Annotated in this window: 51 protein-coding genes and 1 tRNA gene (2 of these 52 cut by a window edge); 35 read left to right on the top strand and 17 right to left on the bottom strand. The window is 65.9% G+C overall.

Annotated features, from left to right (window positions below):
* Positions 1-4,020, top strand: the 3' portion of a protein-coding gene (locus tag J2W23_RS13530; RefSeq protein WP_307649095.1) for an Hpt domain-containing protein. It extends 1,989 nt beyond the left edge of the window; 4,020 of the gene's 6,009 nt are visible here — the last part of the coding sequence; the start codon falls outside the window, past its left edge; its stop codon occupies positions 4,018-4,020.
* Positions 4,021-4,067: 47 nt separating this feature from the next.
* Here J2W23_RS13530 and J2W23_RS13525 read toward each other — a convergent pair whose 3' ends face one another.
* A complete protein-coding gene (locus J2W23_RS13525) occupies positions 4,068-5,567 on the bottom strand; it encodes a cryptochrome/photolyase family protein (RefSeq protein ID WP_307649094.1) in 1,500 nt (499 codons plus the stop codon).
* Between J2W23_RS13525 and J2W23_RS13520 the strand changes: the two genes are divergently transcribed.
* The 6 genes from J2W23_RS13520 to J2W23_RS13495 all read left to right on the top strand — a co-directional run bounded on the left by J2W23_RS13520 (position 5,568) and on the right by J2W23_RS13495 (position 10,352).
* Positions 5,568-6,167, top strand: a complete 600-nt coding sequence (locus J2W23_RS13520; RefSeq protein ID WP_176659077.1) for a YqgE/AlgH family protein — start codon at positions 5,568-5,570, stop codon at positions 6,165-6,167.
* Positions 6,168-6,175: 8 nt separating this feature from the next.
* A complete protein-coding gene (ruvX, locus tag J2W23_RS13515; RefSeq protein WP_257863891.1) occupies positions 6,176-6,619 on the top strand; it encodes a Holliday junction resolvase RuvX in 444 nt (147 codons plus the stop codon).
* A complete protein-coding gene (gene pyrR / locus J2W23_RS13510) occupies positions 6,616-7,113 on the top strand; it encodes a bifunctional pyr operon transcriptional regulator/uracil phosphoribosyltransferase PyrR (protein ID WP_307649093.1) in 498 nt (165 codons plus the stop codon). Before ruvX ends, pyrR begins: the two co-directional genes overlap by 4 nt.
* 88 nt (positions 7,114-7,201) lie before the next feature.
* Positions 7,202-8,164, top strand: coding sequence for an aspartate carbamoyltransferase catalytic subunit (locus tag J2W23_RS13505; RefSeq protein WP_176659080.1), 963 nt, complete (start codon positions 7,202-7,204; stop codon positions 8,162-8,164).
* A gap of 139 nt (positions 8,165-8,303) precedes the next feature.
* The gene (locus tag J2W23_RS13500) at positions 8,304-9,587 is read left to right on the top strand and encodes a dihydroorotase (protein ID WP_307649092.1); all 1,284 of its coding nucleotides are present in this window, start codon (positions 8,304-8,306) and stop codon (positions 9,585-9,587) included.
* 18 nt (positions 9,588-9,605) lie between these two features.
* Positions 9,606-10,352, top strand: coding sequence for a lysophospholipid acyltransferase family protein (locus tag J2W23_RS13495; protein ID WP_176659082.1), 747 nt, complete (start codon positions 9,606-9,608; stop codon positions 10,350-10,352).
* A 383-nt stretch (positions 10,353-10,735) separates the two neighbouring features.
* Here the strand turns inward: J2W23_RS13495 and J2W23_RS13490 are convergent, their stop codons facing one another.
* A complete protein-coding gene (locus J2W23_RS13490) occupies positions 10,736-11,110 on the bottom strand; it encodes a hypothetical protein (RefSeq protein WP_307649091.1) in 375 nt (124 codons plus the stop codon).
* Between the two features lie 145 nt (positions 11,111-11,255).
* Entirely contained in the window at positions 11,256-11,663 is a 408-nt protein-coding gene (locus tag J2W23_RS13485) for a nuclear transport factor 2 family protein (RefSeq protein WP_176659084.1), read from the bottom strand.
* Positions 11,664-11,738: 75 nt separating this feature from the next.
* On the opposite strand from J2W23_RS13485, the gene J2W23_RS13480 reads away from it, so the two are divergent.
* From J2W23_RS13480 to J2W23_RS13470, 3 genes are all read left to right on the top strand, one after another.
* Positions 11,739-12,170: a winged helix-turn-helix transcriptional regulator gene (locus tag J2W23_RS13480; protein ID WP_307649090.1), complete on the top strand. Its 432-nt coding sequence runs from the start codon at positions 11,739-11,741 to the stop codon at positions 12,168-12,170.
* Positions 12,171-12,374: 204 nt separating this feature from the next.
* On the top strand, positions 12,375-12,896 hold the full coding sequence (locus J2W23_RS13475) for an STM3941 family protein (protein ID WP_176659086.1): 522 nt from the start codon (positions 12,375-12,377) through the stop codon (positions 12,894-12,896).
* A 128-nt stretch (positions 12,897-13,024) separates the two neighbouring features.
* The gene (locus tag J2W23_RS13470) at positions 13,025-13,216 is read left to right on the top strand and encodes a hypothetical protein (RefSeq protein WP_176659087.1); all 192 of its coding nucleotides are present in this window, start codon (positions 13,025-13,027) and stop codon (positions 13,214-13,216) included.
* 170 nt (positions 13,217-13,386) lie between these two features.
* Here the strand turns inward: J2W23_RS13470 and J2W23_RS13465 are convergent, their stop codons facing one another.
* Positions 13,387-13,725, bottom strand: coding sequence for a hypothetical protein (locus J2W23_RS13465; protein WP_307649089.1), 339 nt, complete (start codon positions 13,723-13,725; stop codon positions 13,387-13,389).
* Between the two features lie 671 nt (positions 13,726-14,396).
* On the opposite strand from J2W23_RS13465, the gene J2W23_RS13460 reads away from it, so the two are divergent.
* Positions 14,397-15,917 (top strand): KAP family P-loop NTPase fold protein, encoded by a 1,521-nt coding sequence (locus tag J2W23_RS13460; protein WP_307649088.1) that lies wholly within the window; start codon positions 14,397-14,399, stop codon positions 15,915-15,917.
* Positions 15,918-16,305: 388 nt separating this feature from the next.
* Here J2W23_RS13460 and J2W23_RS13455 read toward each other — a convergent pair.
* Positions 16,306-16,380 (bottom strand) — tRNA-Arg (locus J2W23_RS13455).
* Between the two features lie 283 nt (positions 16,381-16,663).
* Between J2W23_RS13455 and J2W23_RS13450 the strand changes: the two genes are divergently transcribed.
* The 4 genes from J2W23_RS13450 to J2W23_RS13435 all read left to right on the top strand — a co-directional run bounded on the left by J2W23_RS13450 (position 16,664) and on the right by J2W23_RS13435 (position 20,755).
* A complete protein-coding gene (locus J2W23_RS13450) occupies positions 16,664-17,689 on the top strand; it encodes a Bug family tripartite tricarboxylate transporter substrate binding protein (RefSeq protein ID WP_307649237.1) in 1,026 nt (341 codons plus the stop codon).
* A gap of 127 nt (positions 17,690-17,816) precedes the next feature.
* Positions 17,817-18,338 carry a tripartite tricarboxylate transporter TctB family protein gene (locus J2W23_RS13445; protein ID WP_176659089.1) on the top strand — a complete coding sequence of 174 codons (522 nt, stop codon included), beginning with the start codon at positions 17,817-17,819 and terminating at the stop codon, positions 18,336-18,338.
* Positions 18,339-18,357: 19 nt separating this feature from the next.
* Positions 18,358-19,890, top strand: a complete 1,533-nt coding sequence (locus J2W23_RS13440; protein ID WP_176659090.1) for a tripartite tricarboxylate transporter permease — start codon at positions 18,358-18,360, stop codon at positions 19,888-19,890.
* Positions 19,891-19,918: 28 nt separating this feature from the next.
* Positions 19,919-20,755, top strand: a complete 837-nt coding sequence (locus tag J2W23_RS13435; protein WP_307649087.1) for a cytidylate kinase family protein — start codon at positions 19,919-19,921, stop codon at positions 20,753-20,755.
* 160 nt (positions 20,756-20,915) lie between these two features.
* On the opposite strand, the gene J2W23_RS13430 is transcribed toward J2W23_RS13435, so the two are convergent.
* Positions 20,916-21,524, bottom strand: coding sequence for a Crp/Fnr family transcriptional regulator (locus J2W23_RS13430; protein WP_013543563.1), 609 nt, complete (start codon positions 21,522-21,524; stop codon positions 20,916-20,918).
* A gap of 165 nt (positions 21,525-21,689) precedes the next feature.
* On the opposite strand from J2W23_RS13430, the gene oxc reads away from it, so the two are divergent.
* The 11 genes from oxc (at position 21,690) to J2W23_RS13375 (ending at position 33,557) form a co-directional block, all read left to right on the top strand.
* A complete protein-coding gene (gene oxc, locus J2W23_RS13425; protein ID WP_176659092.1) occupies positions 21,690-23,513 on the top strand; it encodes an oxalyl-CoA decarboxylase in 1,824 nt (607 codons plus the stop codon).
* Positions 23,514-23,545: 32 nt separating this feature from the next.
* Positions 23,546-24,799, top strand: a complete 1,254-nt coding sequence (gene frc, locus J2W23_RS13420) for a formyl-CoA transferase (protein WP_176659093.1) — start codon at positions 23,546-23,548, stop codon at positions 24,797-24,799.
* A 37-nt stretch (positions 24,800-24,836) separates the two neighbouring features.
* Positions 24,837-25,271 (top strand): PAS domain-containing protein, encoded by a 435-nt coding sequence (locus tag J2W23_RS13415; RefSeq protein WP_307649086.1) that lies wholly within the window; start codon positions 24,837-24,839, stop codon positions 25,269-25,271.
* 16 nt (positions 25,272-25,287) lie between these two features.
* Positions 25,288-26,535 carry a formyl-CoA transferase gene (gene frc / locus J2W23_RS13410; RefSeq protein WP_176659095.1) on the top strand — a complete coding sequence of 416 codons (1,248 nt, stop codon included), beginning with the start codon at positions 25,288-25,290 and terminating at the stop codon, positions 26,533-26,535.
* A 225-nt stretch (positions 26,536-26,760) separates the two neighbouring features.
* Entirely contained in the window at positions 26,761-27,093 is a 333-nt protein-coding gene (locus J2W23_RS13405) for a hypothetical protein (protein ID WP_373423931.1), read from the top strand.
* Between the two features lie 5 nt (positions 27,094-27,098).
* Entirely contained in the window at positions 27,099-28,271 is a 1,173-nt protein-coding gene (gene sucC, locus J2W23_RS13400) for an ADP-forming succinate--CoA ligase subunit beta (protein WP_307649085.1), read from the top strand.
* A 1-nt stretch (position 28,272) separates the two neighbouring features.
* Entirely contained in the window at positions 28,273-29,172 is a 900-nt protein-coding gene (sucD, locus tag J2W23_RS13395; RefSeq protein WP_176659097.1) for a succinate--CoA ligase subunit alpha, read from the top strand.
* 63 nt (positions 29,173-29,235) lie between these two features.
* Complete coding sequence (locus tag J2W23_RS13390) at positions 29,236-30,012, top strand: fumarylacetoacetate hydrolase family protein (RefSeq protein ID WP_307649084.1); 777 nt, start codon at positions 29,236-29,238, stop codon at positions 30,010-30,012.
* Positions 30,013-30,071: 59 nt separating this feature from the next.
* Positions 30,072-31,082, top strand: coding sequence for a 2-dehydropantoate 2-reductase (locus tag J2W23_RS13385; RefSeq protein ID WP_307649083.1), 1,011 nt, complete (start codon positions 30,072-30,074; stop codon positions 31,080-31,082).
* A gap of 16 nt (positions 31,083-31,098) precedes the next feature.
* A complete protein-coding gene (gene pyk, locus J2W23_RS13380; protein WP_307649082.1) occupies positions 31,099-32,538 on the top strand; it encodes a pyruvate kinase in 1,440 nt (479 codons plus the stop codon).
* Positions 32,539-32,606: 68 nt separating this feature from the next.
* Positions 32,607-33,557 (top strand): LysR family transcriptional regulator, encoded by a 951-nt coding sequence (locus J2W23_RS13375; RefSeq protein ID WP_307649081.1) that lies wholly within the window; start codon positions 32,607-32,609, stop codon positions 33,555-33,557.
* A 50-nt stretch (positions 33,558-33,607) separates the two neighbouring features.
* Here J2W23_RS13375 and J2W23_RS13370 read toward each other — a convergent pair whose 3' ends face one another.
* Complete coding sequence (locus J2W23_RS13370) at positions 33,608-33,781, bottom strand: hypothetical protein (protein WP_307649080.1); 174 nt, start codon at positions 33,779-33,781, stop codon at positions 33,608-33,610.
* A 582-nt stretch (positions 33,782-34,363) separates the two neighbouring features.
* On the opposite strand from J2W23_RS13370, the gene oxlT reads away from it, so the two are divergent.
* From oxlT to J2W23_RS13340, 6 genes are all read left to right on the top strand, one after another.
* Positions 34,364-35,692 carry an oxalate/formate MFS antiporter gene (oxlT, locus tag J2W23_RS13365; RefSeq protein WP_218104606.1) on the top strand — a complete coding sequence of 443 codons (1,329 nt, stop codon included), beginning with the start codon at positions 34,364-34,366 and terminating at the stop codon, positions 35,690-35,692.
* A 312-nt stretch (positions 35,693-36,004) separates the two neighbouring features.
* Complete coding sequence (locus J2W23_RS13360; RefSeq protein ID WP_373423930.1) at positions 36,005-36,505, top strand: formate dehydrogenase subunit gamma; 501 nt, start codon at positions 36,005-36,007, stop codon at positions 36,503-36,505.
* Positions 36,502-38,064: a formate dehydrogenase beta subunit gene (locus tag J2W23_RS13355; RefSeq protein ID WP_307649079.1), complete on the top strand. Its 1,563-nt coding sequence runs from the start codon at positions 36,502-36,504 to the stop codon at positions 38,062-38,064. Before J2W23_RS13360 ends, J2W23_RS13355 begins: the two co-directional genes overlap by 4 nt.
* Before the next feature lie 52 nt (positions 38,065-38,116).
* On the top strand, positions 38,117-40,993 hold the full coding sequence (gene fdhF / locus J2W23_RS13350) for a formate dehydrogenase subunit alpha (RefSeq protein WP_307649078.1): 2,877 nt from the start codon (positions 38,117-38,119) through the stop codon (positions 40,991-40,993).
* Positions 40,994-41,009: 16 nt separating this feature from the next.
* On the top strand, positions 41,010-41,888 hold the full coding sequence (gene fdhD, locus J2W23_RS13345) for a formate dehydrogenase accessory sulfurtransferase FdhD (protein WP_307649077.1): 879 nt from the start codon (positions 41,010-41,012) through the stop codon (positions 41,886-41,888).
* A 52-nt stretch (positions 41,889-41,940) separates the two neighbouring features.
* Entirely contained in the window at positions 41,941-42,249 is a 309-nt protein-coding gene (locus J2W23_RS13340) for a formate dehydrogenase subunit delta (RefSeq protein ID WP_307649076.1), read from the top strand.
* Between the two features lie 6 nt (positions 42,250-42,255).
* On the opposite strand, the gene J2W23_RS13335 is transcribed toward J2W23_RS13340, so the two are convergent.
* From J2W23_RS13335 to J2W23_RS13305, 7 genes are all read right to left on the bottom strand, one after another.
* Positions 42,256-42,564 (bottom strand): hypothetical protein, encoded by a 309-nt coding sequence (locus tag J2W23_RS13335; RefSeq protein WP_176659107.1) that lies wholly within the window; start codon positions 42,562-42,564, stop codon positions 42,256-42,258.
* A gap of 80 nt (positions 42,565-42,644) precedes the next feature.
* The gene (locus J2W23_RS13330; RefSeq protein WP_307649075.1) at positions 42,645-46,715 is read right to left on the bottom strand and encodes a translocation/assembly module TamB domain-containing protein; all 4,071 of its coding nucleotides are present in this window, start codon (positions 46,713-46,715) and stop codon (positions 42,645-42,647) included.
* A gap of 12 nt (positions 46,716-46,727) precedes the next feature.
* A complete protein-coding gene (locus J2W23_RS13325) occupies positions 46,728-48,668 on the bottom strand; it encodes an autotransporter assembly complex protein TamA (protein ID WP_307649074.1) in 1,941 nt (646 codons plus the stop codon).
* 96 nt (positions 48,669-48,764) lie between these two features.
* Positions 48,765-49,952: a vWA domain-containing protein gene (locus J2W23_RS13320; protein ID WP_176659110.1), complete on the bottom strand. Its 1,188-nt coding sequence runs from the start codon at positions 49,950-49,952 to the stop codon at positions 48,765-48,767.
* A gap of 22 nt (positions 49,953-49,974) precedes the next feature.
* The gene (locus J2W23_RS13315) at positions 49,975-50,562 is read right to left on the bottom strand and encodes a GNAT family N-acetyltransferase (RefSeq protein ID WP_307649073.1); all 588 of its coding nucleotides are present in this window, start codon (positions 50,560-50,562) and stop codon (positions 49,975-49,977) included.
* Between the two features lie 18 nt (positions 50,563-50,580).
* A complete protein-coding gene (locus tag J2W23_RS13310) occupies positions 50,581-50,832 on the bottom strand; it encodes a hypothetical protein (protein WP_176659112.1) in 252 nt (83 codons plus the stop codon).
* Positions 50,829-51,683, bottom strand: coding sequence for an AAA family ATPase (locus J2W23_RS13305; protein WP_176659113.1), 855 nt, complete (start codon positions 51,681-51,683; stop codon positions 50,829-50,831). Before J2W23_RS13305 ends, J2W23_RS13310 begins: the two co-directional genes overlap by 4 nt.
* Before the next feature lie 162 nt (positions 51,684-51,845).
* Here J2W23_RS13305 and J2W23_RS13300 point away from each other — a divergent pair, with 162 nt between their 5' ends.
* Complete coding sequence (locus J2W23_RS13300) at positions 51,846-52,541, top strand: c-type cytochrome (RefSeq protein ID WP_176659114.1); 696 nt, start codon at positions 51,846-51,848, stop codon at positions 52,539-52,541.
* Between the two features lie 73 nt (positions 52,542-52,614).
* Here J2W23_RS13300 and pcaG read toward each other — a convergent pair whose 3' ends face one another.
* Both pcaG and pcaH read right to left on the bottom strand, forming a co-directional pair.
* Positions 52,615-53,226, bottom strand: a complete 612-nt coding sequence (gene pcaG / locus J2W23_RS13295) for a protocatechuate 3,4-dioxygenase subunit alpha (protein WP_307649072.1) — start codon at positions 53,224-53,226, stop codon at positions 52,615-52,617.
* Between the two features lie 12 nt (positions 53,227-53,238).
* Positions 53,239-53,964: a protocatechuate 3,4-dioxygenase subunit beta gene (pcaH, locus tag J2W23_RS13290; protein ID WP_176659116.1), complete on the bottom strand. Its 726-nt coding sequence runs from the start codon at positions 53,962-53,964 to the stop codon at positions 53,239-53,241.
* Positions 53,965-54,066: 102 nt separating this feature from the next.
* Between pcaH and J2W23_RS13285 the strand changes: the two genes are divergently transcribed.
* Positions 54,067-55,050, top strand: coding sequence for a LysR substrate-binding domain-containing protein (locus J2W23_RS13285; protein ID WP_307649071.1), 984 nt, complete (start codon positions 54,067-54,069; stop codon positions 55,048-55,050).
* Here J2W23_RS13285 and J2W23_RS13280 read toward each other — a convergent pair whose 3' ends face one another.
* Positions 55,051-55,485: a DUF1841 family protein gene (locus tag J2W23_RS13280; protein ID WP_007838777.1), complete on the bottom strand. Its 435-nt coding sequence runs from the start codon at positions 55,483-55,485 to the stop codon at positions 55,051-55,053.
* A 310-nt stretch (positions 55,486-55,795) separates the two neighbouring features.
* On the opposite strand from J2W23_RS13280, the gene J2W23_RS13270 reads away from it, so the two are divergent.
* On the top strand, positions 55,796-57,333 hold the beginning of the coding sequence (locus tag J2W23_RS13270; RefSeq protein ID WP_444875748.1) for a hypothetical protein. The gene runs 3,169 nt beyond the window's last position; 1,538 of the gene's 4,707 nt are visible here — the first part of the coding sequence; it begins with the start codon at positions 55,796-55,798; its stop codon lies beyond the right edge, outside the window.

Raw genomic sequence — 57,333 nt, 5'->3', positions numbered from 1 at the left:
AACATCTTCCTGGACGAAGCCCGCGAGGTGGTGCACAACGGCCTGGCCGCCATCACCGAACTGGGCAGCCATCCGGACGACGTCGAAGAACTCACCATCCTGCGCCGTGCGTTCCACACGCTCAAGGGCAGCTCGCGCATGGTCGGTCTCACCGACTTCGGCGATGCCGCCTGGTCGCTCGAGCAGGTGCTCAACACCTGGCTGGCAGACCAGCGTCCCGCCACGCCGGAGATGCTGTCGGCCACCGAGCGCACGCTGCGCGACTTCGGCCAGTGGGTCGAAGCCATCGCATCGGGTGAATCGCATTCCTGGCAGGCCGCCCCGTTCAGCCGCGTGGCCGATGCGCTGATGGCCGGCGAGCCCGTGCCACCGCCGGTGCGCGTGGTCGACGCCGAGCAACTGGCCGTGGCCGCCCGCCACATTGCCGCCGAGCCCGAACTGCCGCCGCTGCCCGACCTGTCGTTCCTGCCGGACCTCCCGGCGCAGGCCGCGCCCGAACCGCTTCCCGAACTGCCCGCGCTCGAGGAGCCGCAGAAGCCCGCGTCCGCGGACGCGGACGACGACTTCACGTCCACCGACTTCATCGATTTCGAGACGAAGGAGCCCACGTCGCCCGCACCGCTGGCGGCGCTGCCCAGCGGGGAAGACTTCGATTTCCTGGCGCCCGCAAAGACGCAGGCGCCCGCCGAGCCGGCCGCTGCGCAGGCCGAGCCCGAAGCGGGCATCGAGGCCACCGTGCCGACCGCCACCAGCCTGCCGGACTTCGCCTGGGACCTGAGCCCGCTGCCTGTGCCCGCGAACGAGCCCAAGGCCAACGACATGGCCTTGCCCCCGCTGGAGGCGCCGGCCGCGCTGCCCGAGCTGGAGCTGACGCTGGATCTGGAACCCGAGCCCGAGCCCGTGGCAGCCGTCGCGGCCCCGGTGGAAGCGTCTCCTGCCGAACCACCGGTCGCCGCTGTCGAAGAAGAGACGCCGGAACCCGCCGCCGCGCAGGAAGCTGCCGCGGACGTGACGGAAGCAGCGGAAGCCGTGGAAGTTGCGGAAGAAGAACTCTCCGCCTCCTCCAGCGCCGAAGACCAGGTCAAGGTGATCGGTCCGCTGCGCATCGGCATCGCGCTCTACAACGTCTACCTCAACGAAGCCGACGAATGGTCCAGGCAACTGGCCACCGACGTGGGCGAATGGGCCCTCGAATCGCACGAGCGCCTGCCCGACTCGACCATCGCGCTCGCGCATTCGCTGGCCGGCAGCTCCGCCACCGTCGGCTTCCACAGCCTTTCGGGCATGGCGCGCCTGCTCGAATCGGCGCTGCAGCACCTGCAGATGCAGGGCAGCGGCACGCGTGAACAGGGCGTGGTGCTGGTTGCCGCGGCCGACGAGTTGCGCCGCCTGCTGCACCAGTTCGCCGTCGGGTTCCTGCGCGATCCGGCCGAAGGCACGTTGCAGGCGCTGCGCGACATCGCGGCGGCGCCCATGCCGCTCGAAGCTGCCGTGCGCAGCGAAGTCCGGCCGTTCCAGCAGATCGTGTCCAACGACGGCATGGCCGACGTGGCACTGGACGACTCCGAAGACGCCATTGACCTGGCCGATGCGGTCGACGCCGACCTGTTCCCGATCTTCGAGGAAGAGGCCGCCGACCTGCTGCCCCAGCTGGGCGAAGCGCTCCGCCAGTGGTCGCACCATCCCGACGATGGCGCGCCGCGCGCCTCGGTGCTGCGCACGCTGCACACGCTCAAGGGCAGCGCGCGACTGGCCGGCGCCATGCGCCTGGGCGAACGCGCGCACCGCATGGAGTCCGAGATCGAAGTCCTGGGCTCCCAGGGCGCGGAGCGGGCCGACATCGAGAAGCTGCTCACCCGCCTGGACGCCCTGCAAGCCACCTTCGATGCGCTGCGCGCGGCCGACGATGCCACCCAGGTCGAAATGGCCCAGCTGGTGGCCGCGGCCACCGCGCCGGTGCCGGCGGTTTCCATTGCCCAGGTCGCGGCAGCCGATGTCGGCGTGCCCGCGAACGACGAGGATGCCTCCCCTGTCGAACCGGGCGAAGCCGGTGCGATCGCCGAATCGGGCGTCAGGATGCTGCAGCCGCGCCCGGCGCCCGCCTTGCTCGCGCCGCTGCGCGCCGCATCGGGCCAGGCCGTGCGCATCCGCACCCAACTGCTCGACCGCCTGGTCGCGCAGACCGGTGAGGTCATCATCACGCGCTCGCGCCTCGAGGCCGAACTCGGCCAGCTGCGCGGATCGCTCTCCGACCTCACGGGCAACCTGGATCGCCTGCGCCAGCAGCTGCGCGACATCGAAGTGCAGGCCGAAAGCCAGATGCAGTCGCGCCTGGCGCAAGCCAAGGACTCGCAGCAGAGCTTCGACCCGCTCGAGTTCGACCGCTTCACCCGCGTGCAGGAACTCACGCGCATGATGGCCGAGTCGGTGAACGACGTGGCCACCGTGCAGCGCACGCTGCAAAAGACGGTGCAGGCGACGGAAGACGACCTGAGCGTCCAGGCTCGCCAGACCCGCGAACTGCAGCGCGGCCTGCTGCGCACGCGCATGGTGGAGTTCGAAGGCATTTCCGACCGCCTCTACCGCGTGGTGCGCCAGGCATCGAAGGACACCGGCAAGCAGGTGCGCCTGGACATCGTCGGTGGCTCCATCGAAATGGACCGCGGCGTGCTCGACCGGATGACGCCCGCCTTCGAGCATTTGCTGCGCAACTGCGTGGCGCACGGCATCGAGGATTCGGCGGCGCGCGAGAAGGCCGGCAAGGACGCGAGCGGCCTCATCGTCATCGACCTGCACCACGAAGGCAACGACGTCTCGGTGAGCTTCCGCGACGACGGCGCCGGACTCGACCAGAAACGCATCGCCGAGCGTGCCCGCGCACTCGGCCTGCTGGCGGGCGACCAGGAACTCACGCCGGAAGAAGCCACCGAGCTGATCTTCAAGCCCGGTTTCTCGACGGCTGGACAGGTCTCCGAACTGGCAGGCCGCGGCATCGGCATGGACGTGGTTCGCGCGCAGATCTCGGCGCTCGGCGGCCGCATCGAAACGCACAGCACGGCCGGGCAGGGCACCACCTTCAAGCTGGTGCTGCCGCTGACCACCGCCGTGACGCACGTGGTGATGCTGCGTGCCGGCGAGGTGTCGATCGGCGTGCCGTCGAACCTCGTGGAACTGGTCCAGCGCGTGAGCGGCACCGACCTGGAAGCCGCCTACCTGCACAACAGCCATCCGTTCGGCAGCGAACAGGTGCCGTTCTACTGGGCCGGCGCGCTGCTGCAGGCCTCGACCCGCAGCGAGCATGCCGGTGCCAAGAACAACACCCTCGTGATCGTGCGAAGCGCGGCACAGCGCGTTGCGCTGCACGTGGACGAAGTGCTGGGCAACCAGGAAGTCGTGGTGAAGAACCTCGGCCCGCAGCTCGCGCGCCTGCCCGGCCTCGCCGGCATCTCGGTGCTGGCTTCGGGCGCGGTGGCGCTGATCTACAACCCGGTGGCGCTCGCGGCAGTGCATGGCGATCAGGCGCGCCAGCGCCAGGCCGCTGCGCTCGTGGTGCCGGCGCATGCCGCTTCGGCCACGGCCGACCAAGGCGCCCCGCAGGAACCGATGCCGGTGCTGGCCCCGGTGGCGCCGTTGGTGCCGCTGGTGCTGGTGGTGGACGACTCCATCACCGTGCGCCGCGTCACGCAGCGCCTGCTGCAGCGCGAAGGCTATCGCGTGTCGCTCGCGGCCGACGGCCTGCAGGCGCTCGAACGCCTCCAGCAGGAGCGTCCGTCGGTGGTGCTGTCGGACATCGAGATGCCGCGCATGGACGGCTTCGACCTGGCCCGCAACATCCGCGCCGACGCCGCGCTGGCCGAGCTGCCGATCATCATGATCACCTCGCGCATCGCCGAGAAGCACCGCGACTACGCGCGCACGCTGGGCGTGAACCACTACCTGGGCAAGCCCTACTCGGAAGAGGAACTGCTGCGCCTGGTGCGTGCGTACACGAGCGAAGCGGCGCTGGCAGCCGCAGCCTGAAGCCGCGTTCTGGCGCTCATCGAAAAAAGGCCCCTCGGGGCCTTTTTCTATTTCTGCAGCGCCTTGGCCCGCGCCACGCCGTAGCGCTGCAGGGTCTTCTCGCGCGCCTCGGCGTGGTCCACCACGGGCATCGGATAGGTCTCGCCCAGCTTGATGCCTGCGGCCTCCAGCTCGACCGGGGAGGCCATCCAGGGCGCATGGATCGCCGCGTTCGACAGTTTTGCCAGCTGCGGCAGGTAGCGGCGGATGAACTTGCCCTCGGGGTCGAAGCGCTCGCTCTGCGTCACCGGGTTGAAGATGCGGAAGTAGGGCTGCGCATCGCAGCCGCTCGAACTTGCCCACTGCCAGCCGCCGTTGTTGGAGGCCAGCTCGAAGTCGTTCAGGTGCAGCGCGAAGTAGCGCTCGCCCCGGCGCCAGTCCAGCCCCAGGTCCTTGCACAGAAAGCTCGCCACCACCATGCGCAGGCGGTTGTGCATGTAGCCGCTCTGGTTGATCTGCAGCATGGCCGCATCGACCAACGGGTAGCCGGTGCGGCCCTCGCACCAGGCGTCGAAGAGCTGGTCGGCGTGCTTGCCGTGGTGCCACTGGATCTTGTCGTACTCGGGGCGGAAGCTCTTCGATTCGCCGCCTTTGTGCACGTGCGGGAAGTGCGTGAGGATCTGGAAGTAGAAGTCGCGCCAGATCAGCTCGCTCAGCCAGGTCGCCGCGCCCGTGTTGCCCTGCAGCGAGAGCTGGTGCGCCACGCTCGCCACCTGGCGGATCGACACCGTGCCGAAGCGCAGGTGCACGCCCATGTAGCTGGGGCCGCGCACCGCGGGAAAGTTGCGCGCTTCGTCGTAGCGGTCGATGCGCTCGAAGAAATCCCCGAACAGGACGCCGGCCCCGAGCGAGCCGGTCGGAATCTCCAGCGTCGACAGGTTGGTCTTTTCGAAACCGAGTTCGCCCAGCGAGGGCATCGGCTCGCGGTAGGCCTGCGGCGGCGGAACCAGCGCATCGGCGTGGCCGCGCACCGGGTAGGGCTTCAGGAAGAACGAATCCACCTTCGCAAGCCAGGCCCGCTTGTAGGGCGTGAACACCGTGTAGGGCTGGCCGGTCTTGGTCATGACCTCGTCGCGGTCGAAGATGGTCGAGTCCTTGTAGGTGTGGAAGGCGATGCCCGCATTGGCCAGCGCGCCGAGCACCCGGGCATCGCGCTCCAGCGCATCGGGCTCGTCGTCGCGGTTGGCGAACACGGCCTGCACGCCCAGGTCGCTCGCGAGCGCGGGGATTTCCTGCACCGCGTGGGAATGCCGCACGATCAGCCCGCCGCTGAGGGCGCCCAGCTCCGCCTGGAGTTCCAGCAGCGATTCGCGGATGAATTCCACCCGCCTGTCGGCACTGGGCAGCCCCTCCAGGATCGCCTTGTCGAACACGAAAACACAGACCACCTGACGGCAGGCCCGAAGGGCCCGGTAGAGCGCTGCGTTGTCGTCCACGCGCAGGTCGCGGCGGAACCACATGAGTCCCTTGGGATAGGTCTTGTCGACGGCCAGTAAAATGGGTGGCATATGGCTGCCGATTCTGCCCCGATGAACCTCACGCATCACTTTTTGATAGCGATGCCCGGGATGGAAGACAAAACTTTCAACCGCAGCGTCGTGTACCTCTGCGAACACAGCGAGCGCGGTGCGCTCGGCCTGGTGATCAACAAACCCAGCGACATCAACCTGAAGGTGCTGTTCGAGAAGATCGAGCTCCACCTGGCCCGCCCCGAGCTGGGCGAAGCCCCCGTTTTCCAGGGCGGCCCGGTGCAGACCGAGCGCGGCTTCGTGCTGCACGAGCCGGTTTTCACCCAGGCCGAGAAGCCCGAGGAATCGGTCTACGCCTCGACCATGACCATCCCCGGCGGGCTGGAGATGACCACCTCCAAGGACGTGCTGGAGGCCCTGGCCACCGGCGCGGGCCCCCGCAAGGTGCTGGTCTCCCTGGGCTATTCGGCCTGGGGCGAGGGCCAGCTCGAATCGGAACTGGCCGAGAACAGCTGGCTCACCGTGAGCGCCGACCCGGCCGTGATCTTCGACACCCCGATCGAGCAGCGCTACGACAAGGCGCTGCTGCTGCTGGGCCTGGAGGCCTGGAAACTGTCGCCGGAAGCGGGCCACGCGTGAGCGCCGTCATGCCAGACGCTCCAGCCCCAGCTCCCGCCAATTCTTCCGTTCCCGTTCCGGTCCCTTCCCATTTCCAGACCTTCCTGGCCTTCGACTTCGGCCTGAAGCGCACCGGCGTGGCCAGTGGCAACCGGCTGCTTCAAACGGCCACGCCGCAGGCCACCATCAAAGCCGAGGGCGATGCCCGCTTCGCGCAGGTCGAGGCCCGCATCAAGGAATGGCAGCCCGATGCGCTGGTGATCGGCGTGCCCTACCACCCCGACGGCGCCCCCCACGAGAACACCCGCCGCGCGCAGAAATTCGCGCGCCAGCTGCGGGGCCGTTTCAACCTGCAGGTGTTCGAGGTTGACGAGCGCTACAGCACCACCGAGGCGCTGTCGTCCGGCGCACGCGATGCCGATGCCGCCTCCGCCTGCATCATCCTGGAGCAATTTTTGAGGAGTCTCCCGTGAGTTCAATACCCGATGCCGAAGCGCTCTACACAGGGCTGCTGGCCGGCGTGAAGGCGCTGCTGCGCCCTGAAACGAAACTGGTCGGCATCACCTCCGGCGGCGCCTGGCTGGTCGAGCGGCTGCAGAAAGACCTGGGCCTCGCCGGCGCGCCCGGCGTCATCTCCTCGGCCATGCACCGCGACGACTTCGCGCGCCGCGGTCTCTCGGCCAGCGCGCAGACCTCGCTGCCCTTCGACGTGAACGGCACCGACGTGCTGCTGCTGGACGACGTGCTCTACACCGGCCGCACCATCCGCGCCGTGCTCAACGAGCTGTTCGACTTCGGCCGCCCCGCCTGCGTGCGGCTCGCGGTGCTGGTCGATCGCGGTGGCCGCGAGCTGCCCGTGGCGGCTGATTTCGCAGCCGCGAAACTCACGCTGCCCGACACGCAACTCCTCGCGCTCGCCCGCGCCGACGACGGCGCCTTCAGCCTCAAGGTGGAGGAGAACACGTGAACCCCCACGTTCATCACTTCGTGTATTCACTGCCCCCCGAGGGGGCGCAGGCCTCCCTTGGGGCGGCCCGGCGGGAGGCCTACAAGTAATGCTCTACAAGCGAAATCCGCAGCTCAACAAGAACGGCGAGCTCATCCACCTGCTGTCGATCGAGGGCCTGCCCAAGGACATCGTCACGCACATCCTCGACACCGCCGCCAACTTCACGAGCGTGAGCGACCGCGAGGTGAAGAAGGTGCCGCTGCTGCGCGGCAAGAGCGTGTTCAACCTGTTCTTCGAGAACAGCACGCGCACCCGCACCACCTTCGAGATCGCCGCCAAGCGCCTGAGTGCCGACGTCATCAACCTGGACATCGCGCGCTCCTCGGCCACCAAGGGCGAGTCGCTGCTGGACACCATCGCCAACCTGAGCGCCATGGCCGCCGACCTGTTCGTGGTGCGCCACAGCGAATCGGGCGCGCCCTACCTGATCGCGCAGCACGTCGCGCCGCATGTGCACGTGGTGAATGCCGGCGACGGCCGCCACGCGCACCCGACGCAGGGGCTGCTCGACATGTACACGATCCGCCACTACAAGAAAGATTTTTCGAACCTCACGGTCGCGATCGTGGGCGACGTGCTGCATTCGCGCGTGGCGCGCTCGGACATCCATGCCCTGACGACGCTCGGCTGTGCCGAAGTGCGCGTGGTCGGCCCGAAGACGCTGGTGCCCGGCGACATGGCCGGCATGGGCGTGCGCGTGTGCCACACGCTCGAAGAAGGCATCAAGGACTGCGACGTCATCATCATGCTGCGCCTGCAGAACGAGCGCATGAGCGGTGCGCTGCTGCCTTCGTCGCAGGAGTTCTTCAAGACCTACGGCCTCACGCCCGAGAAGCTGCAACTGGCGAAGTCGGACGCCATCGTGATGCACCCGGGGCCGATCAACCGCGGCGTGGAGATCGACTCCGCCGTGGTCGATGGCAAGCAGAGCGTGATCCTCCCGCAGGTCACCTTCGGCATCGCGGTCCGCATGGCCGTCATGAGCATCGTGGCAGGGAACGAAGCATAGACATGTTGCTCGCCCCCAGTCTTCGCGCACTTCGTGTCGCTTCGCCAACCCCCTACCGGGGGCAACACCAGTGGCCCGGCGAAGCCGGTTCCACGGTGTTCCCCGAAAAGGCCCTGACTGCCATCGGAAGTACAGACGCATGAATATTCAAATCACCAACGGCCGCGTCATCGACCCCGCCTCGGGCACCGACAAGAAGACCGACATCGCCATCGCCGACGGCAAGATCGCCGGCATCGGCAACACGCCGGCTGGCTTCAAGGCCGACCGCACCATCGACGCCGCCGGCTGCATCGTCGTGCCCGGCCTCGTGGACCTCGCCGCGCGCCTGCGCGAGCCGGGCTACGAGCACGAAGGCATGCTGGAGAGCGAAATGGCCGCGGCCATCGCGGGCGGCGTGACCAGCCTCGTGTGCCCGCCCGACACCGACCCCGTGCTCGACGAGCCCGGCCTGGTCGAAATGCTCAAGTTCCGCGCCGAAAAGTTGCAGTGCGCGCGCCTCTTTCCGCTGGGCGCGCTCACCCGCAGCCTCGCGGGCGGCGTGCTCACCGAGATGGCCGAGCTCACCGAGGCCGGCTGCATCGGCTTCAGCCAGGCCGACGTGCCACTCGCCGACACCCAGGTGCTGCAGCGGGCGCTGCTCTACGCAAGCACCTTCGGCTACACCGTGTGGCTGCGCCCGCAGGACCGCGACCTCGGCAAGGGCGTGGCCGCCAGCGGCCCGCTCGCCACGCGCCTCGGCCTCTCGGGCGTACCCGTGTCGGCCGAGACCATCGCCATCTTCACCATCGTCGAGCTCATGAAGAGCACCGGCGCGCGCGTGCACCTGTGCCGCATCTCCAGCGCCGCGGGCGTGGCGCTGGTGCGCGCGGCCAAGGCGCAGGGCTTGCCGCTGACCTGCGACGTCAGCATCAACTCGCTGCACCTGGCCGACACCGACATCGGCTACTTCGACAGCCGCGCGCGCCTGAACCCGCCGCTGCGCCAGCAGGGCGACCGCGACGCGCTCTCCGCCGCGCTGGCCGACGGCACCATCGATGCGCTGGTGTCCGACCACACGCCGGTCGAGGCCGACGCCAAGACGCTGCCCTTCGCCGAAAGCGAACCCGGCGCCACCGGGCTCGAACTGCTGCTGCCGCTCGCGCTGCAATGGGGCGAGCGCAGCGGCGCGGGCATCGCGCGGGCCATCGAGGTCATCACCTCCGCACCGGCGCGGCTGCTGGCCACGGCCGACGCGGGCACCGGCATCGGCCGCCTCGTCGAAGGCGGCGTGGCCGATCTCTGCGTGGTCGATCCGGCGCTCGAATGGCAGGTCGAGCCCGATGCGCTCAAGAGCCAGGGCAAGCACACGCCCTTCGCCGGCTACCCGGTGCAGGGCCGTGCGCGCCATACGCTGGTCGCCGGCCGCGTCGTCCACGGCTGAAAACGACATCCACGTTCCATGCTTCATTCGCTGAAGGCCTGCTGGCGCCTGCTGCACGCGGTGGGACACGCGCTGGCCGGGTGGTGGACGATCCGCTTCACCTTTCCGGGCCTCTCGCAGGCCGAGCGCAATGCGCGCGTGCAGGAATGGTCGCGCCGCATGCTCGAGATCATGGGCATCACGCTCAAGGTGCAGGGCACGCCGCCGCCCGCGGGGCCGGTGCTGCTCATCAGCAACCACCTCTCGTGGCTCGACATCACCGCCATCCATGCGGCGCGCCATGTGCGCTTCGTATCGAAGTCGGGCGTCAAGCACTGGCCGCTGATCGGCACGCTCTCCACCGGCGCGGGCTCGCTCTACATCGAACGCGAACGCCGCCGCGATGCACTGCGCGTGGTGCACCACATGACCGAGGCGCTGCGCGAAGGCGACCTCATCGGCGTGTTCCCCGAAGGCACCACGAGCGACGGTCGCGGGCTGCTGCCGTTCCACGCCAATTTGCTGCAGGCGGCCATCTCGTCGGGCGCGCCGGTGCTGCCCGCCGCGCTGCGCTTCGCCGATGCCGCCACCGGCGAGACCAGCCAGGCCCCGCGCTACATCGACGACGACAACCTGGTCACCTCGCTGTGGAACACGCTGCGCGCGCCACCGCTGCTGGCCATCGTGCGCTTCGGCGAACCGCAGGACTCGCACGGCCGCGAGCGCCGCGCCTGGGCGCAATCGCTGCATGAAGACGTGCAGCAGCTGCGCCGCGAGACGCACTGAGCGCAGGCCTCGCAAAAAAAAGCGCCCTCGAAAGGGCGCTTGAACGACGCACGGATGCGCCGTGAGGAGGAAGCGGGAATGGCGGTTGTCTCGGGATCTCGGGTCGTCAGAGAATGCCGAAGACCTTCAATCCGATGATCACGACGATCGGCACACCGCAGAGCCAGAGGATGATGCTTTTCATGATCGAGGTCTCCTTGAGTTGAGTAGGCCTCTACATTCGCCGCGCATCCGGCGGGTGCTTGCGGGAGAAGGCAAACCTTGCGCGTGGGCGCGTGCCTACAACGCGCCGCCGCCGGGCCCATGCGCGCGGATTGTTGTTCTCGCCGCAGCAGGCAACCGGAAGCGGCGCGAAGCGCTGCGTGCGCCGCTGATCCGAACGATCAGTCGCGATCTTCGTAGTAGCGGCGATGCTGCTCGCGCTCCCACTGCCGGCGGCGCCATTCGCGGCGCTCCGCACGGCGTTCTTCCCAGCGCTCCGCGCGACGCTCTTCCCAGCGGGAGCTCGGCTCGTAGTACACAGGTGCGGGCGTGGAATACACGGGCACCGGCGGCTGGTAGTACGCCGGAGGAGCCGGCCGCGAGTAGACGGGGGCTGGCTCGTAGTAGACCGGCGCCGGTTGGCCGACGACCAGCCCCGGCAGGTTGACGCCGATGGACCAGTGCGTCTCCGCATTGGCCGATGCGCCGGCGAACAACGCACCTGCCGCGACGACACCCGCGGCGACCAGCTTGAGAACGGTTCGGGGAATGGACATTTCATCTCCTGAAGCGGGCTCGAAAAAAGCCCAGATGCGGTGTCCAACGCCTGGCCCTGCGAAGCCGCTCACATCGCCAAGGTGAAGATGCGTTCCCAAATGTCACACCCGTCACACCCGTTGGGGGGCGAGTGAATGAAATCTTCTACCCCCAGAACGCATCCTCCGCCGCCTGGTCTTCGGAAAACAGCCACACCTCGCAGATGCGCCCGCCGTCGATGCGCAGCACGTCCACCCCCGACATCGCCATCGACGCTCCCGGCTTTTCCGCGCTGAAGTGCAGCGGCGTCGCGACCCGGTCGCCCTGCGCCATCAGCGGCCCGACGCGGTCGATGCGAAAGCTGCCGCCGCTGCGCTCCATGAAGCGCCCCAGCAGCGCATAGACGGCCTCCTTGCCCCGGTGCGTGCCCGAGAGGCTGCCGCTGCCCGGCTGGTGCCAGACGATGTCGTCCGCGAAGATCTTGCCGACCGCATCGAAGTCGCCCTTGGCGACGGCGTCGAAGTAGCTGCGGACGAGTTCGATGTTCTGCTGTGTGGTGGTGTTCGTATGCATGGCGCGGACAATAGCCACCCGCATCCCTTCCCGCAAGAACGCACCCCAACGTGCCCAAGGCACCTCGAAGTGACCATGGAAGAACGACAACAAGACCCGCAACGACCCAAGGCACCCGCGTGGAACCCGTACCTCGCCACCTGCCCGACGCGGCAGGTGCTCGATTGCATCGCCGACAAGTGGGCGGTGCTGGTGCTCGGGCTGCTGCTGGGCGGCACCCGGCGCTTCGGCGAACTGCGGCGCGACATCCAGGGCGTGTCGCAGAAGATGCTGACGCAAACGCTGCGCTCGCTGGAGCGCGACGGCATCGTGCATCGCGAGGTCTATGCCACCGTGCCGCCCAAGGTGGAATACTCGTTGACGACGCTGGGCGAATCGCTCGCGACCACGCTGGACGAACTGCGCCTCTGGGCGGAACGCAACATCGAGGACGTGCTCCGGCATCGGGAAACGTTCGATGCGGCGGTGGCGAGTGAGGGCCCGTCGGCGTCGGCAAGAAACCGCTGATTGGCAAGGGGCAGCAGGGGGCCGCAGGGGGCGGCTCCGCGCATTCTTTCGTTCATGCCCCGCGCTCGCCGCAACGCCCCGTTTCCCTCGCAAGCACTTCCCGCCGAGCCGCGCCATCCGGCGCATGCAAGCTGCCCGTTTGGCGTTGCCGCACGAAGGCGTTAATCTGCCGCAGCTTCATTTCCAGGGACGGAACTGCTTCAAATGACTCCTGTCGTCATCTATCCAAGCCGCCTGCGCGTCAGCCTGCTCCTCGTGGGCTCGGTCCTTTTCGTCGCCGGGGGCATCTGGCTGCTGAGGCATCCCATCCCGGGCGACGAGTTCATGGGCTGGCTCAGCGGCTGGGCCAGCATCGTCTTCTTCGGCGCGGTCGGGCTCTTTGCACTGGGCCGGCTCATCTCGAGGAAGCCCGCGATCACGATCGATCTCACCGGCATCACGGACAACGCATCGGGACTGTCGGCCGGCTTCATCCCGTGGTCCGACATCACCGATGCGCAGATCGTGAAGTTCCAGCAGCAGAAGTTTCTCGGCGTGTCGCTGCGCAATCCGAAGGACTACCTTGCCAAGGCCTCGCCCTTCAAGCGCATGCTGATGAAGGCCAACTCGTCGCTCGTGGGCTATGTCATCAACATTCCCCGGATCGCGCTGCCCGTGGCCCTCGAAGAGGTGCTGGCGCACATCGAGCGCTTCAGGCAGGCAGCGACGGATGCGCCCCGCGTGTGACGCAGGCGGCACGCGGCGATGAGGCGGCAGGCACAGCGGGCAGGCAGCGCTCGGCTTGAGCAGCGTCGCTGGCGGCGCGGGTGCGCTCCGAATTGCCCCACGCTGCGCGTTGCTGAATGACGGCCGCCATGAAAGAGATTCGCCTGGGCTGGTCGCTGGAAGTCAGCCACCTCAAGCATCAGATCCAGGCGGCCGCGAGCTGGAAACCCGAGACCGCCGCGCTGCGCCGCGACCTGGAGATCATGGTCGAGGTGGGCAACGAGGTCTTCGGCGAAGGCACGCATTGGATCGAGGAGCGGATGGTGCCCAAGCCCGAGTGAATGCAAGTGAAAGGGCGATGCCGTTGCTCTTTCGCTTGCGCTTCCTGCGCATCCACCAGCGCAGTTGAACGGGGTGCCACATGGCGCCAAGCACGCGGCCCGTTTGCCGGTGACGCGCCGCGTTGAGTCAGTAAAAAACCGCTGCATGGCAGCGGCTTGATGCACTGGATTTACGTCGCGCCGGCTCGGCTCAAGCTCTGACGCAGAGCAGCGGTCTTGTGGCTCGGGTCGTCGATGGCGGAGAGAACGACGCTGCTCAGTTCAGCGAGGTGCTTGAGGATGCCGGGGAGTCTGTTGGCCAGCGTTTCCGGGTCGAAGGTGGTGGACCCGGAGAGCGCTTGAAGGATGGCGAGCCAGTCGAGTGATTCGCAGGCTGCGATGCGGATGACTTCGCGACGAGGGGTGTCGAGAAAGTCTTTTGCTTGTGGAAGTTGCGGTGCCGGAGTGTTGGGCTCGGCGGTGGTGCTGGGGGCGCTTGTAGCGCCGTTGATAGACTTCTTCTTAGCCATGATGTGCGTTTCTTTCTAGGGGTTGCACGTTGTGGTTAGGCTGGTTCGGTGTTCCACCACCGCTCCAGCCGCCTGAATTTGCCTCAGAAGATCGCGGTCTGAATTCGACTGCGATACGCCCTGAGACGCGGCGTTTATTCGTTCGGTATCGGGTCCTTCGCTCGATCAATCGCGTCGCTCAACCAAGTTCTTCCCAGTCGTCTTAGCTTGACCCAACGGGCTGGGGTCAAGCGAATCGAACCACTTGCAGCACGCTCTTCATCTGGTAGCGCGGGACGACCGACTCGTGCGTGCTCCTCGCTCTTTTTCTTCTTCATTGCCATGTCCTCTCTGTGGATAAGCGTAGTGCGGAATTACCGCGGCGAAGAAATTTCTGTGTGAGGTTTTGCCGGCTATCTTTGGTGAAACTGCAAACAATTTTGAATCTACGACGGCCGGTAGATGCCTAAACATGGAGACGATCTTGTGGGCTAAGTCGGTGCCTGTAGGGCTGGCTTTTTTCTCCACTGTTCGTTGACTTGGCAAGTTTCGAGATGCTCATGCAAACCCGCCGCCAGTCGAAACGCTGGGATGACGTCGAGTCTCAAATCCAAGATGTTCGCTAAAGTCGACCAAGCAGCGCAGCGCAGAATGGTCGAGCGATGGAAAACTAAGAGCCTTAAGGAGCTTTAATGCAAGAAAACGAAACCATCAGGCCCCCCAGCGGGTGGAAGGGGGACGTCATGGGACGCAAGGCCCATGCTGATTTTTTGAGCACCTATATTGAGGCGCGTGTAAAGGCATCCGATAAATCGCTGACTATTGCTCTTGACGCAGACTGGGGCGCCGGTAAGACCTTCTTTGTCACCAACTGGGCGGACGACCTAAAGCAATTGGATCGAGGGGTAATGGTCTTTGATGCTTGGAAGAACGATTCCGCATCAGATCCCGTGTTGGGATTTATGGCGGAATTACAGCAAGGCATGCAACTGCTGCGCAAGAAGGTTCCTCTGACAAAAAAAGCCGCAGCCGACCTTAAGCAGGCCGCAGCGAGCATGTACAAAGCGGTTCGAAAGGCAATCGTTCCGGCGGCTAACGCAGTTGCGGCCGGTGCGCTAAAAAAGGCTACTGGTATAGTAATCAGTGAAGTTGCTGAAGCTGTTCAAGCCGATGATTTCGAGTTAGACATCGACGCCGAAAGTCTTGGTTCGGATGCAACAAAGCAACTCGAAAAATCACTTGATGTATTTTTTAAAAAGGCCCTCGAAGATCACCGGGCAAGAGGAAAGGCGACGGAGACGTTTCGCAAATCTCTTGAGCGATTGGTTGTGCAGTTAATTGAAGCCGGCGTTATGCAGGGGCCGCTTTACGTATTTGTTGATGAGCTTGATAGATGTCGCCCGGACTACGCCATTCGACTTCTAGAGGGAATTAAGCATCTTTTTGCGGTGCCAGGTGTGGTATTTGTTATCTCAACAAACCTTGAACAACTAGGAAAATCAGTGCAAGCTATTTATGGAGCTTCATTCGACGGAACTTCGTATCTCAAGCGGTTTTTTGATTTTGAATCGTCTCTCCCTCCACCAGATAATTTGAGTTTTGCCAAAATGCTTGTAAATGGACCGGCTGGCAGCTTTCGGCATACGGTTGATTACGGGATTGGACAACAGGTGCAAGATCACAACGACAACGTTGCCAAGGCCTTTCAGTTGATTGCAGATGCCTTCAACCTTCCGCTTCGCACGCAAGAGCGAGTTTATGTAATGGCGGCAGCCGCAGCAGCGGGGGTGCCTGCGCGCGATTCAATAGCAATCCTATGGCTATTTTTTCTAGTGGCACTTCGTCAAACGAGAATCTCAGAATTCAAAGACGTTAGTACGTATCAACTTGATGCAACTTCGTTTGAGTCGATGATTAAAAGAATTGGGCGGCTGAGTGGAATTAAAATTGGTGTATCTCGGGGTTTTGGACGTATTCAGAATGGCCCTCAAGAGGTATCGTTGTCAAAAGTAATTCGCACTTACTACGAATTTACTTTGCAAAGCTTGGGGTATCTTAGAAATGTGTATAACCGATCAAATGATCCGGAATATCCGGAAAGTCTTTTGGAATTTCATATTGGCAGTAGCTTTTCTATGCCTCACGACGAAACCCGGCTCGGTTTGGCAAGCTACTACAATCTAGTGAATAGTGCAGGGTATTTGCGCGTTTAATTTCTGGTCTCAGAGATGAAAATTTAATGGTGTCTGGGTTTATTGCCGCTAATCTTTTGATGGAAAACTTTCTTCCGATGACGGTGGCAATTCCAAGTCTTTAACTTTTAAGGCCGCAGATTTACACCGACCCCGATGCCGCGCTTCTATGTCTTGGTTGAAATGGTGGAGTCAAGTGGCGCTAAGCAGTGCCCGGCTTCCAGCCAGTGATCCAGTACCGTGAGCCCAATTGGGCGATGCCGTCGAACGCCCGTCATCTAGAGCCAAGACTGCTGATTCCAGATGCAGTGTTCTGTGGGTGGACGACCGTGCGGTCTGTTAGCCCCTAGGTCGGCAAGACTCGTACGCAGGAGCATCAGCCCTGTAGCGCTATGACGGGGTAAGTTCATGGTGCCTTCGACAGGAATCGAACCTGTATCTGAGTCTTAGGAGGACCCCGTTCTATCCATTGAACTACGAAGACATTCGGCGCGATGGGCTGGGTGCCCGGCCGGCGGGTGGTTGCCGGTGCGCCGCGCGATTTTATAGGTCTTCACGTTCGCTTCGCGCGCCCCTCGCGTCGATGCTGCGCGCCAGTGCAAAAGCACTGCCAGCGCGGGCTAACCCCGATACGAAATCTCCAAGAAGTTGACCACGGTCAAGTTGACGCAGAACGCCTGCGCGCAACATCCGGCCTGTTCGTATCTCCGCTCAGATCCAAGAATAAAAAAGGGCGAACCCTACACAGATTGGAGACAGACATGACGATGAAGAACATCGCTTCGCAGTTCGCCCGCAGCTGGCCTGCGAAAGCCTTCGGCGCGGCCGTCCTGGCGCTGGCCGCCGCTACCCCCGCCTTCGCGTGGGAGCCGTCCAAACCCGTGGAGTTCGTGATCCCCGCCGGCACCGGCGGCGGCGCCGACCAGATGGGGCGGCTGCTGCAGGGCATCGTCATCAAGTACAAGCTCATGAAGGAGCCGCTCATCGTCGTCAACAAGTCGGGCGGCGCGGGCGCCGAAGGCTTCCTGGCGGTGAAGGAAGCCAAGGGCGATCCGCACAAGATCATCATCTCGCTGTCGAACCTGTTCACCACGCCCATGGCCACCGGCGTGCCCTTCAACTGGAAGGACATGACGCCCGTCGCGATGCTGGCGCTCGACCAGTTCGTGCTGTGGACCAACGTCGACGCGCCTTACAAGACCGCCGGCGAATACATCGCGGCGACCAAGGCCGCGGGCCCGAACAAGTTCAAGATGGCCGGCACCGGCTCCAAGCAGGAAGACCAGATCATCACCGTCGCGCTCGAGAAAGCCACGGGCACCAAGTTCATCTACGTGCCCTTCAAGGGCGGCGGCGAAGTCGCGGTGCAGCTGGTGGGCGGCCACGTGCACTCCACGGTCAACAACCCGATCGAAGCCGTTGCGCAATGGCGCGCCGGCAAGCTGCGCGCGCTGTGCGTGTTCGACGACGAGCGCATGCCGTTCAAGGCGAAGGTGACCGACACGCAATCGTGGAACGACGTGCCCACCTGCAAGGAAGCAGGCGTGCCCACCAAGTACACGATGCTGCGCGGCATCTTCATGCCCGCGGGCGTCACGCCCGATCAGCTCAAGTTCTACGTGGACCTGCTGACCAAGGTGGCCGCCACGCCGGAGTGGAAGGAATACATGGAGAAGGGTGCCTTCAACCCGACCTTCATGACCGGCAAGCCGTTCGCCGACTGGCTCACCACGGCCGAGGCAACGCACCGCACGCTGATGTCGGACGCGGGCTTCCTGGCCAGCAACAAGTAAGCCGAAGGCTCAGAGCCAGCCCCGGTCGCGCACTGCTGGCGCGCCGGTCGGCAGGCGGGCGGGCGCATGGAGACATGCGCGCGCGCACCGCCTCATTTCACTCACACATTTGATCGATGGGGGCTCCATGGAGCACGAAGAAATTTCCGATGGGGCGCCGCGTTCGGGCGTCGCCACCTACGTGGTCGAGGCGGTGGTCGCGGCGCTGCTGCTCATCATCGGGCTGGTGGTGGTGTTCGAGGCCCGCAAGCTCGGCGCGGGCTGGACGAGCGATGGGCCGGGGTCGGGTTACTTCCCGTTCTTCATCGGCGTGATCATCACCATCTCGGGCGCGGGCATCCTGTACCAGGCACTGCTCGGCAAGAACAGGAACACCGAGGTGTTCGTCGATTCGGTGCAACTCAAGCGCGTGCTCTCGGTGCTGGTGCCGGCCACGGTGTACGTGCTGTGCATCACCTTCGTGGGGCTGTATGTCGCATCGGCGATCTACATCGCGCTCTTCATGATCGTGCTGGGCAAGTACTCGTGGGTGAAGAGCGTGATCGCCGCGCTCGCGGTCAACACGGTCTTCTTCTGCATGTTCGAGGTGTGGTTCAAGGTGCCCCTGTTCAAGGGCGCACTCGACCCCCTCCGGTTCCTCGGCTACTGAACTCACGGAGCACAGCGAAATGGACGAAATCAGCGCCCTGATGCAGGGCTTTGCAGTGATCCTGACCCCGATGAACATCGCACTGATGTTCGTGGGGATCATTCTTGGCGTGCTCATCGGCGTGCTGCCGGGGCTGGGCGGCGCCAACGGGGTGGCGATCCTGCTGCCCCTCACGTTCACGATGTCGCCGACCTCGGCCATCATCATGTTGTCGTGCATCTACTGGGGTGCGTTGTTCGGCGGGGCCATCACCTCGATCCTGTTCAACATCCCCGGCGAACCGTGGTCGGTGGCCACCACCTTCGACGGCTACCCGATGGCCCAGCAGGGCAACGCGGGCGCCGCGCTCACCACGGCCTTCACCTCGTCGTTCGTGGGTGCGTTCATCGCGGTGGTGATGATCACTTTTCTCGCGCCGCTGGTTGCGAAGTTCGCGCTCAAGTTCGGCTCGCCCGAATTCTTCGCGGTGTACCTGCTGACCTTCTGCAGCTTCGTGGGCATGGGGAAGGGCTCGCCCTTCAAGATCCTCGCGTCGATGGCACTGGGCTTCGCGCTCGCCTCGGTGGGCATGGACACGGTCACGGGCCAGCTTCGCCTGACCTTCGGCCAGCCCGAGTTGATGCGCGGCTTCGACTTCCTGATCGCGGTGATCGGCCTCTTCGGCATCGGCGAAATCCTGCTGTCGATGGAAGAGGGCCTGAAGTTCTCGGGCAAGAGCGCCAAGATCGACCCCAAGGTCGTGCTGCAAACCTGGAAGCAGCTGCCGCAGTACTGGGTGACCTCGCTGCGCAGCTCGCTCATCGGCATCTGGATGGGCATCACGCCCGGCGGCGCCACGCCGGCCTCGTTCATGGCCTACGGCCTGGCCAAGAAGATGTCGAAGAAGGGCTCCAAGTTCGGCACCGGCCAGATGGAAGGCGTCGTCGCTCCCGAGACCGCGGCACACGCCGCGGGCACCAGTGCGCTGCTGCCGATGCTGGCGCTGGGCATCCCCGGTTCGCCGACGGCTGCCGTGCTGCTGGGCGGCCTGCTGATCTGGGGCCTGCAGCCCGGGCCGCTGCTCTTCGTCGAGCAGAAGGACTTCGTCTGGGGTCTCATTGCCAGCATGTACCTGGGCAACATCGTGGGCCTGATCGTGGTGCTGAGCACGGTGCCGCTGTTCGCCTCGATCCTGCGCATTCCGTTCTCGATCATCGCGCCGGTGATCATCGTGATCTGCGCGATCGGTGCCTACACCGTGCACAACGCGATGCTCGACATCTGGTTCATGCTCGGCTTCGGCGTCATCGGCTACCTGTTCAAGAAACTCGACTTCCCGCTCGCGCCGCTGGTGCTTGCGCTGGTGCTCGGGGACAAGGCCGAAGACTCGTTCCGCCAGGCGATGCTGGTCTCGCAAGGCGACGTGATGGTCATGTTCTCGAACCCGCTGGTGGGCGGCATCACGACGCTGGCCCTGGTGCTCCTGTTCTGGCCGCTGATCTCCAAGGGCATCGCTCTCATCAAGCCGCCGAAGAAGCCCGACGAGTTCGCCGTCGAGCGTCCGGTGGATTGAGCGAAAAGCACACACAAGGAACACACACATGCCAGTCATCGCACTGACCCAGGAGATGGGTTCCCTCGCCAAGGACGTTTCGGTCAAGCTCGCGGAAACGCTGTCGCTCGCCGTGATGCGCCATGAGGTCATCGACCACGTGGCCGAGAAGATGCAGGTCTCCAAGAGCCTGATCGGCCGCCTTCGCGGCGGCAAAGCGGGCCTGCTGGAACGCCTGAAGACCGACCAGCGCAGCGTTGCGCTCTACACGGCCGACGAACTCTTCGCGCTGGCCGACCGCGGCAACGTGGTGCTGCGCGGATGGGGCGCCACCTGCCTGTTGCGGCCGGTGCCGCACGTGGTGTGCGTGCGCATCACGCGCTCGCTGGCCAAGCGCGTCGAATGGCTCATGGGCGACCTCGAAACCGACGACGCCGCGTTCGCCGAAGCCGAGATCCGCCGCAGCGACCAGGCGCATGCGGCGCGCATGCATGCGCAGTTCGGTGTGACCTGGGGCGACCCCGTGCTCTACGACCTGGTGCTGAACACCGACCGCGTGACCGTCGACAGCTGCGTCGAGCAGATCCGCCAGCTGGTGGCGCGGCCCGAGTTCGCAGAGACGGCCGAGTCGCGCGCGCTGCTGAAAAACATGGCGCTGCAGGCGCGCGTGAAGGCGGCGTTGAAAGAGCAGGCGGAGACGAGCGACATCCGCGTGACGGTCGATGCGAACCAGGGGGAGGTGATCCTGCGCGGGATCGTCCTGAACTCCGAAGAGCGCGCGCAGACCGAAGCGGTGGCGGCGGCTGTGGCCGGCGTGACCGGCGTGCACAACCAACTGCGCTTGATGGCAACTTCGCGGCGCTTCGCATCGGCGAAGCAAACCTGACTTCAGGCCGGCCCCACCAACCAGCCGCGTGCCCCAGTGCGCAGGGCATCGGGTGCTCCCCGCAGCGAAATCAAGGAGGAGGCCGAAGGCCGGGGGACATTCGCGGAGGGGAGCACCCGGTGGCCTGTGCACCCGCCCCGAATGCCTCCTCAGCCTGCCTTCAAATCTTCCCGCGCTTGCGAAGCCGGCTAAGGGTTTCCGCGGAGAGGTTCAGATACGAAGCCAGCTCCTTGCTCGGAATCCGGTCTTCCAGCTCGGGGTGCTTGCGCATGAACCGGTGCACCCGCCCCGGCGCATCCAGCAGATGCAGCGTGATCGTGTGCGCCATGATCTCGCTCATTCCCTTCATCACCAGGTACTCGAACAGCTCCTTGGTCTCGGGGTGCCGGTTGAGAAAGGTGATCCATTCCTTCAGCGGCAGGCTCGCCACGCGGGCCTTGGTGACGCACACGATGCCGTAGGGCGTCGGCGTGCCCAAGCGCAGCGCCGCATAGCTCGTTTCCATGTCGTGCTCGTCGGCGAAGCGAAGGATCATTTCCTTGCCTTCCGGGTTGCTCACGACCCGCTTGAGGATGCCGTCGAGGATGAAGTACTGCTCCATCTCGCGCACCCCCTGGTGCAACAGGAAATCGCCCTTGTTGCCGTCCACGATCACGAGGTGGGCTTCGAGTTCTGCGCGGTCGCTCTCGCTCAGGTCCTTGAGCAGGACGTTCTGCCGGAGCTGCGCGCGAATGATGTTTTTTTCCGGGTGGTTTTCCAACAACGTCATGGGTCCCGTCTTGCTCGAATTCGCAACAACAACTTCTGGTTCCAGCTTCTGGTTCAGGCCGGTGCCGTTTTCCGGAAAGTTGACCGAGGTCAACGCCCGAAAGCATGCCCCCGAATCATAGTCCCGGCTCGGGCCTCGGCCATTCACCAAAGCAGAAGGAGAGACATGTCTTCAGTAAGAACGGACAAAGAGGCATCCACGACCCTGGACGACGCCCTCAAGCCCACGAGCCGGGCCGTTGACGGCGATGCGGTCGTGCGAGCCCTCAAACCGGTTGCGGACGACGCACCGGAGGCCGAAACGACCGACGGCTTCCACCTGGTCATCGATGCGCTGAAGCTGAACGACATCGACACCATCTTCGGCCTCCCCGGCATCCCGATCACCGACTTGACGCGCATGGCGCAGGCCGAGGGCATGCGGGTCATTTCGTTCCGCCACGAACAGCACGCCGGCAATGCCGCGGCAGCCGCGGGCTTCCTCACGCAGAAGCCCGGCATCTGTCTCACAGTGTCCGCCCCCGGCTTCCTCAACGGCCTCACGGCGCTGGCCAACGCGACCACCAACTGCTTCCCGATGATTCTCATCAGCGGATCGAGCGAACGCGAAATCGTCGACCTGCAGCAGGGCGACTACGAAGAGATGGACCAGCTGGCCATCGCCAAGCCGCTGTGCAAGGCCGCCTTCCGCGTGCTGCACGCCGAAGACATCGGCGTGGGCATCGCCCGCGCGATCCGCTCGGCGCTCTCGGGCCGTCCCGGCGGCGTGTACCTCGACCTGCCGGCCAAGCTCTTCGCACAGACCATGGATGCGGCCAAGGGCAAGGCGTCGCTCATCAAGGTCGTCGATCCGGCACCGCGCCAGATTCCCGCACCCGATGCCGTCAAGCGCGCGCTCGACCTGCTCAAGGGCGCGAAGAAGCCGCTCATCCTGCTGGGCAAGGGCGCTGCGTATGCGCAGGCCGACGCCGACATCCGCGCGCTGGTCGAGAAGACGGGTATTCCCTACCTCCCGATGTCGATGGCCAAGGGCCTGCTGCCCGACACGCATGCGCAATCGGCCGCCGCCGCACGCTCCTACGTGCTGCAGGAAGCCGACGTGGTGCTGCTCATCGGCGCGCGCCTGAACTGGCTGCTCTCGCACGGCAAGGGCAAGACCTGGGCACAGGACAAGGGCGCCAAGCAGTTCATCCAGATCGACATCGCCCCGACCGAGATCGACAGCAACGTGGCCATCGCCGCGCCGGTGATCGGCGACATCGGCTCCTGCGTGGCTGCGCTCTTGGGCGGCATCGATGCCAAGTGGGCCAAGCCGCCGACCGAATGGACCGGCGCCATCGCCGAGCGCAAGGACAAGAACCTCTCCAAGATGGCCGTGACGCTCGCCGCGCGCCCGTCGCCGATGAACTTCCACAGCGCGCTCAGCGTGATCCGCGACCAGGTGAAGGCACGGCCCGACGCCATCGTGGTGAACGAAGGCGCCAACACGCTGGACTTCGCGCGCAGCATCGTGGACATGTACGAGCCGCGCAAGCGCCTCGATGTGGGCACCTGGGGAATCATGGGCATCGGCATGGGCTTTGCCGTTGCCGCCGCCGTGGTGACCGACAAGCCGGTGATCGCCATCGAAGGCGACAGCGCCTTCGGCTTCAGCGGCATGGAGGTGGAAACCATCTGCCGCTACAACCTGCCGATCTGCATCGTCGTGTTCAACAACAACGGCGTGTACCGCGGCACCGACGTGAACGCGAGCGGCACCGCCGACGTGGCGCCCACCGTGTTCGTGAAGAACGCGCGCTACGACAAGCTGATGGAAGCCTTCGGCGGCGTGGGCGTCAACGCCACCACCGCCGACGAGCTGCAGAAGGCCCTCACCGAGGCCGTCGCCTCGCGCCGCCCCACGCTGATCAATGCCGTCATCGACGAGACCGCGGGCACGGAGAGCGGGCGCATCACGAGCCTGAATCCCGCCACGGCGAAGAAGAAGTAATCCGAGTCTTTTCCATCCAAGGAGATATCCAAATGAGCAACAAGCCCCTCAACGGCATCAAGATCATCGACTTCACGCACGTGCAAGCCGGTCCCGCCTGCACGCAGATGCTGGCCTGGTTCGGCGCCGACGTCATCAAGGTCGAGCGCCCCGGCGCCGGCGACGTCACGCGCTCGCAGCTGCGCGACATTCCGGATGTGGACGCGCTCTACTTCACCATGCTCAACAGCAACAAGCGCTCGCTCACGCTGGACACCAAGCAGCCCGAAGGCAAGCTGGTGCTGGAGAAGCTCATCAAGGAATCGGACGTGCTGGTCGAGAACTTCGGCCCCGGCGCGCTCGACCGCATGGGCTTCAGCTGGGAACGCATCCAGGAGCTGAACCCGAAGATGATCGTCGCCTCGGTCAAGGGCTTCAGCGACGGCCACCACTACGACGACCTGAAGGTGTACGAGAACGTCGCGCAGTGCGCAGGCGGCGCCGCATCGACCACCGGCTTCTGGGACGGCCCGCCGACCGTGAGCGCCGCCGCCCTGGGCGACAGCAACACCGGCATGCACCTGGCCATCGGCATCCTCACGGCCATCATCGGCCGCGAACAGACCGGCAAGGGCCAGCGCGTGGCCTGCTCGATGCAGGACGCGGTGCTCAACCTGTGCCGCGTGAAGATGCGCGACCAGCAGCGCCTGGATCGCCTGGGCTACCTGGAGGAATACCCGCAGTACCCGCACGGCACGTTCAGCGACGTGGTGCCGCGCGGCGGCAATGCCGGCGGCGGCGGCCAGCCGGGCTGGGTGCTCAAGTGCAAGGGCTGGGAGACCGACCCGAACGCCTATATCTACTTCACCATCCAGGGCCATGCCTGGGCGCCGATCTGCGACGCCATCGGCAAGCCCGAGTGGAAGACCGACCCCGACTACGCGACCGCCAAGGCGCGCCAGCCGCACATCACCGACATCTTCGCGACCATCGAGGGCTGGCTGGCCGACAAGACCAAGTTCGAGGCGGTCGACATCCTGCGCAAGTTCGACATTCCGTGCGCGCCGGTGCTGACGATGAAGGAACTCTTGAACGACGAATCGCTGCGCGCCAGCGGCTCGATCGTCGAAGTGCCGCACAAGGAACGCGGCAGCTACTTCACCGTGGGCAGCCCGATCAAGTTCTCGGACCTCAAGCCCGAGATCACCGGTTCGCCGCTCCTGGGCGAGCACACCGAGGAAGTGCTGGCCGAACTGGGCTACTCCAAGGCCCAGATCGACAGCCTGCGCGAAGCCAAGGCGGTCTGAGGCCGTAGCGAGAAAAGAGAGAAAGCGGGAGCACACCTTGACCTCATCGACCATCGATTTCGAGCAACTCGTCTCCGGCACCGGCGACGCGATCATGGTCTGCGATGCCAAGGGTGCGATCACGCTGTGGAACAAGGCTGCCGAGCGCATCTTCGGCTTTACCGAAGCCGAAGCGCTCGGGCAGTCGCTGGACATCATCATCCCCATGCGACAACGCCAGCGGCATTGGGATGGCTACAACAAGACGATGGAAACGGCGGTCACCAAATACGGTGCCGACGTGCTGCGCGTGCCCGCGCTCCACAAGGACGGGCACACCCTTTCCATCGCCTTCACGGTCTCCATGCTGTTCGCCCCCGATCAAAAGGTTTCGGGCATCGTCGCCATCGTGCGCGACGAAACCGCTCGCTTCGCCGAGGAGCGCAAACTGCGCGCCCGTCTGGTAGAAGTCGAAGCCGCGACGAGCAAATAAGACAGGAGACAACACGATGAGCAAGGCACTCGAAGGCGTCCGCATCCTCGACTTCACCCACGTGCAGTCGGGCCCCACCTGCACCCAGCTTCTGGCCTGGTTCGGCGCCGACGTGATCAAGGTCGAGCGCGCCGGCGAAGGCGACGCCACGCGCGGCCAGCTGCGCGACATTCCCGGTGTGGACAGCCTCTACTTCACGATGCTGAACCACAACAAGCGCTCGATCACGCTGGACACGAAGAACCCCAAGGGCAAGCAGGTTCTCGATACGCTGATCAAGACCTGCGACGTGCTGGTGGAGAACTTCGCGCCCGGCGCGCTCGACCGCATGGGCATCACCTGGGCGCACATCCAGAAGCTCAACCCGCGGATGATCGTCGCGTCGGTGAAAGGCTTCGGCCCCGGCAAGTACGAGCACTGCAAGGTCTACGAGAACGTGGCGCAGTGCGCCGGCGGCGCCGCATCGACCACCGGCTTCGAGGACGGCCCCCCCGTCGTCACCGGCGCGCAGATCGGCGACAGCGGCACCGGGCTGCACCTGGCGCTGGGCATCGTCGCGGCGCTCTACCAGCGCAACAGCACCGGGCGCGGCCAGCAGGTGCTGGCGCCGATGCAGGACGCGGTGCTCAACCTGTGCCGCGTGAAGATGCGCGACCAGCAGCGCCTGGAGCGCACCGGCACCATGCACGAGTACCCGCAGTACCCCGACGGCAAGTTCGGCGACGCGGTGCCGCGCGCGGGCAATGCATCGGGCGGCGGGCAGCCGGGCTCCATCCTGAAATGCAAGGGCTGGGAGACCGACCCGAACGCGTACATCTACTTCATCACGCAGGGCGCGGTGTGGCCGGCTGTGTGCAAGGTGATCGGCGAGGAGAGCTGGATCACCGACGAGGCCTACGCCACGCCGGCTGCGCGCTTGCTGCACCTGAAGCCGATCTTCGCGCGCATCGAGCAATGGACCATGACCAAGACCAAGTTCGAGGCCATGGACATCCTCAACGAATACGACATTCCGTGCGGCCCGATTCTCTCGATGAAGGAAATCGCCGCGGACGAATCGCTGCGCGAGACCGGGACCATCGTCGAGGTGGACCACCCGACGCGCGGCAAGTACCTGACCGTGGGCAACCCCATCAAGATGTCCGACAGCCGGACCGAGGTGACACGGGCGCCCCTGCTGGGCGAGCACACCGAAGAAGTGCTCCGGCAATTGGGCTATGGCGTGGACGAAATCGCCATGCTGCGCACCGAGCGCGTGATTTGAATTAACAGCGCGCCGGTCGATCGATAAATAAAGTGTTTTTTGCAAATGGTGAAAGCCATTTGCAATGGATAAACACGTTCCTTTTTGCCAATTCATATATAACGCATGGCAAATGCATTCAATAAAATAGTTTAACTATTATTTATCGATCATCGAATCTACATTTTGATCATGCCGACCCGTCATCCATTTGTCGCCCGGCATTCAATTTCCAGGAGAAATTTCATGATGATCGATGATGCACCCATCCAATACTGGAGCTCCGAGACGGAGCGCAACGCCTACAACGCCGCCTTCCACGAGCTGGGCCTGCGCTGGCATTGGGACCGCGAAACCTATTGCCAATTGCTGCGCCTGAGTCAGGACGGCCCCGAGCGTGTGTGCCATTACCTCTGCACGCACCAATCGCATCTGCTGCGTGCCTACGACGCCAGATCGCTGGCCGAGGTGATTGAGCAGAAGAAGGAAATTCACCAGCAGCGCGAATTGAGCGAAGGCCTCGGAAGCCGGCGTTATTTCAATTGGGCCGAAAGCCACGGCGCGGAAATAGGCGCGTAATTGCCATGAATATCCACGAATACCAGGGCAAGGACGTATTGCGCAAATACGGCGTCACCACGCCCCGTGGATTCGCCTGCGCATCCGCCGATGAGGCCGCCGACGCCGCCACCCGCCTGGGCGGCCGCGCGTGGGTGGTGAAGGCGCAGATCCACGCCGGCGGCCGCGGCAAGGGCGGCGGCGTGAAGCTCGCGTGGTCGGTCGACGAAGTGCGCCGGCACGCGAGCCAGATGCTCGGCATGACCCTCACGACCCACCAGACCGGCCCCGAAGGCCGCGTGGTGAAGCGCCTGTTGGTCGAAGAGGGCATCGAGATCGACAAGGAGCTGTACCTCGCCATGGTGGTCGACCGCGAAACGGGCCGCGTCGCGCTGATGGCGTCCAGCGAAGGCGGCATGGACATCGAAGAGGTGGCCGCACGCACGCCCGGCAAGATCCACAAGGTGCTCATCGATCCTTCGACGGGCCTCAAGGGCAGCGAGGCCGACATCGTGGCGCGCAACATCGGCCTTGCGGGCAAGTCGGTGATGCAGGCGCGCACGCTGATGCAGAACCTCTACCAGGCCTTCGATGCGAGCGATGCGTCGCTCGCCGAGATCAACCCGCTGGTCGTGACGCGCGACGGCCGCGTGATCGCGCTGGACGCGAAGTTCAACTTCGATCCGAACGCGCTCTTTCGCCAGCCGGAGATCGTGGCGATGCGCGACTTCGACGAGGAAGACCCGGCCGAGCTCGAGGCCTCGCGTTTCGATCTCTCGTACATCGCGCTCGATGGCGACATCGGCTGCCTCGTCAACGGCGCGGGCCTCGCGATGGCGACGATGGACGTGATCAAGCTTTATGGCGGCTCGCCCGCCAACTTTCTCGACGTGGGCGGCGGCGCGACACCAGAGAAGGTCACGCAGGCCTTCAAGCTGATGCTGCGCAACCCGAACCTGCGCGCGATTTTGGTGAACATCTTCGGCGGGATCATGAAGTGCGACGTGATCGCGCGGGGCATCGTCGCCGCCGCGCGCGAGGTCGAGCTGTCGGTGCCGTTGGTCGTGCGCATGAAGGGCACCAACGAGAGCCTGGGCAAGACGATCCTCGCGCAATCGGGCCTGCCGGTCATCGCGGCCGACGACATGGCGGATGCCGCCCAACAGGCCGTGGCTGCGGCGCGGCGGAGGAACCACTGAAATGTCGATCCTCGTCAACAAGCACACCCGCGTCATCACGCAGGGCATCACCGGCAAGACCGGCCAGTTCCACACCGCGATGTGCCGCGACTATGGCAACGGCCAGAAGTGCTTCGTCGCGGGCGTGAACCCGAACAAGGCGGGCAAGTCGTTCGACGGCATTCCGGTCTTCGGCACGGTGAAGGATGCGAAGGCGGAAACCGGCGCGACTGTGTCGGTGATCTACGTGCCGCCGCCGTTCGCGGCCGCCGCGATCGACGAAGCGGTCGATGCGGGCATGGAGCTGGTCATCTGCATCACCGAAGGCATTCCGGTGCGCGACATGATCCGCACGCGCCACCGCATGGAGGGCAGCAAGACGCTGCTGCTCGGGCCGAACTGCCCGGGGCTCATCACGCCCGACGAAATCAAGATCGGGATCATGCCGGGGCACATCCACCAGCGCGGGCGCATCGGCGTGGTGTCGCGCTCGGGCACGCTGACCTACGAGGCCGCGAGCCAGCTCGCGCGCTTCGGCATCGGGCAGTCGACGGTGGTGGGCATCGGCGGCGATCCGGTGGGCGGACTCAAGCACATCGACGTGCTCAAGATGTTCAACGACGACCCGCGCACCGACGCCGTGATCATGGTCGGCGAGATCGGCGGCAACGAGGAAGAGCTCTGCGCGCACTGGATCAAGGACCACATGCGCAAGCCCGTGGTCGGCTTCATCGCCGGCGCCACCGCACCGCCCGGCAAGCGCATGGGCCACGCGGGCGCCATCGTCTCGGGCGGGCGCGGCACCGCGCAGGAAAAGCTCGCGGTGATGAAGGCGTGCGGCATCCATGTGACGAGCAATCCGGCGGAGATGGGGAAGCTGCTCGCGTCGCTCGTGATTCCCGACTACCTCCCGTTCGACTGATCGCGCAGATCGCGCACATCGATCCATCGGGCGGCTCGCAGATTTCAAGAAAGCACACAACAAATGAAACAGCAGAAACAGCAGTGGGTTCGCTTCGAAGACGCCGGCAAGGCCACCTTCGGCACCGTCGAGGGCGACGCGGTGCACGAGCACCAGGGCGACATGTACGGCCGCTCCGAGCCCACGGGCCGCGTGTTCGTGCTCGCGGGCCTGAAGCTGCTCACGCCCAGCGAGCCGACCAAGGTGATCGCGCTGTGGAACAACTTCCACGCGCTCGGCGCGAAGCTGAGCCTGCCGGTGCCCGCGGAGCCGCTCTACCTGCTGAAGGCGCCCAACTCCTTCGCGGCGCACGGCGATGCGATCCGCAAACCGTTGTGCGAGGGCAAGGTGGTGTTCGAAGGCGAGCTGGGCATCGTCATCGGCAAGACCGCCACCGCCGTGGCCGAGGCCGATGCGCTCGACCATGTGTTCGGCTACACCTGCGCCAACGACGTGACCGTGGCGGACATCCTCAACCGCGACGCATCCTTTGCCCAGTGGGTGCGCGCGAAGGGCTTCGACACCTTCTGCCCGATGGGCCCCGTGGTGGCCACGGGCCTCGATCCCGCAACGCTCGTCGTGACCACCGTGCTCAACGGCGAGGAGCGCCAGAACTATCCGATCAGCGACATGCGCTTCTCCGTGCAGCAGCTGGTCAGCCTGATCTCGCAGGACATGACGCTGCATCCCGGCGACGTGATCCTGTGCGGCACCTCGGTGGGCGTCGGCTCGATGAAGCCGGGCAGCCAGGTCGAGATCGGCATCGAAGGCATCGGCAAGCTCTCCAACCGCTTCGGTTGAAACGACGAGCCAGGCATTACCGGCCTCGCGCAACGCATTCAAAACTACTGGGGATCGACATGAAGATTGCAGTCATCGGAGCAGGCGCCATCGGCGGCCTGGTGGGCGCGAAACTCGCGCTGGCCGGCGAGGACGTGACGTTCATCGTGCGGGGTGCGAACCTCGCGGCCATCAAGGCGAACGGCTTCAAGCTGGTCTCGGCCGAAGGCGAGGAGCAGGTCGCGCGCAACGTGAAGGCCACCGACAGCTACGACGAAGCCGGACCGCAGGACATCGTCATCCTCGCGATGAAGGCGCACCAGGTCGAGGCCGTGGCGAACGACGTGCCCAAGCTCTTCGGCCCCGAGACGGTGGTCGTGACGATGCAGAACGGCATTCCGTACTGGTACTTCCACAACCACGGCGGCGCGCTCGCGGGCACGCCGGTGCGCAGCGTCGACCCCACGGGGCTGGTGAGCGCGAAGGTGCCGGCCGAGCGGGTGATCGGGTGCGTGGTGTATCCCGCATCGGAGCTCATCGCGCCGGGCGTGGTGAAGCACATCGAAGGCGATCGCTTCCCGGTCGGCGAGCTCGACGGCTCGTCGAGCGAGCGCGTGAACCGCGTCTCGGCCTGTTTCACCGGCGCGGGTTTCAAGGCCCCGGTGCTCGACAACATCCGCGCCGAGATCTGGCTCAAGCTCTGGGGCAACCTCACCTTCAACCCGATCAGCAGCCTCTCGCATTCGACGCTGGTCGACATCTGCCAGTACCCGCCGTCGCGCGACCTCGCCGCCGCGATGATGCGCGAGGCCCAGGCCGTTGCGCACAAGCTGGGCATCGAGTTCCGCGTGACGCTGGAAAAGCGCATCGCGGGCGCCGAGAAAGTCGGCAAGCACAAGACCTCGATGCTGCAGGACGTCGAAGCCGGCCGCGCGCCGGAGATCGATGCGCTGGTGGGCGCGGTGGTCGAGCTGGCGCGGCTCACCGACACCTCGACGCCGCACATCGACACCGTCTACACGCTGGTCAAGCTGCTTGCGCGCACGATGGAAGACCAGCGCGGGCAAGTCCGTCTTCGCGAAATGGCATGAGAAAGAACAACACACCATGAGACGCACACGCAGCGCAAAGATCGTCGCCACGCTCGGCCCGGCCACACCCGACGAGCAAGCCATTCGCGCGCTGTTCGAGCGTGGCGTGGATGTGTTCCGCCTGAACTTCAGCCACGGCTCGCAGCACGACCATGCGCGCCGGCTGGAGGCCATCCGCCGGCTCGAGAAGGAGTTCGGCCGGCCCATCGGCGTGCTGCTCGACCTGCAGGGCCCGAAGCTCAGGCTGGGCACCTTCGAGGGCGGGCGCGCGCAGTTGGAAGCAGGCCGGCGCTTTCGCCTCGACATGGACACCAAGACCAACGGCGACTACCGCCGCGCGCCGCTGCCGCATCCGGAAATCTTCGCGGCGCTGCAGGCCGGCACAGACCTCCTGCTGGACGACGGCAAGCTGCGCCTGCGCGTGGAGAGCCACGGTGCCGATTTTGCCGAGACCACTGTCATCGTCGGCGGGCCGATCTCCGACCGCAAGGGCGTCAACGTGCCGAGCGTGCTGCTGCCGATTTCGCCGCTCACGCCGAAGGACCGCGACGACCTGGACTTCGGCCTTTCGATGGGTGTGGACTGGGTGGCGCTCTCGTTCGTGCAAAGACCCGAAGACATCACCGAGGCGCGCGAGATCATCGGCAAGCGCGCATGGATCATGGCCAAGCTGGAGAAGCCCGCGGCCATCGAGCACCTGAACGGCATCGTCGCGCTGGCCGACGGCATCATGGTCGCGCGCGGCGACCTCGGCGTGGAGCTGCCGCCCGAGCAGGTGCCCGAGCTGCAGCGCCGCATCGTGCGCGCCTGCCGCCATCACGGCAAGCCGGTGGTGGTGGCCACGCAGATGCTCGAATCGATGATCGCCGCGCCCGTGCCCACGCGCGCCGAAGTGTCCGACGTGGCGACCGCCATCTACGACGGCGTCGATGCGGTGATGCTCTCGGCCGAATCGGCCTCGGGCAAGTACCCGCTCGAAGCGGTCGGCATGATGGACCGCATCGTCGCGCGCGTGGAGGCCGACCCCTCGTACCGCACCGGCATCGACGCCACGCACGATGCGGCGCTCTCGACCACGGCCGATGCCGTGTGCGCCTCGATGCGCCAGGTGGCCGCGTTGCTTGCGCCGGCCGCCACCGTCACCTACACCTCCTCGGGCTTCACGAGCCTGCGCGCCGCTCGCGAGCGGCCCGCGGTGCCGATCCTGAGCCTCACCCCCGACGTGGCCGCGGCGCGCCGCATGGCGATGGTCTGGGGCGTGCATGCGGCGCTGGTGGACGATGTGCACGACGTGGCCGAGATGATCGACTGCGCCTGCCGCACCGCGCAGGCCGAAGGCTTCGCGAAAGCGGGCGACGACGTGGTGGTGGTGGCGGGCTTGCCCTTCGGCTTGTCGGGCACGACGAACCTGTTGCACGTGGCACGAATTCCGGGCATCCCGGGCATCCCGGGCTGAGGCCCGATGGCTGCGAAGGGCCCGCGCGCGACGATGCCCCTTCGATTGCAGCTCCACTTTTCTTCCCGATGAAGCATGCGACCCTGCGCCAGTTGAAGGTCTTCGAGGCCGTCGCACGGCTCTTGAGTTTTTCGCGCGCGGCCGAGGAGCTGCATCTCACGCAGCCGGCCGTTTCCACGCAGGTCGCCAAGCTCGAGGAGCATGCGGGCAACGTGCTCTTCGAGCAGTTCGGCAAGAAGATCTTTCTCACGCCCGCGGGCGCCGAGCTGCTGCAGATCAGCCGCGCGATCATCCAGCAGTTCGAAGCGGCAGAGAACGCGATGATGCAGTTCAAGGGCGTCTCGGGCGGCAAGCTCAACGTGGGGGTCATCAGCGCGGGCGACTACTTCTTTCCGCGCCTCCTGGTGGAGTTTGCGAGCCGCCACCGCGGCGTGACGCTGAACTTCACCGTGCACAACCGCGAGGGGCTGCTCACGCACATCGCGGAGAACCTCACCGACCTCGCGATCATGGTGCGGCCGCCCACCGATCTGGACACCTCGAACCAGGCGTTTGCACCGCACCCTTACGTGATCGTCGCGCCGCCGACGCATCCGCTCGTCGGCGTGCCGGGCATTCCCTTGAAGCGCCTGATGCGCGAACCCTTCGTGGTGCGAGAGAAGGCGTCGGACACCTGGCACTCGATGGAAGACGGCTTCGGCCGCGAGCTGGAGCACATCAACATCGCGATGGAGATCCGGAGCACAGAGACCATCAAGCAGGCGGTGATCGCGGGCATGGGCGTGAGCTTCGTCTCCGCGCACACCATCAGCCAGGAGCTGAAGTCGGGCAGCCTCAGCGTGCTCGACGTGGAAGGTTTTCCGCTGATGCTCAACTGGTACGTGGTGCATCGCCGCACCAAGCGCCTGCCGCCGGTGGCGCAGGCCTTCAAGGACTTTCTGCTGAGCGACGGTGCATCGCTGATCTCGCAGATCGTGCCGTTCAAACCGCTGCAACTACAGCCGCAACCGGCGCCCTGAAAAAACAAAAGAGCGCATGAAGCGCTCTTTGTCTTTGGGGCGGGGCACGATCAGTTGGTCAGTGCGCTGCGGATGCTCTTGCGGTGCTGAACGAGTGCGGCGCGGGCGGCCTTGTACATGATCACGATGGGCATGGCGGCGACGAGATCGCGCAGCGCATCGTCGTTGCGGGTGGACGGCGATGCATCGCGGATCGCGCGGGAATCGAGGGTGGTGTTGCTCATGGAAATGCTCCTGGAAAGTTGAATCAAAAAGACTGAAGGGATTACCCGCAATTTTAGGGTTTACCCTAGACAGGAGCAAACGCTGATTTCGCGTTTCTTGACCTAGGTCAATTTTTCTCCTCGATGAATGTGGACTGTAGGGACGCGAAGTGCGCCGTTGTTCAGGGCGTGTGCACAGGCCACCGGGTGCTCCCCTCCGCGAATGTCCCCCGGCCTGCGGCCTCCTCCTTGATTTCGCTGCGGGGAGCACCCGATGCCCTGCGCACATGGGCACGCTGCTGGTGATCGGCCGATCAACAACCGCCCTGATGAGGGCCCACCGTCGCCGCGATCTCGCCCTGAACAGCAGCGCACAAAACCACGCAACACAAGCGCATGCAGATGTTCGATTGCTAGGGATATCTCGGGGGTCTCAACAACTCGCGATTCGTGTGAACTTGACTGCGGTCAAGAGTTTTTGAGTCGTGCAGTCCGACAGTCATCCACGCGCAAAAACAAGTGATTCATTTCCGTTTTTCACTCGACTGATTGCGTCGTCTTTCCCGAGACCGTCGGACTCATCAAAACATTAAGGACAACTCCATGACTCGGCCAACCACCACGATTGCGGGTTCCAACCCCGCGATGTATCCACCATCAAATTCCACCCACGGGGTCACCGCTCAAAGATCCGAGGCGTATCGATGGGGACAGTTGCTGATCGGCATCGTCTGCATGGCGATGATTGCGAACCTGCAGTACGGCTGGACCCTCTTCGTCAACCCCATCGCTGAAAAGCACGGCTGGAGCCGCGCCGCCATCCAGGTCGCCTTCACCATCTTCGTGCTCACCGAAACCTGGCTCGTGCCCATCGAGGGCTACCTGGTCGACCGCTTCGGCCCACGCCCCGTGGTGCTCGTGGGCGGCGTGCTCTGCGGCCTCGGCTGGGTGATGAATTCGTTCGCCGCGTCGCTCCCGATGCTGTACTTCGCGGCTGCCGTCGGCGGCATCGGCGCGGGTGCGGTGTACGGCACCTGCGTGGGCAATGCGCTCAAGTGGTTCCCCGACCGCCGGGGGCTCGCAGCGGGCATGACTGCCGCGGGCTTCGGCGCCGGCTCGGCCCTCACGATCATCCCGATCTCCGTGATGATCAAGACCAGCGGCTACGAGTCTGCGTTTCTCTATTTTGGGATCGGCCAGGGCGTCATCGTCTTTGCCCTGGCCTGGCTGCTGACCCGCGCACCCGACCATGCGAAGGCGTCCAACAGCCGCAACATCCAGCAGTCGCAGCGCGACTACGCACCGTCGGAGGTATTGCGCTCGCCCATCTTCTGGGTGATGTACGCGATGTTCGTGATGGTGGCGGCCGGCGGCCTGATGGCCACCGCGCAGCTTGCGCCCATTGCGCAGGACTTCAAGATCATGGACGTGCCGGTCAACATCATGGGCCTGGTGCTGCCCGCGCTGACCTTTGCCCTCGCCATCGACCGTGTGCTCAACGGCCTGACGCGGCCCTTCTTCGGCTGGGTCTCCGACAAGATCGGCCGCGAGCAGACGATGTTCGTTGCCTTCGCGCTCGAAGCGGTCGGCATCCTGGCGCTGTACCACTACGGCCAGAACCCGATCCTCTTCGTGCTGCTGACCGGCATGGTGTTCTTCGCCTGGGGCGAGATCTACAGCCTGTTCCCGTCCACCTGTGCCGACACCTTCGGCTCCAAGTACGCCGCGTCGAACGCCGGCATGCTCTACACCGCCAAGGGCACGGCCTCGCTGCTGGTGCCGCTCTCCAGCGTGCTCGCCGCATCCACCGGCAGCTGGCATGCGGTGTTCATCGTCGCGAGCGCGGTCAATGCCGCGGCTGCGCTGATGGCCTGGTTCGTGTTGCGCCCGATGCGCCGCAAGCACATCGAGAAGAGCCGCATCCCGTCCTGATTCCATCGTTCTTTTCTTTCTCGTCAGGGGGGCGATGCGCGAGGCGCTCGGCCCCTTTCGTCTGTACGGAATGACCCAGGTCGGCAGGGTGCGACTACCTGCTGGCGGCCCGCGGCGCGCAGCCCCTTGTTTCCGGGAAATTGACCTGAGTCAAGGCCTTTGCCTTCGTATTCCCCGACAGTGCCTCCAGGGCGGGAAACCGCAGTTTTCCCAGGGCAATCGGCAGTGGCTGCGAGCGGTTTCGGTCGTCGGCTGAAAAGGCCGGGACAGCAAAGAACCCACGATGAATGACAACCCGGTAAGGAGCGCCGCATGAACGAAGTGGGCCGACACGCCACGATGAGCGAATCCGATGAACTGGCCGCGGTGCGCCAGGTGCTGCAGGAGCGCGCGGAAGAGCCGGGGGCGCTGCTCCCGATCCTTCACGACGTGCAGGACGCGCTGGGCTACATCCCGCCGCACACCGTGACGACGATCGCCGAGGGCGTGAACCTCTCGCGCGCCGAAGTGCACGGCGTCATCACCTACTACCACCACTTTCGCTCCGCACCCGCGGCGCGCCACGTGATCCAGATCTGCCGGGCCGAGGCCTGCCAGTCGATGGGCGCCGATGCGCTGCTCGCCCATGCGGAACTGCGCCTGAGTTGCAGTGCGCACGGCCATTCGAAGGACGGCAACTTCACGCTGGAGCCGGCCTTCTGCCTGGGCCTCTGTGCCTCGTCGCCCGCGATGACGATCAACGAAGAACCGCACGCGCGCATGACGCCGCGTTCGTTCGATGCGCTGGTGGCGCAGTACGGAGAGTGCGCATGACCGGCATCATTGTCTATGTGCCGCGCGATTCGGCCGCACTGGCGGTCGGCGCGGAACGCGTGGCCGAGCGCATCGCGCAGGAAGCGGCGGTGCGAGGCATCTCGTTCGGCATGGTGCGCAACGGTTCGCGCGGCCTGTTCTGGCTGGAGCCGATGGTCGAGGTGACGACGCCGGCGGGCCGCGTGGCCTACGGCCCGGTGACCATCGACGACGTGGCCGACCTGTTCGACGCCGGCTTTGCCGAAGGCGCGCAGACGCATCCGCTGTCGCTCGGCCTGACCGACGAGATCCCCTACCTGAAGAAGCAGGAGCGCCTGACTTTCGCACGCATGGGCATCACCGATCCGGTGTCCGTTGCCGACTACGAAGCGCACGAAGGCTATGCGGGCCTGCGCCGCGCGCTGGGCCTGAAGCCCGAAGAGGTGGTGCAGCAGGTGCTCGACTCGGGCCTGCGCGGCCGTGGCGGCGCGGCGTTCCCGGCCGGCATCAAGTGGAAGACGGTGATGGCCACGCCGGCCGCGCAGAAGTACATCGTCTGCAACGCCGACGAAGGCGACTCGGGCACCTTCTCCGACCGCATGACGATGGAGGGCGATCCGCTCATGCTCATCGAGGGCATGACCATCGCGGGCGTCGCCACCGGCGCGACCAAGGGCTATGTCTACATCCGCTCCGAATACCCGCATGCCATCGCGACGATGAACGAAGCGATCCGCGCGGCGGAAGCCGCCGGCTTCCTCGGCGAGAACATCCTCGGTTCGGGCCAGACCTTCTGGCTCGAAGTGCGCAAGGGCGCAGGCTCGTACGTGTGCGGCGAAGAAACCGCGCTGCTCGAAAGCCTGGAAGGCAAGCGCGGCATCGTGCGCGCCAAGCCGCCGCTGCCGGCCATCACCGGGCTCTTCGGGCAGCCCACGCTCATCAACAACGTGATCACGCTCGCGAGCGTGCCGCTGATCCTCGCGCGCGGCGCCGCGTACTACCGCGACTTCGGCGTGGGCCGTTCGCGCGGCACGCTGCCGATGCAGCTGGCCGGGAACATCAAGCACGGCGGGCTGGTCGAGAAGGCTTTCGGCGTCACGCTGCGGGAGCTGCTGTACGACTATGGCGGCGGCTCCGCCTCGGGCCGGCCGATCAAGGCGGTGCAGGTGGGCGGGCCGCTCGGCGCGTACCTGCCCGAATCGCAATGGGACCTGCCGCTGGACTACGAGGCCTACGCGGCCGTCGGCGGCACGGTGGGCCACGGCGGCATCGTGGTGCACGACGACACGGCCGACCTCTCGAAGCTCGCGCGCTATGCAATGGAGTTCTGCGCCATCGAGTCGTGCGGCAAGTGCACGCCCTGCCGCATCGGCTCGACCCGCGGCGTGGAGGTGATCGACAAGATCCGCGCGGACAACAAGCGCGTGGAGCACGTCATCCTGCTGCGCGACCTGTGCAACACCATGGTCCACGGGTCGCTGTGCGCGATGGGCGGCATGACGCCGTTCCCGGTGCTGTCCGCACTCGACCATTTCCCACAGGACTTCGGTCTCGTGGTCCCCGATCGCAAGGCTGCCTGAACGCATCGCTCGCAACGCATCGCACCGCACAAGCAGCAGGAGACAAGAACACATGCTCGACCATCTGAAAGAAATCGACTACGGCACCCCCAAGCGCGAATCGACGCGTGAAGTGACGCTGGAGATCGACGGCAACGAAGTCACCGTGCCCGCGGGCACCTCGCTGATGCGCGCGGCGGTGGATGCGGGCATCAACGTGCCCAAGCTCTGCGCCACCGACAGCCTGGAGCCTTTCGGATCGTGCCGCCTGTGCCTGGTCGAGATCGAAGGGCGCAAGGGCTTTCCGGCCTCGTGCACCACGCCGGCCGAATCCGGCATGAAGGTGCGCACGCAAACGCCCAAGCTGCAGGACCTGCGCAAGGGCGTGATGGAGCTCTACATCTCCGACCATCCGCTCGATTGCCTCACCTGCTCGGCCAACGGCAACTGCGAGCTGCAGGACATGGCGGGTGTCACGGGCCTGCGCAACGTGCGCTATGGCTTCGACGGCGCCAACCACCTGAAGGACCAGAAGGACGAGTCGAACCCGTACTTCACCTACGACCCTTCGAAGTGCATCGTGTGCAACCGCTGCGTGCGCGCCTGCGAGGAAACGCAGGGTACCTTCGCGCTGACCATCAGCGGCCGCGGCTTCGAGTCGCGCGTGTCGCCGGGCCAGGACGAGGCCTTCATGGACTCCGAATGCGTGAGCTGCGGCGCCTGCGTCGAAGCCTGCCCCACGGCCACGCTGCAGGAGAAGTCGGTCATCTGGCTCGGCCAGCCCGAGCACAGCATCATCACCACCTGCGCCTACTGCGGCGTGGGTTGTGCCTTCAAGGCCGAGATGAAGGGCAATGAGGTCGTGCGCATGACGCCGTGGAAAGACGGCAAGGCCAACGAAGGCCATTCGTGCGTGAAGGGCCGCTTCGCCTGGGGCTACGCGACCCACCAGGACCGCATGCTCAAGCCGATGATCCGCAAGAACATCAGCGACCCGTGGCAGGAAGTGAGCTGGGACACCGCGCTCAACTACGCCGCCGGCGAGTTCAAGCGTCTGCAGGCCAAGTACGGCAAGGACTCCATCGGCGGCATCACCTCGTCACGCTGCACGAATGAAGAAACCTACCTCGTGCAGAAGCTCGTTCGCGCGGCCTTCGGCAACAACAACGTCGACACCTGCGCCCGCGTGTGCCACTCGCCCACGGGCTACGGCCTGAAGCAGACGCTGGGCGAATCGGCCGGCACGCAGACCTTCAAGTCGGTGGAGAAGGCCGACGTGATCATGGTGATCGGCGCCAACCCGACCGACGGCCATCCGGTGTTCGCCTCGCGCATGAAGAAGCGCCTGCGCGAAGGCGCGAAGCTGATCGTGATCGACCCGCGCCGCATCGACATCGTGAAGTCGCCGCACGTGAAGGCCTCGCACCACCTGCAGCTCAAGCCGGGCACCAACGTGGCCGTGGTCACCGCGCTCGCGCACGTCATCGTGACCGAGGGGCTCACGGCCGATGCCTTCATCGCCGAGCGCTGCGACACCGCTTCGTTCGCTGCCTGGCGGGACTTCGTCGCGCAGCCCGAGCAATCGCCCGAGGCCACCGAGAAGGCCACCGGCGTGCCGGCCGCCGAGATGCGCGCAGCGGCCCGACTGTTCGCGAGTGCCGCCAACGGCGCGATCTTCTATGGCCTCGGCGTGACCGAGCACAGCCAGGGCTCCACCACCGTGATGGGCATTGCCAACCTCGCCATGGCCACCGGCAACGTCGGCCGCGAAGGCGTGGGCGTGAACCCGCTGCGCGGCCAAAACAACGTGCAGGGCGCGTGCGACATGGGCTCGTTCCCGCACGAGCTGCCGGGCTACCGCCATGTGTCGGACAGCACCACGCGCGCTTCGTTCGAAGCGGCCTGGGGCGTGACCATCGATCCGGAGCCGGGCCTGCGCATTCCCAACATGTTCGACTCCGCCATCGGCGGCGGCTTCAAGGGCCTGTATTGCGAGGGCGAGGACATCGTGCAGTCGGACCCCAACACGCAGCACGTGGCCGCGGCCATGATGGCGATGGAGTGCGTGGTGGTGCAGGACATGTTCCTGAACGAAACCGCCAAGTACGCCCATGTGTTCCTGCCGGGTTCGTCGTTCCTCGAGAAGGACGGCACCTTCACCAATGCCGAGCGCCGCATCTCGCGTGTTCGCAAGGTGATGCCGCCGAAGGCGGGCCTGGCCGACTGGGAGATCACGGTGAAGCTCGCGCAGGCGCTGGGCTATCCGATGGACTACAAGAGCCCCGAGGACATCATGGCCGAGATCGCCGCGCTGACGCCGACCTTCCACGGCGTGAGCTACAAGCGGCTCGAAGAACTGGGCAGCATCCAGTGGCCCTGCAACGACGACGCGCCCGATGGCACGCCGACGATGCACATCGATGCCTTCGTGCGCGGCAAGGGCCGCTTTATCGTCACGCAGTACGTGGCGACGGACGAGAAGGTCACGCGCAAGTTCCCGCTGCTCCTGACGACCGGGCGCATCCTCTCGCAGTACAACGTGGGCGCGCAGACGCGCCGCACCGACAACAACCTGTGGCACGGCGAAGACCGGTTGGAGATCCATCCGCACGATGCCGAGGAGCGCGGTGTGAAGGACGACGACTGGGTCGGCATCCAGAGCCGTGCGGGCGAGACGGTGCTGCGCGCCACGGTGTCCGAGCGCATGCAGCCGGGCGTGGTCTACACGACCTTCCACTTCCCCGAGTCGGGCGCCAACGTGATCACCACCGACAACTCCGACTGGGCCACCAACTGCCCCGAGTACAAGGTGACGGCGGTGCAGGTGATGCCGGTGATGCAGCCCTCGACCTGGCAGCAGGAGTACAGCCGCTTCAACAAGACGCAGCTCGACCTGGCGACCGCCGCATCGGCGGCGGACCGCAGCAACGAGACGATCCCGGCCAAGTGAGCGGACAACCATCGCCATGAACATCGCCACCCTGCCGGCCGCCGAAGGCGCAGACACCTTCTGCGAAGGCGCACTGCTGCTGCCGGTGCACGGGGTGCGCGGCGGCGAGGCCTACGCGGTGCAGGACTGGGTGGCCGAGGAAGTGCCCGTGGCGCTGGAGTTCAACGGCATCTCGCACGCGGTGATGCTCGCGACGCCGCTGGACCTGGAAGATTTCGCGCTCGGTTTCTCGCTGAGCGAAGGCATCCTCGATGCGGCGCACGAGCTCTATTCGGTGGACATTGCGCCATCGGACCTCGGCATCACGGTGCGGCTCCAGGTGTCGAGCGCTGCGTTCGCGCGCCTGAAGCAGCGGCGCCGCACGATCGCCGGGCGCACGGGCTGCGGTCTCTGCGGCACCGAGAGCCTTGCGCATGTGTCGCGCGAACTGCCGGTGCTCGGCGATGCCGTGGCACTGGAGCGCCAGGCCATCGCGCGCGCGATGTCGCAACTGCAGTCGATGCAGACGCTGCAGCAGGCCACCGGCGCGGTGCACGCGGCAGCGTGGTGTTCGGCCGTGGGCGAGGTGATGTGGCTGCGCGAAGACGTGGGCCGCCACAACGCGCTCGACAAGCTGATCGGCGCGCTCGCGAGCAACGACGTCGATGCGTTGACCGGCTTCATCGCCGTCACCAGCCGCGCGAGTTTCGAGATGGTGCAGAAGACCGCGATGGCGGGCGTGCCGCTGCTCGCTGCCGTGTCGGCACCGACCTCGTTCGCAGTGGCCACGGCGGAACGCGCGCGGCTCACGCTGGTCGGCTTCGCGCGCAAGGACGACCTCGCGGTCTACAGCCACCCTGGTCGCGTGACGACGGCCGGACAGGAATTCACATCGGCTGGACGCCGCGCGCACTGAAGCCGACGCGAACGGCGACCGGCAAGCTACTTCATCTCTTCAAAGGCAGTGCATGCACGACCACGATCCGACGGCGCAACTGGTCAAGATGGCCAACCAGATCGGCAGCTTCTTCCAGGCCCAGTCACCGGACAACGCGAACCTGTCGACAGGCGCGATCGCGGCGCACCTGAAATCGTTCTGGGCGCCGAGCATGCGCATGCAACTGATCCGCTCGCTTGAAGCAGGCGGGGCGACGCACCTGATGCCGATCGTGGCCTCGGCGGTGCGCAGCCATCGTGCGAACCTGCTGCCGGGCGGGGCCGTCGAGCTGGCGGAGAAGAAAGAGCAGTTTCCGCCGGGTGGCGGCGACGCGGGCTAGGTTGGATCAGGTGGGGCTGGTGGCCCTCATCTGCTGCTGTTCTGTGTACGACTTCAGCAGCGCCTCGTAGCAAAGGCACAGCGGCATCGCGATGAACACCATGCCCGCGACATAGATCACCAGGCTCATCACGGGAAATTCGTCGCCGCCCCAGTGCGGAATCGACGTGCCGATCGCAAGGAGCGCGATGACCGCGATCACCGCATGCAGCGTGCTGCGCACGAGCGTGATCCGTTGCGATGCCGGCGGGTCGTACGTCTGACGGTCCGATACCGGAACCGGGCTGTGGCCGCCCTTGTCTCCATCATTTTTCATCGTCGCTCCTCGGTGAAGGCGTCAACGAATTGTTAACTCCGGGTTCGGCCCGGTCAAGATCGAAGTCCCTAGGATTTCGATCAGTCGTACTTCACCGTATAGATCAGGTCGAGGCCACTGGTCTGGCCCGCCTGTCCACGCAGCGTGAGACGCTGCGTGAGGTCGTAGAAGATGAAGAGCGTGCCGAAGGTGCCGCCGATGCTGCGTTCGTAGGTGATGTAGAAATCCTTCGACAGCCGCTTGCCCAGCGTGACCGCCGACTCGCGCAGGTCGCCGCCGTTGCCCGGGCCCTTGAAGCCGAGTTCGTCCAGGCCGAAGCGGCTCGCGAGGCTGCCGCCGCTGCCGGACTTGCCGATCTTGCCCAGCACCGCGAGCGCAGCCTGTTGCAGCAGCGCCGATTCGCCGCCGCTGGTGGCCGAGGCGCGCCCGAGGATCACCCACGAGAGCGTTTCCGCATCGGAGAGCGCGGGCTCGGAATAGAGCTTGACGCGCGGCGACTGCGCGCTGCCGGAGATCTGCACGCCCGCGCGCTGCGAGATGTTCGGGCGGATCGCGAGGATGTCCAGCTGCGGGTTGTCGAAGGGGCCGTTGAAGCGCGCCACGCCGGTTTCCACATCGAGCTGCTGGCCGTAGGCGCGGTACTGGCCCTTCACGGTCTTCACTTCGCCGGTGATGCGCGGCGGCGCATTGAGCTTGGTGCTGCGGATCTCCAGGTCGCCTTCGAGCCGCGTGGTGATGCCGCGGCCCTGCACCGCGAAGTCGTCGCCGAGGTCGAAGTTCACGACGATGTCGGGCGGCTTCGCGGTCTGCGGCTTGGCCGCCTGCGCATCGGCGCGGGCCGATTCGCGCTGCGCGGCCTCGGCCGCTTCGCGGTCCTTGGCGGCGGAGCGCACGACCACGTCGCTGCCCAGGCTGGGCGCGGTCTCGTCGGGCAGGATGATGACGGCGCGGTCGGTCTTGAGCTTGCCGCGCACGGTGAACTGGCCGGCATCGAGCCGCGCCTGCAGGTCGCCCGAGAGCGTGACCTGCCGGTCGGTGCGCACCAGCACGCGCAGCGCGCGCAGTTCGCCTTGCAGGGCCATGCGGATGCTCGGCGTGGCGGTGCCCGGCGCGGCGCCCCAACTCATGTCGCCGCGCGCCGAGAGCGATCCGCCATCGTTGCCCGCTTCGCTCGCTGCGGTGCTGCGGTTGCCGCTCTGGCCACCGATGCGGGCCGAGCTGCCGGTGCCGCCCTTGAGCGTGAACTCGGTGATCTCGATGCGCTCGCCGTTCAGGCTGGCGCGCAGGCGCCCGTCGCGCAGGTCCAGCCCTTCGACCGGTGCGCGCAGCGCGAGCTTGTCGGCGCCGAGCGTGCCGTTCCAGCGCGGCGCGGCGCGGTTGCCCGAGAGCGTGGCGTTGGCGTCGAGCGTGCCGGCGATGCGCCAGCCCGGCGGCGCGAGCATCGACCACACGCCCAGGTTCGGCAGCGTGGCCTTGATGCTGCCGCCCAGCGGCGCATCGGGCGCCCACTGCCAGCCGCCCGCGCGTTGGGTGACGCGCGTGTTCATGTCGGCGTTGATCTTGCCGGCGCGTTCGCTGTCCCAGGCCAGCGTGGCGCGCACGGCGTCGCCTTCCGCGTCGAGGCGCAGTTCGGCCTGGCGCAGGCCCGCCGGCGTGGCCGGGGCTTCGGCATTCGCCACGGACGCGGAATTCATCGTGCGTTCGCTCGCCGTGCCGGTCCCGCTGCTCGTGATGCGGGTGACCAGCGCGGCCTCGCCGGCCTGCACGCGGATGTCGCCGCTCTGGCGCGCGATGCGGGCCTTGGCGCGCAGCGTGTCGCCGGCGTCGATGTCCCAGTCGCCGTCGAACATCAGGTCGCCGCTGATGCCCAGTTCGCTGAGCGTCGAACTCGCGCCGAAGGCGCCGGCCCAGGCCATCGGCAGGCCCTGCATCTGGCCCTTCGACTGCACGCGGAACACCTTGTTTGGCGCCGCGCCGCTCTGGCTGAAGCGCAGCGGCTGCCAGTCGATGCGCACCGTGCCGGGCACGGGGCCGCGCAGCGTGGCCGAAGCGGCGGAGGCTTCGATGTCCAGGCGGGCCGGGTTGCCGCCCGCGCGGATGGTGGCGGTGACTTCGCGGCTCAACTCGACGATCCACGGGCTGCCGGGGCGGGCGCTGTCTTGCGCCTGCAGGCGCAGGCTGGCGAGGGCGGCGCGCCACTGGTTGGCGCCTGCGATGCCGCCGCTGGCGCGGGTGTCGAGCGTGACCTTCTGGGTGCCGGTGGTGGCATCGCCCTTGAGCGTGAGCGAGGCCTGTGCGAGGCTGCCCGAGAGGTCGGCCTGCAGTTCGCGCAGTTGCACCGCAGTGGGGGTGCCGCCCGGCTGCGAGGCCGGCAGGTTGAGATCGAGGCGGGGCACGGTGAGCGCGGCCTTGAGCGTGGGCTCCGCGATGCCGCGTTGAGCCGGTGCATTGGCATTCTCGATGCGGCGCTGGATGGTCCGCCAGCCGCCCTGCCAGCTCGCATCGAGCCGCGCCGAGCCCTTGGCCGTGGTGCCCGCGAACACGCCCGAGAGACCGGGCAGGCCTTCGACCCAGCGCTGCAGGGTGTCGGCATCGTCGATGCGTGCCTTGATGTCGCCCGCGCCCGCGTCCGGCGCGATGCGGCCTTCGACTTGCGCGCCGCCGCCAGGCAGCACGAGGTTGAGCTTGCCGCTCGCGGCCTGCTCGTCCACGCGCACCTGCAGCTTGCCGTCGACGCTCGCGCGCTGGGCCTCGATGCGCAGCGTGCGCAGGTCGAGCACCTGGTCTTTCCACTGGCCCTGCGCCAGCGCGCGGTCGAGTGCAAAGCCCGGCAGCGACTTGCTGCCCGCGCCGCCTTCGGCCTTGAGCGATGCATCGAAGGTGATGGTGTCTTCGCGCTGCTGCGCGGTGACCTGGCCGCTGACGGGCGCGCCGGCGAGTTCGCTGTGCAGCGCACCGGGCCGCACGCTGCGCACCGTCGCGCGAATCTGCCAGGGCGCGGGTGCGGGGCTCCAGCGCCCTTCGGCATCGATGCGGCCGCCGCCGGCGCGCACGGTGGCTTCGGGAATGGTCCAGTTCGTGCCGTCGAAGCCGACGCGGCCTTGCACCTGCTCAAGCGGCAACTTCGATCGATCCCACGGGCCGGGCAGGGCGTTGCGGATGTCGGCCGAGGCCTTCCATGCGGACGGGCCCGCATCCGCATCGGGTTCGACCGAGACGGTGCCGGTGAGCTGCGTTTCGGGCGCACCGGGCCAGAGGCTCGATGCATCGACGTTGCTGAGATCGGCCTTGGCATCGATCACCGGCTGCGGCAGCCAAGGGGCGATCTGCGCCTGCAGCCTGGCTTCCATCGGCGCATCGGCGTTCTCTTCGGCGGGCTTGAGTTCGGCGGCGACCTGCAGGCGCGCGGCCGTGCCGGCGAGCGTGCCCTTCACGGTGGCTTGCGCGATCACATCGATGTTGTGGTCTTCGGCCAGCGGCGCCTTCACGCGGCCGTCGAGTGCCGCATCGATCGCCATCGGCGCGGGGCCTTGCAGCTTGACGCGCGCGCTGTAGTGGCCATCGGCGATGTCGACGCCCTTCACTTCGAGCGCGTGCTCGGCGTTCTTGTAGACGTAGCTGCCGGCGAGGTTCTTCGCCTCCAGCACGGGCGGCCCGGCCCAGCGCACCTCGTCGATGCGGAAGGGCACGTCCACGTCGACGGGCAGCACGAGCTGTTCGAGCGGCTGGGTCGGTTCTTCGCTCGGCGGACCGCGCTTCTCGATCAGCACCTCTTTCGCATGCACCTCGCCGAGCTGCACCTTGCGCTGGAAGAGGGGGGCGAATTGCCAGCCGATGGTGGCGTCGTTCACCTCGACGGCGATGCTCTCGCTCTGGTACTTGAGCCAGCCGATGTGCCCGCCGGTGCGCAGCGAGCCGGTCACGTCGCGGCTTTCGAGCGTCTGGCCCGCGGGGAGGCGCTGTGCCGCTTGCGCCAGCGCGAAGGCGAGCGAAGTGTTCGAGCCCAGCCACCACCACGCGCCCGCGCCGAGCAGCAGCACGGCCAGGACGAGGCCCGCGAAGGTCCAGGCCAGCGCGCGCATGACACGGCGCGCGCGCGAGCGCTTGACGGCGGGTGGCACGGGGGTGGAGACGGCTTCTTCGTTCGACATCGAAAGCTGGGGTCAGAAGGTGAAGCCGAGCCGGAAGTGCAGGCGGAATTTCTTCGTGTCCACGCCGTAGGCGAGGTCGGCCTGCACCGGCCCGACCGGGCTGCGCCAGCGCGCGCCCAGGCCCACGCCCACCTTGGGCTTGAGTTCGCCGGGCTTGTCGGCCACGGCGCCCGCATCGACGAACACCACGCTCTCCCATTCGGTGAGCTTGTTGTTGTAGACGAAGGGCCGCTGCCACTCGACGCTCGCCACGCCGAGGTAGCGGCCGGCGACGGTCTGGCCGTCGGCGCGCACGGTGCCGATGTCCTTGTAGCCGTAGCCGCGCACGGTGGTGTCGCCGCCGGTCAGGAACATCAGCGTGGACGGGATCTGCGCGCTGTCCTTGGCCGACACCGCGCCGGCCTCGACGCGCAGCTGCAGGCGGCTGCGGCGGGCGCGCGACTCGGTGTCGTCGGCCGAGCCGATCGGCAAGATGCCCAGCCCGCGCACATAGGTGCGGGTGAAGGGCGTCTGCTCGCCCGTGAGCGTGTAGCCGGCCGCGAGTTCGAGCGCGAGCGCATAGCCGCGCGTGGGGGCCGAGTTGTTGTCGAAGTAGCGCCCGGTCCAGCCCCAGTTGGCGGTGACCGCCGAGGCCGAGGGCGGTGCGTTGACGCCGCGGTTCTGCGCGTAGTCGTACTGCAGGAAGTAACTGCGGTCGATGTGGTCGCTCGACTTGTTGCGCCCGCCGCGCAGCCGCCCGCTGTCCACGATGTAGCTGCCCGATTCCTCGCGCTTGAGTTCGGCACCGGAGAACCAGCGCCAGCCCTTGTCGTCGGGGATCGCGTTCCACTCGGTGCCCAGCGACTTGACGTCGTTGTCCACCGAGAGCCGCGAGACCGCGCGCCAGCCGAGCAGCGGGATCTGGTTGTGGATGTGGTCGATCGACAGGCGCGGGCCGTTGTCGGTGGTGAAGCCGGCGCCCAGCACCACCTTCTGCAGCGGTGCTTCGCGCAGCTGCGCGATCACGGGAGCGGCCAGCGGGTTGCCGCTCTCGGTGTCGAGCGTGAGGAACACCGAGTCGTAGTAGCCGCTGCTGGCCAGGCGCTGCTGGGCGTCGAGCAGCTTCTGCTGGTCGTAGTCGGTGCCGCTGGGCAGGCGCGCGATGCGGCGTGCGCCGTCGGGGTCGTAGCGCTGCAGGCCCCGCAGCATGAGCGGACCGAACTTGTAGGCCGGCCCCGACTGGTAGGTGACGGAGAGGCGCGCCTCGCTGCGGTCGGCATCGACCTCGGCGCGGCTCACCTCGATGTTGCCGGTCGGGAAACGCTTGGCCGTGAGGCTGCGCAGCGCGGTGGTCTTGGCATCGTCCCAGGCCTGCTGGGTGAAGGGCAGGCCTGCGCGCAAGGCCCAGCCGGTGCGGATCGAGTCGCGCTGCGCCTCGGCCGCGGTGTCGTCGGCCGCATCTTTGGCAATCTCGCCGGCATAGCTGATCTGCACGTTGCTCACCTTGGTGGGCTCGCCGGGCGCGACGGTGATGACGATTTCGCGCGGGGCCTTGGTGCTCTCGGGCGTTTCGTTGAGCTCGAGCGTCAGCGTGGGGGTGAAGTAGCCGAGGGTGCCGAGCAGTTCGCGCGCATTGGCTTCGGCGGCGACCATGAGGCGGGAGATTTCCGTGGCGCCGAGGTCGTCGAGCTCGCGGTAGCGCTGGATTTCCAGGTGCAGCGCGAGGTAGTCGCGAACCGCTTCAGGCCCGCGCACGTCGACGGTGAAGGCGTCGCGCTTGTCGGTCTTCTTCTCGTCCTTGCTGCTGTCCTTGGCGGCCGTGTCGGCATCGCCGCTGCGCACCAGGCCCGCGACGGGCTTGCCCTCGGTGCTCTCTTTTTTCGGCAGCAAGCTGCAGCCTTGCAAAAGAAGGACGCCACAAAAAAGCAAAGCCGGCCACCACGCCGGCGAAGAAACGGATACCACCCTGACCATGGGCGGATTCTGACAGCAAGATTCGCCGGTTCCTGAAGCTTCCGGATACAGACAGCGCCGGTCTTGCCGGTGCGCTGCGGGTGTCCTACTTGCGCATTACTTGGAGAGCATGCGCATCGCGTCTTCCAGGCCGCGCAGCGTGAGCGGGTACATGCGGTTGGACATGAGCTGCTGCATCACCGCGATGCTCTGCCTGTATTGCCACACGCCCTGGGGCTCGGGGTTGATCCACGCGAACTTGGGGAAGGTGTGCGTCAGGCGCTGGATCCACTCGGCGCCGGCCTCTTCGTTGTTGTATTCGACGCTGCCGCCGGGCTGCAGGATCTCGTAGGGGCTCATGGTCGCGTCGCCGACGAAGATGAGCTTGTAGTCCTTGTTGTACTTGCGCAGGATGTCCCAGGTCGCGAACTTCTCGGAGAAGCGGCGCTTGTTGTTCTTCCACATGAAGTCGTAGACGCAGTTGTGGAAGTAATAGAACTCCAGGTGCTTGAACTCGGTCTTCACGGCCGAGAACAGCTCCTCGACGCGCTGGATGTGCTCGTCCATCGTGCCGCCCACGTCCATCAGCAGCAGCACCTTGACGTTGTTGTGGCGCTCGGGCCGCATCTTGATGTCGAGGTAGCCGGCATTGGCCGCGGTCGACTGGATGGTGTTGTCCAGGTCCAGCTCTTCCTCGTGGCCCTCGCGCGCGAACTTGCGCAGGCGCCGCAGCGCCACCTTGATGTTGCGCGTGCCCAGCTCCTGGGTGTCGTCGTAGTCCTTGTAGGCGCGCTGGTCCCACACCTTCACGGCGCTCTTGTTCTTTCCCGCGCCGCCGATGCGGATGCCCTGCGGGTTGTAGCCGCCATTCCCGAAGGGCGAGGTGCCGCCGGTGCCGATCCACTTGCTGCCGCCCTCGTGGCGCTCCTTCTGCTCCTCGAAGCGCTTCTTGAGCGTTTCCATGAGCTCGTCCCAGCCCATCTTCTCGATCTTGGCTTTCTCCTCGGCCGTGAACTCGCGCTCCAGTGTCTTCTTGAGCCAGTCGAGCGGCACTTCCTTGGTGAAGTCGGTGAGCATCTCCACGCCCTTGAAGTAGGCGGCGAAGGCGCGGTCGAACTTGTCGTAGTGCTTCTCGTCCTTCACGAGCGCGGTGCGCGAGAGGTAGTAGAAGTCGTCGATGCCGTAGGCGCCGTCGGAGTTGGGGCCCACCACGTCGGCCTGCAGCGCCTCCAGCAGCGTGAGGTATTCCTTGACGGACACCGGCAGCTTGGCCGAGCGCAGGGTGTAGAAGAAATCGATGAGCATGGGGTCGCTCCTTGTGATTCAGTCAGTCGCGCGGCTTGTCGAGCAGGTAGAGCAGCTGGGCTTTCACCTCGGGCCACTCGCCCGCGCGGAGGCTGTACATGACGGTGTCGCGGATGGTGCCGTCGCGGCGCATCACGTGGCCGCGGATCACGCCGTCTTTCTTGGCGCCCAGGCGCTCGATGGCGCGCTGCGAGGCGAAGTTGAAGTTGTCGGTGCGCCAGCCCACCACGTTGCAGCCGAGCGTGTCGAACGCATGCGTGAGCATCAGGAGCTTGCAGGTGGTGTTGACGTGGGTGCGCTGGCAGCGCGCGGCGTACCAGGTGTAGCCGATCTCGACGCGTTTCACGCCCGGCAGGATGTCGTGGAAGCTGGTGCTGCCGAGCACGGTGCCGGTGGCCGCTTCGGTCACGGCGAAGGCGAAGCGGTCGGCCGTCTTGAGCGCGGTCTCGATGTAGGCGCGGGTGTTCTCGGGCTCGGGCACGGAGGTGACGCGCAGCTTCCAGAGTTCGCCATCGGCTGCGGCGGCGCGCAGGCCCTCTTCGTGGTCCAGCGAGAGCGGCATCAGCGCAATGCCTCGGGCCTTCAGCGTGACAGGTTCGACGAACGCCATCTCAAACACCTCTGAATTTCAGCTTCTCGGATTGCCGTACTTGCGCACATACCAGGCGCGTGCGATCTGTACCCCACCACCGCCACCCAGGCCGATCAGCAGGATGCCGAAGATCTCCTTGTTGCCGTAGCCGCCGGCGCCGAAGGCATCCAGGCCCAGCAGCAGCCCGACCCAGCGGCCGAGCAGCGCACCCAGCACGAACAGCACCGCCTGGGCCACGCCCAGCTTGAGCAGTTGGCCCGTGGGATGCGGCCGGGGAGATTCGCTCATCGGTTGTTGCGCTGCATGAAGACGAGCTTCTCGAAGAGCGTCACGTCCTGCTCGTTCTTGAGCAGCGCGCCCACCAGCGGCGGCACGGCGACCTTGTCGTCCTTGCTCTGCAGGGCTTCGAGGGGGATGTCTTCGGCCACCAGGAGCTTGAGCCAGTCGAGCAGTTCGGAGGTCGAGGGCTTCTTCTTGAGGCCCGGCAGGTTGCGCACGTCGTAGAAGGTCTTCATCGCGGCCGTGAGCAGCTCTTGCTTCAGGCCTGGGAAGTGCACGGCGACGATGTGCTTCATCGTCTCGGCATCGGGGAACTTGATGTAGTGGAAGAAGCAGCGGCGAAGGAACGCATCGGGCAGTTCCTTTTCGTTGTTGGAAGTGATGAACACCACCGGCCGGTGCTTGGCGCGGATGAGCTCGCGCGTCTCGTAGCAGTAGAACTCCATGCGGTCGATTTCGCGCAGCAGGTCGTTCGGGAATTCGATGTCGGCCTTGTCGATCTCGTCGATGAGAAGGGCCACGGGCTGGTCGGCCGTGAAGGCCTGCCAGAGCACGCCCTTGACGATGTAGTTCTGGATGTCCTTCACGCGCTCGCCGCCGTCCACGTCGGAGAGTTGCGAATCGCGCAGGCGGCTCACCGCGTCGTATTCATACAGGCCCTGCTGCGCCTTGGTGGTCGACTTGATGTGCCACTGCAGCAGCGGCAGCCCCAGCGATTGCGCCACTTCCTCGGCTAGCATGGTCTTGCCCGTGCCGGGCTCGCCCTTGACGAGCAGCGGGCGCTTGAGCGTGATGGCGGCGTTGACCGCCAGCATCAGGTCCTGAGTGGCGACGTAGTTGTCTGAGCCCTTGAATTTCATGAGTGAACGAGAAGCGAGGTGGAAAGGCGGGGTGGAGAAAAGAACACACTCGACGCGCGTCGTGCAGCCTCAGGGTTGGCCTGCACGGGGTTCCGGAAGACCCCTGCATATAATCGAATGTTGATTCGAAAAACTGTATCTCCACGAGATTGTGCGCGCAAAATGAACAAGCTGTTGACCACGATGTTTGCCCTTGCTGTCGCTTGCGTGACGCTCTCGGCACAAGCCCAACAAGTCACTGGCAAGGCCCAGGACGGGGCAAAGAAGGTTCAGATGTGCGTGGGCTGCCACGGCATCATTGGCTACCAGGCCAGCTTCCCTGAAATCCACAAGGTGCCGATGATCGCGGGCCAGAGCGCCACCTACATCGCCGCTGCGCTCACCGCGTACAAGGGCGGCGACCGCAAGCACCCCACCATGCGCGCCATTGCCGATTCGCTCTCCGAGCAGGACATTGCCGACGTGGCTGCCTACTACAGCCAGTTGGGCGTGAAGGAAGGCGATGCACCGCCCGCCGCCCTCGCCAAGGCCATGCCCGACAACATCACCGCGCTGGTCGGCCGCAACGGTCCCGACAACAGCTGCACCAAGTGCCACGGCGCCAACTTCAACACCCCGAACGACGGCACCGTGCCCAAGCTGGCCGGCCAGCATGCCGACTACCTCTTCGTGGCGCTGAAGTCGTACCGCGTCAAGAACAACAGCCACCTGGGCCGCTCGAACGCGGTGATGGCCGGCCAGGTCGAACCCAAGAAGTTCACCAATGCCGAACTCAAGACGCTGGCCAGCTACATCGCCTCGGTGCCTGGCGAACTGAAGACGGTGCCCGAGTCGCGCATCCATCACGCAGCGCAGTAAGCCACTTCAGCGCTTCGCTCCCAACAAAAAAGCCCGCGCGATGCGGGCTTTTTTGTTGGGGATTTCCCTGAGATCAGACGTCGAAGAACGCCGTCTCGTCCGCGCCCTGCATGCGGATGTCGAAGCGGTAGCTCACCGCGCCGCCTTGCTCCACGCGCTCGGCGATGAGCGTATGGCGGCGCTCGGCCGGCACGCTCTGCAGCACCACGTCCTTCGCGTTGGCCTCGACCTCGTCGCTGAAATACACGCGCGTGAACGCATGCAGCAACAGGCCGCGCATCAGCACGATCACGTTGATGTGCGGCGCTTCGCCGGGCGCCTCGGCACCGGGCTTGACGGTGTGGAACACGAAGCGGTTCTCTGCATCGGTGCCGGTGCCGACGCGGCCAAAGGCGCGAAAGCCCAGCGCGCGCGCTTCTTCCGGCGTCTGCGGGTAGCGGCCTTCGCCGTCGGCCTGGCTGATCTCGACCAGCGCGTCGCCGATCGCATTGCCGTCGCCGTCGATCACCCGGCCTTCGAGGCGGATGCGTTGGCCGGTGGCGCCGTCGAGCGCCACGACGGCGTCGAAGGGCTGGTCGAAGTCGTAGCCGTACTGCGTGGCGGTGAGGCCGTAGGCGAAGTAGGGGCCCACGGTCTGGGAGGGGGTCTGGCCGAAGTCGGCTTCCTGTGCGGTCATCAATGGCATGGGAAATTCCTTTCAGCGGTTCTCGAACGGCGTTTCGTCGGCGCCGCGCAGCACGATGTCGAACTGGTAGCCCAGCGCGTAGCCCTCTTCGGTGATGTCGAGGCTGAAGTCGGCAATCAGCCGGTTGCGGTAGCGCTCGGGGGTGCCGGTGATCATCGGGTCGTACTGCATCAGCGGGTCGCCGGGGAAGTACATCTGCGTGACCAGGCGGCTCGCGAAGCTCTGGCCGAACAGCGACAGGTGAATGTGCTGCGGGCGCCAGGCGTTCGGATGGTTGCCCCACGGATAGGCGCCGGGCTTGATGGTGAGAAAGCGGTAGCGGCCTTCGCTGTCGGTGAGGCACCGGCCCGCGCCGAGAAAGTTGGGGTCCAGCGGCGCATCGTGCTGGTCGACCTTGTGCACGTAGCGGCCGGCGGCGTTGGCCTGCCAGAGCTCGACCAGCGTGTTGGCCACCGGGCGGCGGCGCTCGTCGAGCACCTGGCCGGTGAGGATCATGCGTTCGCCCAGCGGCTCGCCGTTCTTGCGCGCGTTGCGCGTGAGGTCATGGTCGAACTCGCCGATGCTGTCGTGGCCGTACACGGGCTGCTGCAGCTCGCCGAGCGAAGCCTTCAGCGGAATCAGCGGCTTCTGCGGGCCGCGCTTCACCGTGGACTTGTAGCCGGGGTAGACGTAGGCGGGATGGGAGTCCCAGTCGCGAGGGGTGAGCGCCGGCAGGGCGCTCTGGGTCTTGGTCAACATGCGTTGTCTCCTGTCGTGGGACGAATCCGGGAAGCACGACTTTAGAAGCGCCGTCCGATGATGTAAATTGAAGATTGCTCCAGTTTTCATAACCAGCATTCATTGAACGCACCCGCCGACCTTCGCCAGGATTTCATCCGCAACGTGCAGCTGCGGCACTTGCGCACTTTCGTCGCCGTGGCGCAGGAGCGCCACCTGGCGCGCGCGGCCGCGCGGCTCGCGTTGAGCCAGCCGGCCGTGTCCAAGACGCTCTCGGAACTCGAAGCTATCGTCGGCACGCGCCTGGTCGATCGCAGCCAGGCCGGCCGCCGCGGGGTGCAGGGGCTCACGCCGGCCGGCGAGCAGTTGCTGGCGCATGCGCTGCGGGTGCTCGAAGCGCTCGATGCCAGCGCCGAGGCGGTGGCGCCGACAGCGGGCGGCCGCATCGAGCGCCTGCGCATCGGCGCGCTGCCGAGCGTGGCGCCGGCGCTGCTGCCGCCGGCGCTGGCGCGGCTGCGGGCGCACTGGCCCGCCGCGCAGATCGCGGTGAAGAGTGCCGCCAACGCGGTGCTGCTCGACGAACTGCGCGCCGGCGAGCTCGACCTGGTGGTGGGCCGCATGAGCGATCCGCGCCTGATGGGTGGCCTGAGCTTCGAGCTCCTCTACACCGAGCCGCTGGTGTTCGCGGTGCGCGCAGGGCATCCGCTCGCGCTCAAGCCGGCGCCCGTGCGGGCGGTGCTCGACTACCCGCTGGTGGTCTACGGCGAGGGCACGATCCCGCGCCACAACACCGAGAGCTTCCTGTCGGCGCGCGGCCTCGCGCTGCCGCCCCATGCGCTGCAGACGCTCGACGTGGGGGTGGCGTGCGCGTTGGTGGCGGTGTCGGATGCGGTCTGGATCACGCCGTTCGGCGCCGCGCGCGGCGAGCTGGCAGAAGGCCGGCTCGTGCGCTTGCGCATCGACACCGCGGGGACGGAAGAGCCGGTCGGGTTGCTGTTGCGCAGCGATGCCGAGGCGTCGTCGCTGCGCGTTGCGATGGCCGCGTTGCTGCGCGAAGGCGCCAAGCAGCAGGGCACCTTGCCATCGCGAAGTAGGCAGAAACCCTGATCAATCTTTCGTGGCGCGGCGCTGGACGCACGCCACGTAGCCCTCGCCATCCGGCGGGCGCCCGGCGCGCTGGCTCTCCCACATCATCTGGCCGAGGCAATCCATCGCCTCGTGATGCGCATGCAGCAGGGAGCCGCGGCGCGCCGCCAGCAGTTCGACGGCCTGGCGGATGCCGCGCGGCTGGTCGATGGAGCACTGCTCGCTGATCGAGAGATGCATCGACAGATGCAGGAACGGGTTCTCGCGCCCGTTCGATCCGTCGTACACACGCGCCACCGCGGCATCGGCATCGGCCAGGTCCTCGTGGTACTCGGGGTGCTCGTCGATCCAGCCGGCGGCAATGGTCTCGAGCGCTTCCATCGGAAGGCCCTGCCGGTGCTTGGCGTACACGTCGCAGAAGAAGCGGCGTACGTCTTCCTGGGAGGGGTTGAACATATATATAGATAAGAAGAAGAGAGTGAAGAAAGCGTGGGGAGGAGGTCGCCCGAAATGCCATCGCGCGCCGGCCTTCGCGGTACCCGGAACACGCGCGGCGTTCCGGGTACGGGGCGTTACATCGTTACGTAACGAATCGCGGAATGACCTCCTTACGCGCTGTTTCGATGTGCGGCCGCGCCGACGTTTTTCAAAAAAATTCTCATGTAAATCAACGACTTGAATCGCTTGCGGCGCTTCATTGGCAAGGCTTGCAAAAAGCGGCACGCAAGTTGCCCCTGTACATGCATCTTTTGTCACAGAGGCTGCCATGAACGCTCCACAAGCATCGACCGTTTCGACCGAAGGACTTGCCGCATCCAGCGCAGCTCCTGTGGTTCTTGCCCAAGCCACCGTCACTCCGCTAGGCAGTCCTGCCGCGATGGGTTCGACGGCTTCCGCCGCCCCTTCCGGGCCTGCCAGCATCGGGACATTGTCCAATGCTACGCCCGGCACTGCCGTGATGCGCGACGGTGTCCGCATCCCGGTGGATGGCAACCAGACCCTGATCGCGGGTGACCGCGTGATCGTTCCGCAGGACGGCCACGCCAACGTGCTGTTCCCCGGTTCGGCTTCCAACAAGGCGCCGCTGGCCGGCGTTTTCACCGGCGGCACCGATGCGACCATCGGTTCGACCAAGCTGCCCGGCGGCCTCGAACAAGTGAATGTGGATGTGGCCTCGGGTGACCTGCAGGTCACCCCGCCCGACAGCGATGCGGATGCAGCCGCGCTGGCCGTGACCAAGAAGCTCGCTGCCGGCAGCGGCATCGGCCTCGGCGAATTTGCGCTGGGCGCACTGGGCGCCGCGGCACTGGGTGCCGCACTGAGCGGCGGTGGCGATGGCGGCAGCAGCGGCGTGCCGTTCCTGGTTCCTGGCATCGGCGATGGCGGCGATGCGGATGCCGACGCGGATGCGGATGCTGATGCGGATGCCGACGGTGATGCCGATGCAGACGCTGACGCCGATGCAGACGCTGACGCCGATGCAGACGCAGACGCAGACGCAGACGCTGACGCTGACGCCGATGCAGACGCTGACGCCGATGCAGACGCCGATGCAGACGCTGACGCTGACGCTGATGCTGACGCCGATGCAGACGCTGATGCCGATGCCGATGCCGATGCCGATGCCGATGCCGACGCTGATGCTGATGCTGATGCTGATGCTGATGCTGATGCTGATGCTGATGCTGATGCTGATGCTGATGCTGATGCTGATGCCGATGCTGACGCTGACGCTGACGCTGACGCTGACGCTGACGCTGACGCTGACGCTGACGCCGATGCAGACGCTGACGCTGACGCCGATGCTGACGCCGATGCTGACGCCGATGCTGACGCCGATGCCGATGCCGATGCCGATGCCGATGCTGACGCTGACGCTGACGCTGACGCTGACGCCGATGCAGACGCAGACGCAGACGCAGACGCAGACGCTGACGCCGATGCAGACGCAGACGCTGACGCCGATGCAGACGCAGACGCAGACGCAGACGCAGACGCAGACGCAGACGCAGACGCAGACCATCTGCTCGATCCAGGCGACAACCTCGTCGGCGGTGCGATCGACGCCATCGACGACACCCTTGGCCTGGGCGGTGTCCTGACGCCCGTGTCCGGTGTGGTCGACGGTGTGACCGATGTGGTCGACAGCGTGCTCGCTCCGCTACTCGGTTCCGAATTCACGCCGAACGACCCCAACGAGTTCGACCCGGTCGACAACGTCGTGGGCAACATCCTCGATCCGCTCGGCAACACGGTGAGCCCCATCGTGGACAACCTGCTGGGCGCCGGCGTGACCGATGCGCT

The sequence above is a fragment of the Variovorax boronicumulans genome (assembly GCF_030812215.1).
Classification (GTDB): domain Bacteria; phylum Pseudomonadota; class Gammaproteobacteria; order Burkholderiales; family Burkholderiaceae_C; genus Variovorax; species Variovorax boronicumulans_C.
Note: the sequence above shows the minus strand (reverse complement) of the source record. Positions and strands in the feature narration are given on the sequence as shown.

Coding starts and splice junctions, on each gene's coding strand:
- J2W23_RS13525 (WP_307649094.1), bottom strand. CDS start 5,567: ATGCCACCCATTTTACTGGCCGTCGACAAGACCTATCCCAAGGGACTC.
- J2W23_RS13520 (WP_176659077.1), top strand. CDS start 5,568: ATGGCTGCCGATTCTGCCCCGATGAACCTCACGCATCACTTTTTGATA.
- ruvX (WP_257863891.1), top strand. CDS start 6,176: ATGCCAGACGCTCCAGCCCCAGCTCCCGCCAATTCTTCCGTTCCCGTT.
- J2W23_RS13505 (WP_176659080.1), top strand. CDS start 7,202: ATGCTCTACAAGCGAAATCCGCAGCTCAACAAGAACGGCGAGCTCATC.
- J2W23_RS13500 (WP_307649092.1), top strand. CDS start 8,304: ATGAATATTCAAATCACCAACGGCCGCGTCATCGACCCCGCCTCGGGC.
- J2W23_RS13495 (WP_176659082.1), top strand. CDS start 9,606: ATGCTTCATTCGCTGAAGGCCTGCTGGCGCCTGCTGCACGCGGTGGGA.
- J2W23_RS13490 (WP_307649091.1), bottom strand. CDS start 11,110: ATGTCCATTCCCCGAACCGTTCTCAAGCTGGTCGCCGCGGGTGTCGTC.
- J2W23_RS13485 (WP_176659084.1), bottom strand. CDS start 11,663: ATGCATACGAACACCACCACACAGCAGAACATCGAACTCGTCCGCAGC.
- J2W23_RS13480 (WP_307649090.1), top strand. CDS start 11,739: ATGGAAGAACGACAACAAGACCCGCAACGACCCAAGGCACCCGCGTGG.
- J2W23_RS13475 (WP_176659086.1), top strand. CDS start 12,375: ATGACTCCTGTCGTCATCTATCCAAGCCGCCTGCGCGTCAGCCTGCTC.
- J2W23_RS13470 (WP_176659087.1), top strand. CDS start 13,025: ATGAAAGAGATTCGCCTGGGCTGGTCGCTGGAAGTCAGCCACCTCAAG.
- J2W23_RS13465 (WP_307649089.1), bottom strand. CDS start 13,725: ATGGCTAAGAAGAAGTCTATCAACGGCGCTACAAGCGCCCCCAGCACC.
- J2W23_RS13460 (WP_307649088.1), top strand. CDS start 14,397: ATGCAAGAAAACGAAACCATCAGGCCCCCCAGCGGGTGGAAGGGGGAC.
- J2W23_RS13450 (WP_307649237.1), top strand. CDS start 16,664: ATGAAGAACATCGCTTCGCAGTTCGCCCGCAGCTGGCCTGCGAAAGCC.
- J2W23_RS13445 (WP_176659089.1), top strand. CDS start 17,817: ATGGAGCACGAAGAAATTTCCGATGGGGCGCCGCGTTCGGGCGTCGCC.
- J2W23_RS13440 (WP_176659090.1), top strand. CDS start 18,358: ATGGACGAAATCAGCGCCCTGATGCAGGGCTTTGCAGTGATCCTGACC.
- J2W23_RS13435 (WP_307649087.1), top strand. CDS start 19,919: ATGCCAGTCATCGCACTGACCCAGGAGATGGGTTCCCTCGCCAAGGAC.
- J2W23_RS13430 (WP_013543563.1), bottom strand. CDS start 21,524: ATGACGTTGTTGGAAAACCACCCGGAAAAAAACATCATTCGCGCGCAG.
- oxc (WP_176659092.1), top strand. CDS start 21,690: ATGTCTTCAGTAAGAACGGACAAAGAGGCATCCACGACCCTGGACGAC.
- frc (WP_176659093.1), top strand. CDS start 23,546: ATGAGCAACAAGCCCCTCAACGGCATCAAGATCATCGACTTCACGCAC.
- frc (WP_176659095.1), top strand. CDS start 25,288: ATGAGCAAGGCACTCGAAGGCGTCCGCATCCTCGACTTCACCCACGTG.
- J2W23_RS13405 (WP_373423931.1), top strand. CDS start 26,761: ATGATGATCGATGATGCACCCATCCAATACTGGAGCTCCGAGACGGAG.
- sucC (WP_307649085.1), top strand. CDS start 27,099: ATGAATATCCACGAATACCAGGGCAAGGACGTATTGCGCAAATACGGC.
- sucD (WP_176659097.1), top strand. CDS start 28,273: ATGTCGATCCTCGTCAACAAGCACACCCGCGTCATCACGCAGGGCATC.
- J2W23_RS13390 (WP_307649084.1), top strand. CDS start 29,236: ATGAAACAGCAGAAACAGCAGTGGGTTCGCTTCGAAGACGCCGGCAAG.
- J2W23_RS13385 (WP_307649083.1), top strand. CDS start 30,072: ATGAAGATTGCAGTCATCGGAGCAGGCGCCATCGGCGGCCTGGTGGGC.
- pyk (WP_307649082.1), top strand. CDS start 31,099: ATGAGACGCACACGCAGCGCAAAGATCGTCGCCACGCTCGGCCCGGCC.
- J2W23_RS13375 (WP_307649081.1), top strand. CDS start 32,607: ATGAAGCATGCGACCCTGCGCCAGTTGAAGGTCTTCGAGGCCGTCGCA.
- J2W23_RS13370 (WP_307649080.1), bottom strand. CDS start 33,781: ATGAGCAACACCACCCTCGATTCCCGCGCGATCCGCGATGCATCGCCG.
- oxlT (WP_218104606.1), top strand. CDS start 34,364: ATGACTCGGCCAACCACCACGATTGCGGGTTCCAACCCCGCGATGTAT.
- J2W23_RS13360 (WP_373423930.1), top strand. CDS start 36,005: ATGAACGAAGTGGGCCGACACGCCACGATGAGCGAATCCGATGAACTG.
- J2W23_RS13355 (WP_307649079.1), top strand. CDS start 36,502: ATGACCGGCATCATTGTCTATGTGCCGCGCGATTCGGCCGCACTGGCG.
- fdhF (WP_307649078.1), top strand. CDS start 38,117: ATGCTCGACCATCTGAAAGAAATCGACTACGGCACCCCCAAGCGCGAA.
- fdhD (WP_307649077.1), top strand. CDS start 41,010: ATGAACATCGCCACCCTGCCGGCCGCCGAAGGCGCAGACACCTTCTGC.
- J2W23_RS13340 (WP_307649076.1), top strand. CDS start 41,941: ATGCACGACCACGATCCGACGGCGCAACTGGTCAAGATGGCCAACCAG.
- J2W23_RS13335 (WP_176659107.1), bottom strand. CDS start 42,564: ATGAAAAATGATGGAGACAAGGGCGGCCACAGCCCGGTTCCGGTATCG.
- J2W23_RS13330 (WP_307649075.1), bottom strand. CDS start 46,715: ATGTCGAACGAAGAAGCCGTCTCCACCCCCGTGCCACCCGCCGTCAAG.
- J2W23_RS13325 (WP_307649074.1), bottom strand. CDS start 48,668: ATGGTCAGGGTGGTATCCGTTTCTTCGCCGGCGTGGTGGCCGGCTTTG.
- J2W23_RS13320 (WP_176659110.1), bottom strand. CDS start 49,952: ATGCTCATCGATTTCTTCTACACCCTGCGCTCGGCCAAGCTGCCGGTG.
- J2W23_RS13315 (WP_307649073.1), bottom strand. CDS start 50,562: ATGGCGTTCGTCGAACCTGTCACGCTGAAGGCCCGAGGCATTGCGCTG.
- J2W23_RS13310 (WP_176659112.1), bottom strand. CDS start 50,832: ATGAGCGAATCTCCCCGGCCGCATCCCACGGGCCAACTGCTCAAGCTG.
- J2W23_RS13305 (WP_176659113.1), bottom strand. CDS start 51,683: ATGAAATTCAAGGGCTCAGACAACTACGTCGCCACTCAGGACCTGATG.
- J2W23_RS13300 (WP_176659114.1), top strand. CDS start 51,846: ATGAACAAGCTGTTGACCACGATGTTTGCCCTTGCTGTCGCTTGCGTG.
- pcaG (WP_307649072.1), bottom strand. CDS start 53,226: ATGCCATTGATGACCGCACAGGAAGCCGACTTCGGCCAGACCCCCTCC.
- pcaH (WP_176659116.1), bottom strand. CDS start 53,964: ATGTTGACCAAGACCCAGAGCGCCCTGCCGGCGCTCACCCCTCGCGAC.
- J2W23_RS13280 (WP_007838777.1), bottom strand. CDS start 55,485: ATGTTCAACCCCTCCCAGGAAGACGTACGCCGCTTCTTCTGCGACGTG.